Raw genomic sequence first — 54,801 nt, forward strand, 5'->3', positions numbered from 1 at the left:
GGATCGATCGCGCTGTTCCAATATTGGAACCGGCTGCGTGATGGCCGCCTTGCCCCGAAGCGATCGGAGGTGGAGCCGGCAGACATCAAGTCGCTTCTGGCCGACACCTTCATCCTCGAGCGCGATACGCGCGGCGAGGCGGTGTTCCGGCTGGCCGGCACGAGGCTCTGCGCCTATTATGGCCGGGAGCTCAAGGGCTTCTCCTTCCCTTCGCTCTGGCGCGAGAAGGATCAACGGCTGGTGTCGCGGCTCATGCAGGGCGTTTTCGATCAGAAGTCGGTTCTGCTCATGACATATGAGGGATTCAGCCGGAACGGCCGCTCCAACAAATTCGAGCTCCTGGCGCTGCCGTTGGACGGCGGCGCCGAGAACCCGCGCTGCCTGGGCATCATCAGCACCGCCGACAAGCCGTTCTGGCTTGGTGCCGACCCGCTCGCCGACGCGCTCATCGATTCGATTCGGGTGATAGACCCCGAGAAGGAGCCGATGTTCCTGAAGAACCGTCCGGCGATCGACGTCCCCTCGCTCGTTCCGACCGAATTCGATGCTCCGGAGACCATTTCGGCGCTCGGCCGCGTGCGTCGCATCCGCCATCTCGTCGTCCTCGACGGCGGGCGTCACGAGTGAGCCCCGCCGTGTGAGGTTTCCCGTCGCTCTCGCTAGATTTTTCAGCGCTGCGCGTGCCCCAGGCCCAGGCTTTTGCGGCCGACTTTTCCCGTTTGTTAACCTGCTTTGCTGTAGCTTTTCGGGCGAAATTCCTCGCATCGTCGCGCGGAATGCCAACCGGGTGTAGGCAGTCATGAGGTCAGCGGCGGTAGAATATGCGCCGTCACGAGCTGAGCGGCGCAACTTCCAGCGTGTCCGTGTCAAGATCTACGGACGTTTCATGCTGGAAGACCGCACCGAGCATCCTTGCCAGGTGATCGATATGTCGCCCGGCAACGTTGCGTTGCGCACGGACCGGATCGGCATGCCGGGCGAGAAGGTTATCGCCTATATCGACCATATCGGTCGTGTCGAAGGCATCGTGACGCGTACGTCGCAGGACGGGTTCGCCATGACCGTCATCGCCTCGGAGCGCAAGAAGGACAAGCTTGCCGCGCAGCTCACCTGGCTTGCCAACAAGCATGAGCTCGACCTGCCCGAGGACCGCCGCCACGAGCGCGTGGCGCCGCGCAATCCGATGAGCGTCCTCCAGCTCACCGATGGGCGCCAGTATCAGTGCCGCATCATCGACCTGTCGCTCTCCGGTGCCGCCATCGAGATCGATGTCAAGCCGGCAATCGGCGTCCAGGTCACGTTAGGCACGATGCGCGGCCAGATCGTGCGCCATTTCGAGGACGGCGTCGCCATAGAATTCGCCGTCATCCAGCGGCCGGAAACTCTGGATCAGGAATTCAACGCGCCGCGGTCCTGACGCAAACCCGCACCGCAAGCGCGAAGCGAGCCGGCCGGTAGCGGCCGGTTTTTTGTTGCTGGTTTGGCGGGTCGGACGCGGATCGCCAGCGCTATCAAGACCTCACGCGAGCCGGCGAAATCTGAATAATCCGAAATCGCGGTAGTTCAAATTTTATGTTTATTCTACTGGCGTTTTACTCAATGTCTACTTCGGGTTTTTGCGTCAAATAAATCCCAACGTGGCACAGTCTCCGCAAACGGGGAGACTACAACAATGAAAATGACGAGGGGCAAGCTGTTGCTCTTGGCAATGGCGATGCAGCTTTCCGCCTGGGGTACGGCAAGCGCAGGACCGGCTTTCATGCATACGGGTGGCCGCACCACCCAGCCGGTCGGTCACTACGATTTCTGCCAGCGCATTCCGGTCGAATGCAATGAACGGACGCCGAAGGGTTCGCCGGTCGAGCTGACGCGCAAGCTGTGGGCGACGATAGTCAACGTCAACAATACGGTCAACACCCGCGTCAAGCCGCGCACCGACATGGAGATCTACGGTGTCGAGGAATACTGGGCCTATCCCGACAAAGGTTATGGCGACTGCGAGGATTACGCGCTGGAGAAGCGCCGTGAGCTGATGGCCGTGGGCGTGCCAGCCGGCAATCTGCTGATGACGGTGGTGCGCCAGCCGAACGGCGACGGCCATGCGGTGCTGACGGTGCGCACCAGCCTCGGCGAATTCATCCTCGACAATCTCGAGCCGAAAGTGCTCGCCTGGAACGACACGGTCTACACTTACCTCAAGCGTCAATCGACGGAGAATTCGGGCGTTTGGGTGACGATCAACGACGGCCGCGACGACGCGGTCGCCAGCGTCCGCTAAAGCGCCAAAGCGATCGGGTACGTCGCCGTGACGCGGCGGCGCGCCCAGGAAGAAAGCCCGGTCGAGTCCCCACCCTCCCCGTCCCCAACGACCGGGTTTTAGGAGCCGGCCCCTGTCCCCGGGGCCGGCTCCGCCATTTCGGTCGCCGCCCGCCGGCTGCAACCAATCGGCGCGGCGCTGTCGAAGCGCCATGGTCGGCACGCCCTTCCCCGCCGAGGCGGATGGGAGCAGTATGGCTTGTTCGTTGCGGATGAAGGCGATGCTGGAAGTCCCTGAGGATCGCGGCGCAAGACGCCGTCTTTTCAAGGCTATCGACAACGCCTTCAAGGCGGGCGACTTCGAAGGCCTTGGCAAGGCGCTCGGCGGCTCTGCGCGCTGGTTCGACGAGCGGATGCCGTTCGAGCTCGGCCTTGGCCATCCGCTGGAATACGCGATCTACTGGAGCCCGGCCGCGTTCATCACCGCGCTTCTCGATGCCGGCACAAACCCGAATTATGAAGACCCGGCCGGGTTTCCATCGATCATTGCCGCGCTGTCGACGGAACGGCCGGACCGGTTGGACGTCATCCATATCCTGCTCGCGCATGGCGCCGACCCGGATATGCGCGGCGTGAACGACTGGACCGCCCTGCACTACGCGGTGTCCCGGCGCGACGCCGAGGCGATCCGTCTGCTGCTCCTGTCAGGCGCGGACGCTTCGCTGAGGACCCGCATCGACGACTATGAGACGGCCCTGGAAGGCGCCGAGCAGGCCGGCTTCGAAGCGGGCGCCCTGCTGTTGCGTGAAGCGATGAACAGCCGCCGCGGATGAAGACAGGCGGAGTTGCCGCCCGCCGCCTTCACACTGTCTTGAGCTTGGCCTTGAAGCGTTTGGCATTGGCCACATAGTGCGCTGCAGAGACGCGCAGCCGCTCGATCGCCGCCTCGTCCAGCGTCCTTATCACCTTGGCGGGCGAGCCGACGATCAGCGAATTGTCCGGAAAAACCTTGTTTTCGGTCACCAGCGCGCCGGCGCCGACCAGCGAGTTATTGCCGATCCTGGCGCCGTTCAGCACGATGGCGCCCATGCCGATCAGGCTGTTGTCGCCGATCGTGCAGCCATGCAGCAGAGCGCGGTGGCCGATCGTGCAGCCTTTGCCGATGGTCAGCGGAAAGCCGGGATCGGTGTGCATGATCGTGTGTTCCTGCACATTGGTGTCGGCACCGATGATGATCGGTTCACCGTCGCCGCGGATGGCGACGCCGAACCAGAAACCGGCATTGCGGCCGATCCGGATATTGCCGATCAGCGTGGCGTCGGGCGCGATCCAGTTCGTATCGACGTCCTCGAACTCGGGCGCTTTCCCATCGATCGCATAGACCGGCATTGTTCGTCTCCGAATCGTCTCAACCAGCGAATTCGAAAGACCCTAAGTTGGCTGTCGCCCAGGATGCAATGGTGATGACGACGACGCCTAGCGCCAGCGCCCAGGCAATGGCCGTGCAGCCGCAGGACAACAGCGCCATCGTGCCGATGCGGCCCTCGCGCCGGGCGGCCAAGGCCTCGTTGGTGAGCATGAACGGCCCGGCGCAGGCCGTTGCCGCGAGCGAACGCAGGATATGCACGGGCGAAACATAGGGTTCAGCAAAGGCCAGGCGCCGGCCGGCCAGCAATTCCATGGCCGATCCGGCCAGTCCGCAAGCCGTGAGACCAACCGCGAAAGCGTAAAGAACAAGCACAACGGGATCCATGTTTACCAACCGTTTACCATGAAAACGCACAGTCGTGCCACCGCGCTGCAAGAGCCATGCCGCGCAAGCTGTGCCGCCGAAGGACAGGTGGGCGGATCGGGGAAGAGCAAATGAGAGAGGCAAATGTTGCCAAGAGCGCGGACTTCGAGGTCGTCAACTCGACCTTGATGAAGCGGGTCTTCTATATCTTCGCGGCGCTGGCGCTGCTTTCGATTGCCATCAGCGTCGGCGGCAAATGGCTTGGACGGTCGATCGCCATGGCCGGCTATACGGATGACAAGACGGTGCGCCAGATCGTCATGGGCAACAATCTCATCAGCGTGCCGGCGAACTTCATCCGCTTCGACCAGGCCAGGCGCGACGGCATCGCCTCGCGGCTCGATCTCTATCTTCGCTATCCCGAGATGGACGGCTACAGCACGGCCGCGCGCGACGACTTCAACCATGCGACGGCCAGGAAGATCATCTTCCTGTCGTTCGAGCCGCGAATGATGTCGCGCGACATGAGCGGCCGTTTCGCGCCCATCTACAGCGCTCTGATCGAAAAGCCGGGGACGCCCGGCCCGGGCGGCACGACGGTTTACGCCTTCACTGAAAAATCAGGCTATCTCAACGAAGTGCTGGCTGTTGCCGAGCGTCCCGGCAAGGATCCGTTCGTCGCCCGCTGCCTGAGCGGCCCGAGTGCCGAGGAATCGCTGGCGCCCTGCGAGCGCGACATCCAGGTCGGCGACGATCTCAGCCTTACCTATCGCTTTCCCCGCGAGCTGCTCGCGAACTGGCCGGCGCTCGACGCAGCGATTGCAGCCAAGGTCGCGAGCATCCTCAAGACAGGCCATTGACGCTGGCGGCTAGCCGAATATCCAACGACATCATTTCGGTGCATGGCCAGCGCTTCAAACCCGCAATCTGGCTCAACGGTTCGATTTCACGGGCGCCAAAATACGGTCTGGCATCGGGCTGACAAGGCGCGCTAATGGTCGGGCATGACCGATTTAATGCCTTCCTATCTCGAGTTTGATCTCGCCAGCCGCCGCCTGAATCTCGATCCGCACGAACCAGCCTTCGTGCAGAACCCTTATGAGGCCTACGCCTTCCTACACGGCACTGCCAACGCGTTTTTCTGGGAAGACTACGGGTTCTGGTGCTTTGGCGGCTTCGATGACGTCAACCATCTGCTGCGCGACCGCCGTTTCGGCCGCCAGAATCCGGCGGGGATTCCCGACAGCCGGGGCGTCGGCGACGACCGCTCGCATCTCGTCGCCTTCGACGCGATCGAGGCCAATTCCCTGCTGGAGCTCGAGCCGCCGGTGCATACGCGGCTCAGAACGCTGGTCAATCGCGCCTTCGTCTCACGTCAGGTCGAGCGGCTCAGGCCACGCATCGAGGTTTTGGCCAACGAGCTGGTCGACCGCTTCGAGCCAAACGGCATCGACCTTCTGCCCGCCTACGCCTCGCCTTTGCCGATCACCATCATTGCGGAAATGCTCGGCGTACCGGTGGAGATGGGGCCGCAACTGCTCGACTGGTCGCATCGGATGGTCGCCATGTACATGCATGGCCGCACGCGCGAGACCGAGGAGACGGCGAACCGCGCCGCGCGCGATTTTTCCGACTTCCTGCGGGGCTATATTGCGGAGCGGCGCAAGAAACCCGGCGACGACCTGCTGTCGCTGCTCATCGAAGCCCAGGACAACGGTCAGAAGCTTTCGGAAGACGAGCTGGTTTCCTCAGCGATCCTGCTTCTCAATGCCGGCCATGAGGCGACCGTGCACCAGACCGGCAATGCGGTGCGCTCGATCCTGGCGCAAGGCGGCGATCCGCGCCGCTTCTTTGCGACACCGGAGGCGAATGTCGCGACGGTCGAGGAATGCCTGCGCTACGACCCGCCGCTGCATATGTTTCTGCGCTATGCCTATGAGGAGATGGAAGTTTCGCCAGGCATCCTGGTCAAACCCGGGGAGATGGTCGCTCTGCTGCTCGGCATGGCCAACCATGATCCGTTGACTTTTGCCGGACCTGACACCTTCAATCCGGCCCGCACGGACCAGAAGAATGTCTCCTTCGGCGCCGGCATCCATTTCTGCATCGGCGCACCGCTGGCCAGGCTGGAGTTGCAAGTATCGCTGAAGACGCTGTTCGATCGGCTTCCGGAGTTGCGCCTGGCGGAGACACCGCGCTTCCGCGACACTTACCATTTTCACGGGCTGGAACAGGTTGCCGTTATCTTTTGACCGGCGAAGGATCCGCCTCGAACAGCTGAAATTGTCATTCGGAATTCAGAAATGAGATTCGCCTTCCTGCAAGAGCCGCCCTTCTGCTTCACCGATGCCGCGGGCAAGCTCGGCGGTTGCGACGCGGTGCTCGCCGAGAAAGTTTGCCAGATGCTCGACCTGGAGAACTTCTCGCCGATCGAGGCGGAATTCGCCGAACTGCTCCCCGGTTTGGTGGACGGCCGCTGGGACATGACGACCGGCCTGTTCATCTCCGAGGAGCGCAGCAAGCTCGTGGACTTCACGCGGCCGATCTGGTCACTGCCGGACGGGTTGATGGTCGCCAAAGGCAATCCGCTGGAGCTGAACGGCTATCGCTCCGTCGCCCAACATCCTTCCGCCGTGCTCGCAGTCATATCGGGCCAGATCCAGCACCAGACCGCGCTGCAGAACGGCGTTCCGCCCCAGCGGATCAGGATATTCGCCACGCAGGCCGAAGCAGCCGAAGCCGTTGCGGCAGGCCATGCCGACGCGTATGCCAGCGTCGCCATGGCGCATCGCGGCTATGTCAACAGACGGACCGGCGCACCGCTTGCCGTCATCGACGTCCCGGCCTTTGAAAAGCAGCCTGCGGCAGGCGCTTTCGCCCTCGCCAAGGGCAACGACGCGCTGCGCCGGCGCGTCGATCAATGTCTCGGCGATCTGCTCGGAAGTGCATGGCACCGGGAGATCATGAGCAAATACGGCTTTTCCGACGGCGATGTCGATCGGCTGCTTTGATTGCTGGAAGCATTCAAAGCCGGATCACATATTCTTTGCGCGTCTTCTCGAGCACTTCCCATGTGCCCTTGAACCCGGGCCTCAGCACGAAACTGTCGCCGGCCCGCACGGTGCGCGCCTCGCCGCCATCCTCGGCGATCACCGAGACACCGGACAGGATGTGGCAGAACTCCCATTCGTCATAGGCGATGCGCCATTTGCCCGGCGTCGCTTCCCAGACGCCAGCATAGAGGCCGCCGTCGCGCTCCTCGACATTCCAGGTGCGGAATTTGGGATGGCCCGAAATCACCCGATCCGAGGCCGGCGCGCCGGCCTCAGATTCGACCGCATCGATGTTGAGCGCAAGAAAGGCCGACATATCAGACCTTGCCGAGCGCCTGCTCGAGGTCGGCAACGATGTCGTTGACGTCCTCGATGCCGATCGAAAGGCGGACGGTGTCAGGTCCGGCGCCGGCCTTGACCTTCTGCTCGTCGGAAAGCTGGCGGTGCGTGGTCGAGGCCGGATGAATGACCAGCGATTTGGTGTCGCCGACATTGGCGAGGTGCGAGAACAGTTCGAGCGCCTCGACGAATTTGATGCCGGCCTCGTAGCCACCCTTGAGGCCGAAGGTGAACACCGCGCCTGCGCCCTGCGGCGAATATTTCTTCTGCAGCGCGTTGTTCTTGTCACCTGGAAGGCCGGGATAGTTCACCCAGGCTACCTTCGGATGGTTCGACAGCCAGCCGGCAACGCTCGCGGCATTGTCGCAATGACGCTGCATGCGCAGCGGCAGCGTTTCCAGGCCGGTCAGGATCAGGAAGGCGTTGAAGGGCGAGATCGCCGGGCCGATGTCGCGCAAACCAAGCACGCGGGCGGCAATCGCGAAGGCGAAGTTGCCGAAAGTCTCGTGCAGGACGAGGCCGCCATATTCAGGGCGCGGCTCCGACAGCATCGGGTATTTGCCGGACTTCGACCAGTCGAAGGTGCCGCCATCGACGATGACGCCGCCGATCGAATTGCCGTGGCCGCCGATGAACTTGGTCAGCGAGTGCACGACGATGTCGGCGCCGTGCTCGATCGGCCGGACCAGATACGGCGAGGCCAGCGTGTTGTCGACGATCAGCGGCAGGCCGTGCTTGCGGGCAATATCGCCGATCTTCTCGATGTCGACGAAGACACCGCCGGGGTTGGCAAGGCTCTCGATGAAGATCGCCTTGGTCCTGTCATCGATCTGGCTCTCGAAGGTCGCCGGATCGTTTGCCTCTGCCCAGCGAACTTCCCAGCCGAAGTTCTTGAAGGCATGGCCGAACTGGTTGATCGAGCCGCCATAAAGCTTGTTGGCGGCGACGAAGTTGTCGCCAGGCTGCATCAGATTGTGGAAGACGATGACCTGCGCGGCGTGGCCCGAGGCGACGGCAAGTGCCGCGGTGCCGCCTTCGAGCGCCGCGACGCGCTCCTCGAGAACCGCTTGCGTCGGATTCATGATGCGCGTGTAGATGTTGCCGAAGGCCTTCAGCCCGAACAGCGAGGCGGCATGGTCGGCATCGTCGAAGACAAAGGAGGTGGTCTGGTAGATCGGCGTGGCGCGGGCGCCGGTCGCCGGATCGGGCTTTGCGCCTGCATGAACGGCTAAAGTGCTGAAACCAGGCGTACGGGTCATCGAAATCCCTCTCCTAACGTTCGAAAATTGCCGGGCATTCTTGGCGAAGCGCGGCCGGGAATGCAAAGAAGAAAATACCGTTCGGGGCGCGACCTGCGACGAACGCCCGGGAAAATCCATTTCGTCCCGGAATAATTTTGCGCGAACTACCGCGTGCTTATTTCTGTCTTACGCCGAAGCTCTGAAATCCCTGGCGCATCACAGGTTTTTTCGACGACAGCACGCCGGAGTTGACGCCGGTCCAGCCGATCTCGCCGGATAGCTTGCCGTATTCGATCTTCGGGCAGCGGTTCATCACCACCTTGATGCCGACAGCTTCGGCGCGGGCAGCCGCCTCATCGTTGCGCACGCCAAGCTGCATCCAGACGACCTTGGGCAGCGGGTCGAGCTGCAGCACCTGGTCGACGACGCCGGGCACCGCCGCCGAGCCTCGAAAAATGTCGACCATGTCGACCGGCTGCGGCAGGTCGGCGAGGCTGGCGTAGACAGTACGGCCAAGGATTTCCTTGCCGGCATGGCCGGGATTGATCGGGAACACCGAAAAGCCCTTGGCTAAAAGATATTTCAGCACGAAGTAGCTTGGCCGCACATCGTTGGGCGAAGCGCCGACCATGGCGATCGTCTTCACCGAATTCAGGATGCCGGCGATGTAGCTGTTGTCGTAGGTATCGTGGTTCATGCTGCGACGGTCTTCCTGCGGTAATGATAACGATAGAGCTCGCGATTGAAGCCGAGCGAGGCGTAGAGCGCGCGTGCGGGCGTGTTGTCGGCGACCACTTGCAGGCAGCCGGCCTTGGCGCCCGTCCGCCTGGCCCAGCCGATCAACCCGCCGACTGTCCTGCGGCCGAACCCCTGCTGCCTGAATCTGGCGTCGGTTTCAACTGCCTCGACGACAAGCAGCCCGTTGCGGATGACGCCGAAGGCAAAAGCTGCGATTTGGCCATCACGCTCACACGACACGAACGCTCTGTCACCCACGATCAAGCTCGTCATATGGCGAAAGATGCGGCGCTCCGCCTCGTCGTAGCCGCCAGTACGGAAGCGCGCCTCGAACCAGTTCTCCGTCGGCGCCGCTGAGAACGTGATATCGCCATCATTGTTTCCCTCAAGCACGTCGATCTGGGCATGGAGGTGTATCGTATCACCTTCCCTGTCGTAGCCGCGACGGTCGAGTTCGGGTTCCAGTTCGGCGGCGATATCCGGGATGCGGAACAATGGTGTCTGACCATGGCCGGCATAGAACGCTTCCGCGGCATCGATTACTCGCTCAGGCGCGCCGCGCAGGCCACGCATGGGATTAGCGGAATTCGGCCGCCTGATCCGCCCGCCTGAACGGCGAAAGATCCATCCGAGAGCGACGGTCTCACGCGCAGGAGGCCACGCCTCGCGGCAGGCGTCTTCCACTTCCCAATTGAGATCTTCCCGGTTCACGCGCCCACCGCTAATCATCGCCTTCCCGCAGCGCCTCCTCCATAAACATCCCAGGATCGCTGCAGAAGTCGCGCATCATGCGAAAATGATCGGTGTCCTGAAAATCGATCAGGTCGAGGCCGAAGCGGCCGATGCGGAAGAGCCGTGCGTTCGGGCAAGCCATCAGCAGCGGCGAATGCGTTGCCATGATCACCTGCGCGGTGCCGGACTGCTCCATGCGTTGAAGCAGTTTCAGCAGCTCGATCTGGCGCGTCGGCGACAGCGCGCTTTCCGGCTCGTCGAGGATGTAGATGCCTTGCCGGCGGCAGCGCTCCTCGAAGAAGCGGATAAAGCCCTCACCATGCGACCATGACAGGAAATCGGGCGGCGTTCCGCCAGATTCCCTCGCCGCTTCATCGAGGTAGCGGGCAACGGAATAGAAAGACTCGGCGCGAAAAAACCAACCAGCGGTCACCTTCGGCAACCAGTGACACCGAAAGCTATCCGCCAGCCCTGCGCCGCTCTTGTCGATGGCAATGGAATGGTCGACCGGACGGTAGCCTTTGCCGCCGCCGGCCTCGTCATAGCCGGCCAGCGCGCCGATGGCTTCGAGCAGCGTCGATTTGCCGGTGCCGTTCTCGCCGACAATGATGGTGATGGCGCTCGTGAATTCAAATTCGAATTCGCGGCCGTGGAAGATCGGCAGGCTCCACGGATATTGCTCCCAATCCGCGACGCGCGACGGCTCAAGCAGGATGCGCTTGAGATAGGGCGCTTTCAGCCGCGTCAGTTGCTTGCGGGCAGCCACGTCGAACCTTCAGCGATGGAATGGCTCGGTTCCATTCAAGCCGGCTACTCGTCGGTCCATTCGGGCTTGCGCTTGCCGATAAAGGCACCGATGCCTTCCTCGGCGTCGCGCGCCAGCATGTTTTCCACCATCACGCGGCCGGTATGGGCATATGCATCGGCCAACCCCATTTCGGCCTGAGCATAGAAAGCCTCCTTGCCGGTCTTGACGGCCAAAGACGATTTGGATGCAATGGTTTGCGCGTATTTGTTGACAACCTGAATCAGATATTCGCGCGGCACGATACGGTTGATCAGCCCGAACTCCTTGGCGGTCGCCGCATCGATCGTCTCGCCGGTGAGCAGCATTTCCATCGCCTGCTTGCGCGAGACGTTGCGCGACAGCGCCACCATCGGCGTCGAGCAGAACAGGCCGATATTGACGCCAGGCGTGCAGAAACTCGCCTCATGCGAAGCGATGGCAAGGTCGCAGCTGGCGACCAGTTGCAGGCCGGCGGCGGTGGCGAGGCCGTCGACCTCAGCGATCACCGGTTTCGGGTGGCGCACGATCGTCTGCATCAGGTTCGCGCAAGCCGCGAAGGTCTTTTCGAAAAAGGCCTTGCCCCGATCCGGCTCGGCGCGATGTGCCGTCATCTCCTTGAGGTCATGGCCGGCACAGAACACTTTTCCCGACGCCGCCAGGATGATGACGCGCACGGATCTGTCGGTCTTAACGCGATCGAATTCGGCCTGCAGCGCCGCCATGGTCGCCAGCGACAACGCATTGGCCGGCGGGCTGGCGAGCGTGAGGCGCAGGATGCCCTTGTCCTGGCTGACAAGAACAGGACCGTCGGCGATGGCGGGCTTGATGGCGACGACTTCGGCCACTTTCAAAAACCTCATGCTTATGGAGCAACAGAACTAGCACGCTGCCGGTTGAAGAACAGCCGCGAGACGTGTTTTCTCCGTCGCACCGTTTGGTCCAGGCGCACCGCCCGGAGCTGCTCATTCATATAGGACGTCGCCATGCCCGCCCAAAGCGATCTGAAGCCAATGCTCAACGCGGCGGAAGTCAATGCACTAATGGCAAGCGTCTATCCGCAGCTCAACGACAATTTCACCTCCTATGAGGCGATCGACGTTTTTCCGGGCGGCTGCACAGTGCGGCTGAATGCCGACGAGCGGCATCTGCGCCCCGGCGGCACGGTATCCGGTCCGGCGCTGTTCACGCTGGCCGACATCGGCGGCTATGTCTGCGTGCTCAGCCATGCCGGCCCGGACGCGCTTTCGGTGACGGTCAACCTCGACATCAATTTCATGCGCAAGGCCGAAGCCGGTCCGATCGACGGCCATTGCCGGATCCTGAAGCTTGGCAAAAGCCTGATGGTGTTCGATATCGATATTGTCGCCGGCTCGGACGGACACACTGTCGCGCACGCCACCGGCACCTATTCGATCCCGAGGAAGCGAATAAGCGACAAGCCGGCCTGACGTCTTGCCGGAACTCCCAGTCGATAGGTTCGTTCTGCGGCATGCCCGATGTTACGACCTACCTTGCCTTCGTCGGCGCCGTGCTCGCCTATCAGCTTTCTGGTGTCGGTCCGGACATGATGCTGGTGATCAGCCGCGGCGTCGGGCAAGGCTGGCGCCATGCCCTGGCGACTGCAGCGGGCTGCGTATCGGCCGGCGTCGTCCAGATTCCATTACTGGTAATGGGGCTTGCCTCGCTGATCACATCCTCCCCATCTCTTTACAGCTTCCTTCAGATCGTCGGCGCCATCTATCTGATCGCCATCGGGATCAAATTCCTGTTGGCCCGTCGGTCGGGCAAAGGTGGCGGCGCGTCTACCTTTGCCGAGACGAGCAGTATCCCAGCCGCTTTCCGGCAAGGCGTGATCTGCAATCTCACCAATCCGACGACGCTCGCTTTCATGCTGGCGGTGCTGCCGCAATTCGTTCATCCCTGGGTCGGTTCGCCTGCACTGCAGTTCATCATTCTCGGTACGACCATGAAGATGATGGGACTGGTTGTCCTCAGCGCCGTCGCGTTGACCTCCGGCGCGGTTGGCGGCTGGCTGGGGCACCGAGGCACGTTCGTCGTTTGGCAAGAAAGGCTGGCAGGAGCCTTGATGATCGCGATCGGCGTCAAGCTTCTCCTTGCCGCCGTGACCGGGCGGCGGTGAACGAAAGAGAGCTATTTTGACAAATAGGTGTGAGGTAAAATAATACCTTCTACCTTAGCTATTGAATTTAAAAGGCTTTTCGCGACCATAAACCGTAACCGACGCTTGACGCGCCAAACACCCTCGCCTATAAGCCGACCCGAAGCAGCGGCCCGCAAAGGCCGCCGTTTTGTTATTGGCGGAGCGGCTCCGGTCATCCCGTCGATCCAAGCAACAAGAAACGCCTTCTCTGTCCCTCCTGGACGGGAAAGGTCAAACCTGAGAGCAAAACATGGCTACCTTTTCGCAGAAGCCTGCGGATGTGGTGAAGAAGTGGGTGCTGATCGACGCCGAAGGTCTCGTCGTCGGTCGTCTGGCCACTGTCATCGCCAACCATCTGCGCGGCAAGCACAAGCCCACCTTCACCCCGCATGTCGATGACGGCGACAATGTCATCGTCATCAATGCCGACAAGGTGGTGTTCACCGGCAAGAAATACACCGACAAGGTCTATTACTGGCACACCGGCCACCCCGGCGGCATCAAGGAGCGCACCGCGCGCCAGCTGCTCGAGGGCCGTTTCCCCGAGCGTGTCGTCGAGAAGGCCGTCGAGCGCATGATCCCGCGCGGCCCGCTTGGCCGCCGCCAGATGAAGAATCTCCGCGTCTATGCCGGCGCCGAGCATCCGCACACCGCCCAGCAGCCCGTCACGCTCGACGTGGCCAAGCTGAACTCCAAGAACAAGAGGGCCTCGTAATGGCTGAGCTTTCCTCGCTCGCAGAACTCGGCACAGTCGCCGCGCAGCCGGCCGCGCCCGTGCATGTCCAGAAGCTCGACAAGTCGGGCCGCGCCTATGCCACCGGCAAGCGCAAGAACGCCATCGCGCGCGTCTGGGTGAAGCCGGGCTCCGGCAAGATCACCGTCAACGACAAGGAATTCGCGAGCTATTTCGCGCGTCCGGTGCTGCAGATGATCCTCAACCAGCCGATCGTCGCGGCCAACCGCGCCGGCCAGTACGACATCGTCGCCACCGTCATCGGCGGCGGCCTCTCCGGCCAGGCGGGTGCGGTGCGTCACGGCATCTCCAAGGCGCTGACCTACTATGAGCCGGGCCTGCGCTCGGTGCTGAAGAAGGGCGGCTTCCTGACCCGCGACAGCCGCGTGGTCGAGCGCAAGAAGTACGGCAAAGCCAAGGCCCGCCGCAGCTTCCAGTTCTCGAAGCGCTAAGCGATACGATATCCAAGTTTACGAAAGGCCGCCTCCGGGCGGCCTTTTTTGTTCTACTTACCAGTGCCCGGCCGGCGTCCTGATGTAGTCGATGAAGGCGCGCAGCGGCGCCGGCACCAAGCGGCGCCCGGGATAATAGAGAAACGGCCCGGAGAATTCCTGCCACCACGGTTCCAGCACAGGTTCCAGCGCGCCGCTCTCGAAATGCGGGCGTACCCAGTCCTCGAAGAGCCAGAGAATACCGACGCCGGCGATCGCCGCATCGATAGCGAGATCGACGCCGCCGCCGATGCTGACGACCAATGGCCCCGTGGTATCGACCCGCACCACTTCACCATCCCGTTCGAACTCCCAGGGCGTCATGACCCCACTCGGGAAGCGGCCGCGCACGCACGCATGGCCAAGCAGGTCACGCGGATGCTGCGGCCGACCGTGCCGATCAAGGTAGGCTGGCGCGGCCGAGGTGGTGAAACGCTGCGTGCGCGGCCCGATCGGCACGGCGATCATGTCCTGCTCCAGCCGCTCGTCATAGCGGATGCCCGCATCGCAGCCGGCCACCAGCAGGTCGACAAAGTTCTCCTCCGCGATCACCTCCAGCCGGATGGCCGGATATGCAGCGAGAAATCCCGGAACAATCTTCGGCAGCACCAGCCGCGACGCACTTATCGGCACGTTGAGGCGCAAGGTGCCGGCAGGTCGGTCACGAAAACCGTTCACGACGTCGAGCGCGGCCTGCACCTCACCCAGCGCGGGGCCAAGACGCGCCAGCAGGCTGGCGCCTGCCTCGGTCAGTGCAACACTGCGCGTGGTGCGATTGAAGAGCCGCACACCAAGCTGGGTTTCCAGACGGCGGACGGCTTCGCTGAGCACTGAGGCGCTGCCTGCAGTCACGCGGGCCGCTTCGCGAAAGCCGCCGGCGCGAGCGACGGCCATGAATGCTTGGAGATCGTTGAGATCAGCCGCCATTGTTCTTATTTCCGCACAGGTCGTGCCGGTTATACCCGGTTATCAGGACAGCAGCCATCCCTTATCTCCCTCGACGACAGCGAAGGAGAGCAACAATGTCCAGTGTAGACAAATCCGGTACTTATAAACTCGGCGACCGCTCGGTGCATCGCCTCGGCTATGGCGCCATGCAGCTTGCGGGCAAAGGCGTGTTCGGCCCGCCGAAAGACCATGACGCGGCGATTGCCGTGCTGCGCGAAGCGGTGTCGCAAGGTGTGAACCATATCGACACCAGCGACTACTACGGGCCTTATGTCACCAACAAGCTGATCCGCGAGGCGTTGGCGCCCTACCCCGACAACCTCACCATCGTCACCAAGATCGGCGCCCGTCGTGGGGAAGACGCCTCCTGGCTGCCGGCTTTTACAGCTGATGAGCTCGAACAGGCCGTGCACGATAATCTTCGCAACCTTGGCCTCGAGGTGATGGACGTCGTCAATCTGCGCATCATGTTCGGTGTGCACGGTCCAGCGGAGGGCTCCATCGAAGCGCAGGTCACCAAGCTTGCCGAGCTTCAGCGCAAGGGCCTCGTGCGCCATATCGGCTTGAGCAACGTCACCCGCGCGCAGATCGCGGAAGGCCGCAAGATCTGCGACATCGTCTGCGTGCAGAACCAGTACAATCTCGCGCACAGGGACGACGACGCGCTGATCGATGAGCTCGCGCGCGACGGTATCGCCTATGTGCCGTTCTTCCCGCTCGGCGGCTTCAGCCCGCTGCAGTCGTCGACGCTCTCGGACGTCGCGGAACGGCTCGGTGCGACGCCGATGCAGGTTGCGCTGGCATGGCTGCTGCAGCGCTCGCCCAACATCCTGCTTATCCCGGGCACGTCGTCGGTCGAGCATCTGCGCGAGAATCTGGCGGCGGCAGAGCTCGAGCTGTCGGGGGCGGTGCTGCGGGAGCTGGAGAGCGTGGCGAAAGCGGCGTGATGGACGATTAGCTGATCTCCCCCCTTGTGGGGGAGATGGCCGGCAGGCCAGAGGGGGGCGTGAAGGAACGCGGCGCTGCAGGATCAAGGTTCCTCGCCCCACGAATGTGGGGAGAGGTGGCTCGGCGAAGCCGAGACGGAGAGGGGAGCGCCCTACGAAGGCCCCCTCTCCGTCCGCTTCGCGGACACCTCTCCCCCACCTTTGGCGGGGGCGAGGAACCCAAGCACCGTTACGCCGGCGGGACAGCGCCCCCTCTGCCCTGCCGGGCATCTCCCCCACGAGGGGGGAGATTGGCAGCTCCAGCGCCAACGCCAGCTAATTGATGCTCGCCGTATGCGCCGGCTCAGCAGTCCTGCCGTCCGTCGTGTAAGGCACGCGATAACCATTGGCCGTCAGCCACGCGATTGCCGCCTTCGGCTCGTCGGTCTGAATGATGGTGGCGCCGCGGTCGACCCAGAAACCCCAGGCTTCGCGCGGCAGGCTGGCGGCGACGGCAAGCTCGTCGCCGCGCCCCCCGGCGAGGAAGCCGCCCGGCTTGTTGACGACGGCGTAGGTGTCGGCCCAGAGGTGCCAGTCGCCCCGCGCCGCTTCCGCCCGCATGCGGGTGCTGAACAGCGGCCCGCCGGTCGATGTCAGCGTCTCGGCGCCGTTGCGCCAAGTGATCAATTCGACGGCGCGCGGCGCGAAGGCCTTGTCGACCTCGCTGGCGAAAACTGCATCATGCACGGCGTCGTCGGCAAGGATCGGCATGAACTGGAAGCCGCCGCCGGCCTGGGTAAGTGCCGCGCTCGCGGCATCGATGCGCTGCCGGTTCCAGAGGTTCTCCTTGACGATCACCTGATCGGCCATGCCGAGATCGCGCGCCTCCGCGACCATGCCAGGCAGGTCGGTCACCTCCAGCTTGTTGTCGAGGTTGATCAGGATCCTGTCCCTGGTCGTCAGCAGCATCTCGCGCAGGGTCGACACGGTCTCGTCGGTGACGGCGCCCGTGCCCTCGATGACCAGCCGGCATTTCTTAAGCTCGGCCAGCGTGTATTTCACCACCTCGCCCTTGCACGTGGTCGTGCGGTCGAGCCAGCTGTCATGCATGATGACGAATTCGCCGTCTTTCGCGCGCCGGACGTCGACCTCGACGATCTCGCGATCGAGCCCTCGACCGCGGCCAGCGAATTCTCGGCGTAAAGCGTCTTGCCGGCCTGCATGCTGCCGGCGCGATGCGCGGCGATCATCACGTGGTCACGCCACTGGTTGGCATGCTCGAAGCGGTCGAGAATCTGGCTGGCGCGGCTTTCACCGGCTAAGCTTTGCCCCGCAACGGTGGCAAGGGCGGCGGAAAAGGCAAGGCTCAGCCAGAGTGTTCGCATCGGGGAATCGCACCGTTCCGGGTTGGGACCCGGTTAGGCGATGCCCATGACAGCGCGGTGAACGAAGCCGGCTAGTTTTTGGATCAGATCCGCTTGGAAATGCGGCGGAACCAGGCCAGTGCCGGCATTTCGACGAAGCTCCATGTGAACCACGACGCGGCAATGACGGCGATCAACATCGCGGCCAAAGCCGCGAAGCCGATCCAGGGCGAGCCGGGGCCGAAGCCGGTCGCATGGTCACCGCGCAGCATCAGGTCGCCGACTATGCCGAGCCCGAGCTTGCGTTCGATCAGGCCGCCGACATTGATCATGCGGGTCTGGACGAAGATGTGGACCATGTAGATCGAATAGGAGAGCGAGCCGAGCAGCAGCATCGGTCGGCTGCGCAAGGCCAAGCTGACCCACCCGCCCTCATGGGCAAAGAGATAAAGCGCCAGCGCGAACACGACCGGCGCGGCAATGCCGGCGTCATTCGTTCCCGCCACCGAAACGAACAGCGCGATCACGACGATCATCGCCAGCTCCGCCAGCGTCCAGGCGAGGCGCCCTGCCCCGCCGCTCAGCGCCTGTCGCGCCTCTGCAATGGAATCGTGCTGAAACCAGGCAAGCAGCGCGCCGAGCGAGAAGCCGTAAAGACAGCGGAGGAAGCCGAAATCGAAGGACACGTCCATATGACGCGTCGAGACCGCGAGCAGGAAAAGCGGCGCCGTCGCGGCTGCGGCAACGAGCCATATCCAGGCGCGCTGGCCGGCGGTGAACACGACGGCGGCGAAAAGCAGATAGGTGAAGAACTCGGCCGAAATGCTCCAGCTCGGCGCATTCCAGCTCAGATGATCCTCAACGCCCATGCCCTGCAGAAGGAAAAGGTTGGCGACCAGGCTCTTCAGGTCGAAGCCTGCGGTGAAGGGCGCCGGGCCCGTTCCGTGAAGCGCCGGCAGCACGAGCCGCAGCGCCTCGAAGCCGGCGAAGGCTGCGAGCATCAGGAAATGCAACGGATAGATGCGGCCGAAACGCACGAGCGCGAACCGTGCAAGGTCGTCCTGCCCGGCGAGCCGCCCGCCATAGGCGCTGGCAATGACGAAGCCGGAGAGCACGAAGAAGAAATCGACGAACAGATAGGAGCCGCCGACAAAGGCGCTCTGCGACACTATCGAGGTGGTCGGGAAGTGGAACAGCGCCACCAGCAGCGCGCAGATACCGCGCCAGGAATCCAGCACCAGGAAACGCTCTCCGGCCGTCGTGCCGACACGGGTCGCGGCGGGCGCGGATGCAAGATTGAGCAAGGCAGTCTCAGCCATAATGATACAGATCCTGTGTTGCCGTGGCACTCGCCGAGCGCCGCTTCGTTTCCGCAAGCTGTGACTGGCATGTTGCGTGCCGGTTCTGTAGTTGTGGCTGCCCCGACGAAACCGAGGATTCCTAATGGCGAACAATGAGATCGACCACGCCTTCACCGCCCGCTCCAAGACGGGCGCGTCGTTCGAGCCGACCTATGCCGGCGCGCTGTCGTTCATGCGGCGCAAATATACGAAGGACGTGAAGGGCGCGGACGCGGTCGTGTGGGGCATTCCCTTCGACGCCGCCGTCACCAACCGGCCCGGCGCCCGCTTCGGACCGCAGGCGATCCGCCGCGCCTCGGCGATCCTCGACAACGATCCGCAATATCCATTCTCGCGCGACCTCTTCGAGCATCTCTCAGTGGTGGACTATGGCGATTGCCTGCTCGACAGCGGCAATCACCAGAAAACTCCCGGCACGATCGAGCGCGAGGCGGCCAAGATCCTGAAATCAGGCGCGTTCCTTTTGACGCTGGGCGGCGACCATTTCATCACCTGGCCGCTGCTCAAGGCGCATGCCGCGATCCACGGGCCGCTGGCGCTCGTGCAGTTCGACGCGCACCAGGACACCTGGCCCGACGACGGCAAGCGCATCGATCACGGCTCCTTCGTCGCCCGCGCGGTGAAGGAGGGGATCATCGACCCCGATCGCTCGATCCAGGTCGGCATCCGCACGCATGCACCCGACACGTTCGGCATCAAGATCCTCTACGGCCATGAGGTCGAGGAGATGCGCGCCTCCGACATCGCCTACGCGATCGTCGAGCGCACCGGTGGCAAGAAGACCTATCTCACCTTTGACATCGACTGTCTCGACCCGGCCTTCGCGCCGGGCACCGGCACGCCGGTGGCAGGCGGCCCCTCCTCGGCCAAGATGCTGTCAACACTGCGCCAACTCGGCCAGATCGACATCGTCGGCGCCGACATCGTGGAGGTTGCGCCGGCCTACGATCATGCCGATATAACGGCGATCGCCGGATCGATCATCGCCATGCATTATCTCGGTCTGCTGGCAGAGCGAAAGGCGCGGCTCGACGAACTGAGCAACGGCAATCATGCCGCGGCAAATCACGCCTACGGCATATGACATTGGAATCGCGAGGAATTTGGCAAGCGATGAAACCGAAAATCTTCATTGACGGCGAGCACGGCACGACAGGCCTGCAGATCAGGGCGCTGCTGGCCGACCGTGACGACCTGGAGATCATCTCCATCCCGACGGAACGCCGCAAGGAGACTGCCGCCCGCGCCGAGATGCTCAACGCGGCCGATGTCGCGATCCTTTGCCTGCCGGATGCGGCGGCCAAGGAAAGCGTGTCGCTGATTACGAACGATACGACCAAGGTGATCGACGCCTCGACCGCGCATCGCGTGGCCGAGGGGTGGGAATATGGCTTCGCCGAAATGGACAAGGACCAGGCGAAGAGGATCGGCAGCGCGAAACGCATCGCCAATCCGGGCTGCTGGCCGCAGGGGCCGATCGCGACGCTGCGGCCACTGGTTGCGGCGGGCCTGCTGCCTGCCGACTTCCCGGTCACCGTCAACGGCATTTCCGGCTATTCCGGCGGCGGCCGGCCTATGATCGAGGACTATGTCGGCAAGGGCGAGGACGCGCCCGAGTTCCTGCCCTACGGGCTGACGCTGCAGCACAAGCATGTGCCGGAGCTCCGCACCTATGCAAAGCTGTCGCATGACCCGATCATGCAGCCGGCGGTGGGCAATTTCGCGCAGGGCATGATCACCGTGGTGCCGCTGCAACTCGGCGGTCTCGACCGCGTTCCGACCGGCGCCGAGCTTCACGCGGCGATTGCCGACCATTATGCGTCGATCGATGGCGGCGTGGTCGAGGTCGCGCCCTACACCCTCATAGAGCGCATGCCGGAGATCGATCCGGAGATTTATAACGGCACCAACCGGATGAAGGTCTACGTGTTCGCCAATGACGAGAGGGCGCAAGCACTGCTGATGGCCGTCTACGACAATCTCGGCAAGGGCGCGTCGGGCGCCGCGGTGCAGAACCTCGACCTGATGCTCGGCATCAAGCACTGAGCGGTCGTGAACCTGGAGCTTGCTACCGCCGAGGCGATCCGCAAGGTTCGCCTCAGCCTCTGACGCGTATATCGGTCGGCAGCGGATAGGCGCCCTTGGTGCCGCGCCAATGCGCGGCAGCGAAGCCAAGCAACACAAGCGCGATCGTCTGATGCGTCAATGCCATGTGCAGCGGCACCTGCATCACTAGCGTGCCGATGCCGATCGAGGCCTGGACGACCACCAGCGCGAACAGAAGCGTGGCCCGGCGGGCATGGGTGGTGCCAGGCTGGCGCCGCCACGTCGCGACCATATGCCAGAGTGCCACGACAAAGATCGTATAAGCGCCCAGTCGGTGGACGAACTGCACCGTCTTCGGGTTTTCAAAGAAGTTCAGCCAGGCGGGCTTCAGCAGAAGCAGATCGGAGGGGATCACCTTTCCATCCATCAGCGGCCATGTGTTGTAGGAAAGGCCCGCGTGCAGCCCGGCGACCAACCCGCCGAGATAGATCTGGATCAGCGCCAAAAGCACGATGACGCCGGCGAGCCGCTGCGTCGACCGGTCGGCGGCGGGCTCGGAATGCGGCGCCAAGCCTCGCGCCACCACCATTGTCGCCGTGAAGATCAGCGCGGCAAGCGTCAGATGCGTCGCCAGCCTGTATTGGCTGACCGAGACGCGGTCAACCAGGCCCGAAGCCACCATCCACCAGCCGATGGCGCCTTGCAGTACACCAAGCAGAAGGATGCCGACCAGCTTCAACCCAAGGCCTCGTTCGATGCGGCGCGTCGCCCAGAAGAACAGCAGCGGCAAGGCAAAGACCGCCCCGACGCCGCGCGCCAGGATGCGGTGCGCCCACTCCCACCAGAAGATCGATTTGAAATCCTCGACGCTCATGCCCTTGTTGATCTCGGCATATTGCGGGATCTGCTGGTAGCGCTGGAACTCTTCCTGCCATTCGGCGTCGTTGAGCGGCGGGATGACGCCGTGTATCGGCTGCCACTCAGTGATCGACAGACCCGAGCCGGTGAGACGAGTGGAACCGCCGACCAGCACCAGCGCGACCAGCACGAGCAGCACGACGTAGAGCCAGCCGCGCACCAAAGCGCGGTTGTGCAGGTCGCGGTCGCGTGTGGCATAGGGGGCTGTGGCGGTGATGGCAGCCATTTCGCATTCCCGGCGGTTGAAACGCGAGATTGGTGGACCAAGGCCGCTCAACTGGCAAGACTGGACAGCGCGGCACGCCGTCGCGCCGGGTCGCGACGGTTGCGCGCTCTTGTCATTCGGCCTAAGCGGGGCGGGTCAACGGAACCGCGACATGCCCATTCGCCTGAAAAAGCTGATCGGAACCATATTGCTTGTGGCGCTGGTCGTCATCTACGCGCTGATCGCCTCCGCCGTCGCGGTCACCAGGCTCGCCGAATACGGGCCCACAGCGCATCTCCTGTTCTTCCTGCTCAGCGGCTTTCTCTGGGTTCTGCCGGCCATGGCCATCATCAAATGGCTGATCATCGAGCCGCGCCCGAAGGGCTGATCCTCACCTGGGCCAGGCAAGCGCGAGGCAGGCCTAGACCGTAACGATCATCTTGCCCGCATTGGCCAGCGGCGTCGTGATGCCGGACAGCATCGTGCGGATATGCGCAAGGCTTTGATAGCGGCCATTGACAGAGATGCGCGGCAGCGCGTGCAGGAAGCCGGCATGCTCGGCGCGCAGCACACCATGCCGCGTGGTCACCGCCGAGGCATAGCCTGCGTCGCGGGCAAAGCCCACCTCGCGGCAGCCGACCGCGCTGGCATAGCCATAAGGGTAAGCCAGATGACGCGGCTCCTCGCCGAGTTTTTCCGCGAGGACGCGGCGGACGTCGCCGATCTCATGGCGCGCATCGGCCTCGGACAGCCGCTTCAAGTTCCGATGATTGACGGTGTGCGCGCCGATGGTCACCAACGGGTGCGCGGCCATGATGCGAAGCTCATCCCAGTTCATCAACGTGCATGGGCGGCCCGAGCCGATTTTGAACCCAGTCGAACGGGCGAGCTCGCGCAGCGCTGCGCCTTGCTCTTCCTCGGGGACTTCCAAGGTCAGCCAGGCGTTCAGCCGCGCGACGGCCTGGATCTTTCGGCCTTGTGTCGAGCAATCGATCGCCGTCGACTTGCCCCCCATCGTCAGCGTCAGGCGCGAGCTGGTGTCGACGATGTCCTCGATCACGTCCCACCAGAGATCGACGGCGCCATCGATCAGGCCGGGGGCGACGTAGATGGCGATCGGCGCGCCGTGTTTTTCCAGGATCGGAAGCGCCTCGGTCATGTTGTCGCGATAGGCGTCGTCGGCCGTGATCGTGGCGAACTGGCCGCCTTTCCCGCCCGTCTTGATGCGTTCGATCGCTTCATCAAGGGAAACAAAGGCATAACCCTGCCCCTTCATGTCCGAGATCAGCTTGTCGAGGAAAGTGGGAGCGATGTTCAGATGCCGATTGACGCTGTTCGGCTTCTCCGGTGTCGCGGTGACGCGGTGCAGCATCAGGATAGCGCCGATGCCGCCGACAAACGGCCGCGCCAGAGGCGCAAGGCCGGAGTAGCGGGCAAGGTTCAGCGCCAGCTTCCGGATTGCATCGCCCCCGTCGATCATTCCTTCACCTTTTGCGCCTAGGCTTATTCAAGCAAGACATTCGCCTATGCGAACCCCAGGTTGCAACCAATACGTCTTAAGGATTGAGGGATGGTTGACGCCACCGCGTCATTTGATGGCAATCGGGTCGCGGCCGACGAGATTTCCGCGCGCCCGATGCGAGCCGATCAGGGTCGGTGGACTGTCATCGTAAGCGACGACACCGGTGTTGCCGACTATGTTCAATTCTGCGCCTCGGCGCTGTTCGCGCCGGCGCAAAGCGCATTTTGGGTGAGCAACTGGGTGGCCGCGACCGGCGCCGACATGGTTGTCGCGACGCTGGACTGCGATGCTCGCCCGGCGCTATCTTTGGCGCTGGAAGTTGTGCGACGCGGCCCATTCAAGGTTGCCCGTTTCGCCGGCGGTCGGCATGCTAACGGCAATTTCGCCGCCGCCGACCCGCGTTTCCTGCCTGCTATCGACGGCCAGGCGATCCGCGCGATGTTCAAGGCAATCGCCCGAACGCGGTCGGACATCGACCTGATCTCGCTGGAAAGGCTGTTGCCCGACCTTGATGGCGTCGCTAACCCGCTGGCCGCGCTGCGCGGCTTCCCAAGTCCGAACCTTGCGCTTGCGGTCGATCTCGACGGCGGGTTCGACGCGCTGCTGTCGCGCGCGAGCGGCAAGCGCAAGCGCAAGAAGCACCGCTCGCAGACGCGCAAGTTCGAGGCGGTCGGCACCTTCCGCCGCATCGAGGCGCGCACACCCGAGGAGGTCGACAGGCTGCTCGATGCCTTCTTCGAGATGAAGGAAGCGCGTTTCGCCAAGATGGGCATCGCCAATGTCTTCGGCGACAGGCAAGTACGCGACTTTTTCCGGGCGCTGTTCGCCGATGCGCTGGCCGAGGGAAAGCCGCCCTTCCTGCTGCACGGCTTGGATGTGGCGGGCAAACTGCGCGCGGTGACCGGCTCCAGCCGGTCCGGCAAGCGGCTGATCTGCGAGTTCGGCGCCATCGCCGAGGACGATCTCTCGTCCGCCAGCCCGGGCGACTTCCTGTTCTTCGACAACATCCAGGAAGCCTGCGAGCTTGGCTTCGATGTGTATGATTTCTCGGTCGGCGACGAGCCTTACAAGCGGCTCTGGTGCGACATCGAGGTCCAGCATTTCGAGGTGCTTGCGCCGCTGACGCTGAAGGGCCGGGTGCTGGCGGCAGGGCTGCGGCAAGGCGCGCGCGCCAAGGCCTTCATCAAGAACAACCCGACGGTCTGGAAGCTGACCAAGGTGCTGCGTCGCAAGGCTGCCGGACAGGCAGCGCCCGCTCCCGCCGAGGACGATAACTGACCGTCGCCGTCTAACGGCCGGTTTTTTCGGCGCGGCCCGATCCTTCGCGCTATATTCAAGCCGCCGACCGCCTGCCCGGCACCGGTGTTCCCGGAGGTTCGTGGCCGACCGGTGTGACCAGCGTCAGGTTGGGATAGCCGTTCTCGATCAGCTTGACCGCGGCCTGCGTCACCTGGTCGTCGGCTTCCAGCATGGACAGGAAGACTTCGGTGCCGTCACCGACCAGGCGGCCGATGCCTTGCGCGTCGGCCGGGCCGCATTCGACCACGACGAGATCGTAGGCCGTGGTCAGCGACTGCATGATGATCGGCAGCCGATCGGCGGCGCGCATGGCGCGGACCGGATCGGCGGTGCCGACCGGAATGACATGCGCATCCGAATAGAGATCGGGATGGATGACGTCGCTGAACTGCGCTTCGGAAGCGAGCAGATTGGTGATGCCCGGGAACAGGCTCGAGTCCAGCATCGGCCGCGACGCCGCGCCCGATGCCGTGAGGTCAAGCAGCAGCACGCGCAGGCCGGCGTCGGATACTTCACGCGCCACGAGCACGGCGGAGGCGGCCGCCTCGTCGCCTTCCGGCGATACGAAGATCGCGCGCGCCGCGCCGGAAGAGATCAGCTTCTCGGCAGCCCTGTCGACATCTATCTCGCCGAGCCTGGACGGACCCGGCTTGGGTTCCGGCTCGGGCATTGGTTGCTCTGCCGCAACGGTGTCGGCTTCAAATGTCTCATTCTGCGCGATCGGCTGTCTCTCCGGACGTCGCTCGCTGGCCATGGACGTCTCATAGGATGCGAAAGAACTGTGGTCGTCCTCGATTTCGGCTACAACCGGCTCGGTGCGCGCAGCGGGCATCGCCACCTGCTCGATATCGGTGAAACGGGCGCCGGCGGCCGGACGCATGGCACGGCCCGAGAACAGCTCGCCAAGCAGCGTGCCGATCGCCATCAGTAGCAGCGAAGCGGCGGCGGCCGCCCCGGTGATCGGCCCGATCTTCGGAAAATAAGGTTGCGACGGCACCTGGGCCTGCGCGATCAGGCTCGCCGCCACAGGCGAGTATCTGCGATCCTTGCGCGAGGCTACCGCATTGTAACTGGCCATATAGGATTCAAGCTGTTGGCGCTGAACGTTCGCGTCGCGCTGCAAGGCATCCAGCTGCACCTGCTGCTCGCCAGCGCGCGCTGACGCGGCCTTCAAGGTGTTGACGTCCGCGATCAGCTGACCCTCGCGGGCCTTCGCCGTCTGAGCCTGAGCCGACAACCCCCGGATGATCTTTTGCGCCTCGTTGCGAATCTGGCCGTCGAGGTCGGCAAGCTGCGACTTCAGCGCCCGGATGCGCGGATGATTGTCCAGCAGGGTTGTGGAAAGATCGGCGATATTGGCCCTCAGCTCCACCTGGCGCTCGCGCAGGCGCTGGATCAAATCGGAAGACAGGACCTCCGGCACGCTGTCCAGCGAACCGCCATTCTGCAGCGCCCGGCGCACGCTCTCGGCACTCGCCTCGGCGGCGGCGCGGCTGGCGCGCACACGCGACAATTCGCTCGACAGCTCCGAGAGCTGCTGAGTCGGAAGCACCGAATTGTTGCCGCCCATCAGCAGGTCGGACTGGGCGCGGAACGCGGCGACCTTGGCCTCGGCATCCCTCACGCGATTCTGCAGATCGGCGATTTCCGGCGCCAGAAAGTTGGTCGCGGCGGCGTTCGATTCGAGCTTGGCGTCACTCTTCGAGGCGATATAGGCCTCGGCAATGCCATTCGCGACCGCTGCGGCAAGCTTGGGATCCTTCGAGGCGAACTCGATCGCGATCGCGCGCGTCTTTTCAACGGCGTAAACATTGAGCTTGTCGTGCATGGCGTTCAGCACACGCTCGTCCGGCGGGATATCGAAGGGATCGCTTTTCAAGCCGACGAGCACAAGCACACGCCCGAGCGACGACATTTTCAGCGTTTCGTCGAACTCCGGCAACTTGTCCAGGTTGAGCTTGGTCGCCACCTGCTTGAGGATGTCGGGCGAGGAAATGATCTGGACCTGGGTGGCCACGCCCTGCTCGTCGAGAATCGGCTTATCGTCATCGTTGGTGCCCGGCGGCCGGGTGTATTCCGATTCGCGCGAGCCGATCTCCAGCTTGGCTGTCGCCTTATAATAGGGCGTCGCGAGCCAGGCGAAGGCGAAGGCCAGCCCGGTGACCAAAAGCGTGACAAAAACAATGCGCAGCCAGTTCCTCGCCAGGCTGGCGAAAAGCTGTCTCAGATCGACATCGACGTCTGCGGCCGCTGACTGAACGGACATGCATCCTGCTCCGAACTTTGAGTCGAAGCTGGACCGTAAAGAACTATGGTAACTCACCCGTTAAGATCAGAATGAATGCTTATTAGAGGGCGCTCAAAGAAGATTGCTCGAAAGCAATAGAACAATTGGGCTTTTTACCGATCTCCGCTCTCCCGGACCGTGCTCCTTTACCGCCCATTAACCCTAACAGGATGATAACGGTCGCACTTTCCTGGGGTTGTGCCGCGGCTTGCGGCAAGAGCGATGAAGGTTCCTGGCCGGTCATGAAAAGCACTGCTTCCCTCTTTCGCGCTTTGCTTGCCCTGTCGCTGCTCACCGGCTGCTCGAGCTACCGCCCGACACCCGCCGCCTTTCATGAAGTGCTCGATCAGCCCTACCGGCTCGGCGCCGGCGACCGCGTCCGTGTCACGGTGTTCGAGCAGGACGGGTTGACCAACACCTACAGCGTCGACCAGTCCGGCTATCTGTCCTTTCCGCTGGTCGGCGCGGTGCCGGCGCGCGGCCACACCGCGCAGCAGTTGGAAAAGGCGATCGCCGACAAGCTGCGCCAAGGCTATCTGCGCGATCCCGACGTTTCGGTCGAAATCGACCGCTACCGGCCGATCTTCGTCATGGGCGAAGTGGGCGCTGCCGGGCAGTATTCCTACGTGCCGGGACTCACCGTGCAAAAGGCGGTGGCCATTGCCGGCGGCTTCACGCCGCGCGCCAATCAGGAGAGCGTCGACATCACCCGCGATATCAACGGCAAGGTGATGACCGGGCGGGTGCTGACATCCGATCCACTCCTGCCCGGCGACACCGTCTACGTCCGCGAACGGCTGTTCTGAAAAACCCGTCGTGGCGGTGAACCTCAGGATCGTGCACTGCTTTCGCTCACCTGTCGGAGGAATCTTCCGGCACGTGCGCGACCTTACCGAGGCGCAGGTCGCCGCCGGCCATGCGGTGGGAATCGTCTGCGACTCGACCACCGGCGGCGACTATGAGGAGCGCTTGTTCGAGGCGATGAAGGACAGCCTCGCGCTCGGCATCCATCGCACGCCGATGCAGCGTCATGTCGGGCCGGGCGACCTCGCCTCGGCCTGGCGTACCTATCGAATCATCCAGGAATTGCGGCCGGACGTGCTGCACGGGCACGGCGCCAAGGGTGGCGCCTATGCCCGGCTGTTCGGCTCACTGTTGCGGGTATCAAGGTTTCGCGTTGCCCGCCTCTATTCGCCGCATGGCGGCTCCCTCCACTATGACGAAACGACGGCGATGGGGAAGCTGTTCTTCGGCCTGGAGCGCTTCATGGCGCGCTTCACCGATTGCCTGCTGTTCGTTTCCGACTACGAGCGCAACACCTATCGCCGCAAGGTCGGCGAGCCGCCCATACCCAACACGCTTGTCTATAACGGCCTGCGCGCCGCCGAATTCGAACCGGTGACGACGGCAGCGAATGCCGCCGATTTCCTGTACATCGGCATGATGCGTGACCTGAAGGGCCCGGATATCTTCATCGATGCGCTGGCTATGGCCGGCGACGAGCTCGGACGCCCCTTAAGCGCCGTGATGGTCGGCGACGGCGACGACCTGCCGCGCTACCACGCGCAAGTGGAGCGACTCGGCCTGAAAAGCCACGTCCGATTCCTGCCGCCCATGCCGGCGAGACAGGCTTTCGCTCTGGCCGAGTTGATTGTGGTGCCATCCCGCGCGGAGGCGATGCCCTATATCGTGCTCGAAGCCTTAGCCGCTGGCATGCCGATGATCGCGACCGCTGTCGGAGGCATTCCGGAAATTTTCGGCGAAGACTCCCCTGCCCTGATCCGCCCCGACGCATCCCAGCTCGCCGCCAAAATGGGAGCGGCGCTCAGCGACTTTGACGGCTATCGAAAACTGATGCCGCAAGCCGATGAGCTGAAGGCCCGATTCGGTGCGAACGTCATGGCCGCCGACATCGAGAAGGCCTATTTCGCAGCACTGAACAAATAGGCCTCGGGCCGCAACAACTCCAAAACCACCGGTTGTTTCAAGGCTTTCTTAGCTCTCTTTTGCTATGCAGTTGCGCGAAGCTCGCGGACAGTTCCCATGAATGAGATCGACCCCGCGCACCGCTTTTCCATGGATGCGGTGCGCAACTACGATGCTCCCGCCGATGGCGAAAAGCCTGGCGGCATCAACGATGTGGCGCGCCAGGTCGCTTCGCAATACCGGCGTGATACCATGTCGCCGATCATGGTCAGCGGCGTGCTGCGCATGGTCGAGTTCGCGATGCTGTTCCTGTCTGGGCTCGGCGTCTATTTCTACTATGTCGGCTTCTTCAGCTATCTGGCCTGGCAGTATCCGTTGGCGATCGCGGCTACGTCGTTCCTGGCCGTGGTGCTGCTCGACGTGACCGATTGCTACCAGATCGCGGCGCTGATGCGCCCCCTCGCGAATTTCGGCCGCGTGCTGCTGGTCTGGGCCGGTAGCTTCGCGCTGATGGCGCTCACCGCCTTCGCCATCAAGGCGTCGGAAGACTATTCGCGCCTGTTGTTCGGCACCTGGTTCGTGGCCGGCTTCGCGCTGATCTTCGGCCTGAGACTCGTGATGTCCAGCCTCATCCGGCGCTGGGCGCGCGACGGCCGCATGGAGCGCCGCGCACTCATCGTCGGCGGCGGCAAGGCGGCCGAGCAGCTGATCCGCTCGGTCGAGAAGCAGCCCTACAACGACATCCGCATCTGCGGCATCTTCGACGACCGCAACGACAAGCGCTCGCCGCCGATCGTCGCCGGCTACCCGAAGCTCGGCACCATCTCCGAGCTCATCGAATTCGCCCGCATCGCGCGCATCGACATGCTGATCGTGTCGTTGCCACTGACCGCCGAATCGCGCGTCTTGCAGCTTCTGAAGAAACTCTGGGTGCTGCCGGTCGATATCCGGCTTTCGGCACATTCTAACGCGCTGCAGTTCCGGCCGCGCGCCTATTCCTATATCGGCTCGGTGCCGATGCTCGACATCTTCGACAAGCCGATCAACGACTGGGATTCGGTCGCCAAGCGCGCCTTCGACATCGTCTTTTCACTCATCGGGATCATCGTCTTCTCGCCGGTGATGCTCGTCACCGCGATCGCCATCAAGCTCGACAGCAAGGGTCCGGTGCTGTTCAAGCAGAAGCGGCACGGCTTCAACAACGAGATCATCGAAGTCTACAAGTTCCGCTCGATGTTCACCGACCGGTCCGATCCGACCGCCAAGCAGACGGTGACCAAGAACGATCCGCGCGTCACCCGCGTCGGCCGCTTCATCCGCAAGACCTCGATCGACGAGCTGCCGCAGTTCTTCAACTCGTTGTTCGGCTCGCTGTCGCTGGTTGGGCCGCGCCCGCATGCCATCGCCGCGCAGTCGCACAACCTTCTCTACAACGAGGTGGTGGACGGCTACTTCGCCCGCCACAAGGTCAAGCCCGGCGTCACAGGCTGGGCGCAGATCAACGGCTGGCGCGGCGAGATGGACACCAACGAAAAGATCCGCATGCGCACCGAATACGACCTCTATTACATCGAGAACTGGTCGATGCTGTTCGACCTGCGCATCCTGTTCCTGACGCCGATCCGCCTGCTCAACACGGAAAACGCCTATTGAGCGCCATCGCCAGTGAATTGCCGCCACAGGCTGTCAACCAGTTGCAGCCATCGGCAGTCAACCGGTTGCCGCCGCGGGCGGTCAACGCCAAGTTGATCTCGCTGATCGCATCGGCTGCGATCGGCGTCGGCATCCTGCTTTCCGGCTTCGTCATCAGCGAGCCGGCGCCCTATGAAATCTACATGGCCGGGCTGATCGCGGTCTGGGCGTTGTTCGGGCTTCGAATCTCGCGCGCGATCATGCCCCTGCTGGTGCTTCTGGTGGCGATGAACATCGGCGGCATGATCGCGATGACCCAGATGGCCGACCTCGCCAACACCCCGCTCTATCTCGCCGTCTCGCTGTTTTTGGCCTTCAGCGCGGTGTTCTTCGCCTCGGTGACTTCGGTCCAGCCGAGCCTCTACCGACTGATCTTCATCGCCTATGTCGTGTCGGCCGTGGCGACGTCGCTGCTCGGCATCGCCGGTTACTTTCATGCGTTTCCGGGCGCGGAAATGTTCACCAAATACGACCGCGCCGCCGGTGCCTTCCAGGATCCGAACGTGTTCGGGCCGTTCCTGGTGCTGCCCGGCACCTACCTGCTCTATCTGCTCTTGACCGGCCCGGTGTCGCGGATGCCGCTTCTGGCCGTGCCGCTGCTCATCATCACCGCCGGCATCTTCTTCTCGTTCTCGCGCGGCGCCTGGGGCATGTTTGCCGTGTCGGCGGTGCTGCTCACCGCCTGCCTCTTCCTGCAGAGCGCCAGTGGCAAGTTCCGGCTGCGCGTGGTGGTGATGACGATCGCTGCCGCGGCGCTGCTGGTCATCGCCCTCATCGTCATCCTGCAGTTACCCGGCGTGTCGGACATGTTCACACAGCGCGCGCAGCTTGAGCAGAGCTATGATTCGGCGCGGCTCGGCCGCTTCGCCCGCTATTCGATCGGCTTCCAGCTGGCGATGGAGCACCCGTTCGGCATCGGCCCGCTGGTCTTCGGCACGATCTATGGCGAGGACACGCACGACATCTGGCTGAAGGCGCTGATGGATTATGGCTGGCTCGGCTTCGTCTCGTTCCTGACGCTGACGCTATGGACAATCGGCGCCGGCTTCCGCATCCTTCTGCGCGACCGGCCGTGGCAGCCCTATCTGCTCTGCGCCTATGTCGCCTATCTCGGCAATATCGGCCTCGGCACCTTCATCGACATCGACCACTGGCGCCATCTCTATTTGCTGCTCGGCCTGGTCTGGGGCGCGATCGCGCTGGAGTACCGGCACCAGCGGGAATTGCGGCTGGGAAGGCCTGCATCGCTCGTTGCAATTTCACCTGCGCGATAGGCACCGAATTCGGTTGACCCGCACCGCCTTATCACGATACATCGCCACCCGGTCCGGAGTGTAGCGCAGCCCGGTAGCGCACTTGACTGGGGGTCAAGGGGTCGTCGGTTCGAATCCGGCCACTCCGACCATTTGAAAGAGAACTTCCCCCCAAGTTCTTAGGTTGAGCCGAAGGCTTCCGCTCCTTGGGCAACCGTTTGGTCCAAAAACAGCTTCTCGTTGATTTTAGAGTAGTTCCGCGACTTGTCGGCAGAAGCTTGGGGGCTGTCACGCGAGCGGAAGATCTATCTGGCCAGGAGGCCGAAGAACAAGAAGATCGTTGTCCGTCCGCCAGTGGGCATGCGGTGCGCTTCTTCATCGGCGATCAGAATCGTCGACGCAGTCACGTGCCTGGCGCCGAGCAGCGCCTCGGTTCTCCCCCATGGCGCCGGGCGCTGACACCGGCGTGGAGCGTTAACGGATTTGTTAATGCGGCTCGGCGTATAGGATTCCACGCAGTATCGACAGTTCTGAGCACCGCTTCGCGCTTACAGCAACGGCACTCTGTATGAAACCGAAGCCTTCTTCAGCGGGATCGAGCCTCACACAGCTGACCAGCTTGCGATTTTTCGCCGCTCTCTATGTGCTTGCCTTCCACTCGGCAGACATTGACGGAGCGCCGCCCCCGATCGCCAATTTTGTGCAGAACGGCTATCTGGGCGTCTCGTTCTTCTTCCTGCTGTCCGGCTTCATTCTCACCCATTCCTACTTCGACAAGATGTCTGACTGGTACGAGATCCGACAGTTCGCCTTAGCGAGGTTTTCCAGAATTTATCCAATCTATCTCCTTGCCCTTATTGTGGCTTTGCCGCTGACAAGCATGCCCTTGGATCACCCGCTTGCATCACTGGCGACACTTGGCCTTGTTCAGGCATGGGGCGGACCAACGACAATGCTCGGATTCTTCTGGAATCCTCCGGGTTGGACACTCTCGATCGAGTTCTTTTTCTATCTTGTGTTCCCGTTATTGCTTCCCGTCCTTTCAAGGCTTACGGGCGGAGTCCTGTGGATCAGCCTGGCAGCTTTGGTGCTGATTTTCGTAGTTATGTGTCTGCCGGGTCTCGGACCGACCGGCTACCTTGCGTTCGGCTGGATGAAGCTGGTGCCTCTCCCGCTGCTGAGGCTGCCCGAATTCATGACCGGCATCATTTGCGCTCTGCTGTTTAGGGCCGGCGCGTTCGATCGCTTCCGCAGCGACCGGCCAGCCATTCTGGCCATGGCGTTCACGGTTGCCACGCTTGTCGCGACACGCATGGTGACGACAGGGGGTTTCGCGGCGATCGGCTTTGTCGCGCTGATTGCGACATGCGCCGTGAATGACGGCAAGACCCAACGCGTGCTGTCGTACAAGCCGCTCGTGCTGCTGGGCAATGCAAGCTATGCCCTCTACATCCTGCAAATCCCGGTGCGAAAGTGGATTCCGGTGCTGTTCACCGGAGAATGGGAATGGGTCGGAAGTCTTTTGTACCAGCCTTTGCTGGTCGTTATCTCGGTCGTCGTTTTCATTCTGGTGGAGGAACCTGCCCGCAAGCACCTGCGCTCCTCAATTCCGCAGCGAGCGAGCCCTTCCGTCGCATGATTCAAGCGCCATGCGCCGCGAGCATGCGGCGCGCGCTTTCCTCGTCGGTGATCAGGATGGTCGGCGCAATCAGGTTCATGGCGCCGAGCAGCGCCTCGGTCTTTTCCGCGCCGCCGGAGGTGAGGATGCGGATCGGCGCCTTGCGCAGGCGGTCGACATCCACCGACATCACATGGCTGTTGACGGGATGGTCGACCAGATCGCCATTGCGGTCATAGAAATGGAACAGGAGATCGCCGACGGCGCCGCGCGCAAGCAGCGCCTCGCGGTCCGCTTCCTTCAGGAAGCCGCCGCGCGAGAAAGTGGTGGCCGAAGCGATCCCGCCGACGCTGAGCAGCACGGCGTCGAGCGCATCGGCCATCTCAAAAATCTCCTGCAGGCCGCAGCGCTCGACCAGCGCGATTTTTGTCTCGACGCTGTCGACGACCGCAGGCGTCGGCATCAGATAGCCGTCACCCTGGAAGATCTGGGCGAAGCGCCAGGCGAACTCGGCCGGGTTGACCCGGCGCGCGACGCCGACGCCGCCAAGCAGCGAAATCACGCTGAAATCGGTTAGCGATTTGGCGCTGATGAAGGGCAAGGTGTTGAACAGCGTGACTCCCCAGCCGACGCCGACCCGCATGCCGGATTTCATCGCGTCGGACAGGAACATGCCGGTCTTGGCGGCGATTGCCGGGATCGGGTCGGCATTGGGATCGGTGAGCGGCGCCACCAGCGCCTGCTGCAGTCCGAAGGTCTGTTCGAGCGCGCGCTCCAACCGCACGATCTCCAAAAGCTCGCTCTCGATGGTGATCTTCACCTCGTTGCGTGCCCTCGCCTCGGCCAGCATGCGCACGATGGTGACGCGGCCGACGCCGAGCACGTCGGCGATCTCGTTTTGCGTCATCTGCTCGACGAAATACATCCAGGCGGCGCGGATCCTGAGGCGGTCGGTCCGGCTTTCGCTCACGACCTGCTCGGATGCCTCGGCCGCCGCCCTGCCGTTTTCTGGTTCGCCCTGCCGTCGCCTGCCCAATTTCCCCTCCAACCCCGGCGGTGACACCTCGCCGATTCTGCATGCTGGTTAAATATCGCCTATTGATCTACCAAGCGAGACGAACAATCTAGAGAGGGCGGCTGGCGCCCAAAGCCGTGACCGGCTTCAGCATTTCGAGGCAATTGGCGATGCTGCGACAAATTTCCGAAGACGTCCGCGCCAACCTGAAGGACCGGCTTCGGGAACTGCGCGATGCCATCCGCCAGAACCGCCACGACAGCGCTGGCGACCCCTCGCAAGATATCGCCGGCAATTTGCCTCTCTTCCCGGGCCGCAGCCTGCTCGGCCACGCCGCGAGCGCCGTCGACGAGGCGCTGACGATCGCCGAATCCTTCGTACCGCATTCCCGGCCGCTCAAGGTCGACGGCACGACCGTCAAAAGCCTGCGGATCTATTTCCCGCACGGCGATGAAGACCGGCAGATCGGCGGCGAGCGTCAGTTCAGGCGCGACATGTATTATCTGACCCGCGCGGTCCTTGCCGGCTACGGCATCGACAATCCGCGCGTCCACGAGGCGAGCTTTTCCGCCGTGCATGTCGCAATGCGCAAGCGCTACGCGGACCTCCTGGCCGGCGCGACGGCGGATGCGGCATCGACGGACCAGGTCGCGGCGGCCTGTGCGGCTCTGCTCGTCGAATGCCTCAACCACCGTCCGGTTCAGCCTGGCGAGACCGGTCCAGGCCCGGCGATAGCCGGCGACCGGTCTCTCGACATCAGGTGCCTCGCGCCCGTGGCGCTTGCCTGCGGACTGGCGACCAAGGCGGATGGAACGCCCGAGCCCGACATTCTCGAGATCGCGGTGCTGGCTGCCGAAGTGCGGGAAGACCGCATCCGGCAGGCCTGCGCCCAGGCCAATGCCGTCCAGGAACTGACACCGGTTCTCGCCACCCTGCTCGCGCATCTAGCGTAACCGCCGCGAATTATCCGCTACCGTTCGGCCGCCATGGCCGCGATCGTCTTCTTGGCGCGCTGGATCGAGGCCGGGCTCATGCTGAGCTCGGTCAGGCCCATCCCGATGAAGGTGGGGATCAGGTCCGGACGGCCGGCGGCCTCGCCGCACATGCCCACCATGATGCCGGCGGCGACGCCTGCCTTCGCCGTCAGCTCGATCGCCGACATCACAGCCGGACTGGTGACGTCGTTGAGCTTGGCGACCGTCGGATTGAGTCGGTCGGCGGCCATGATGTACTGGGTCAGGTCGTTGGTGCCGATCGAAAAGAACGCCACCTCCTTCGCCAATGCGGGCGCGATCAGCACGGCGGCTGGCGTCTCAATCATCACGCCGAGGTCGAAGCTCGCATGCGGCACGCCTTCGGCCTTCAATTCAGCCGCGCACTCGTCGACCAGCGCACGCGTGCGCGTGACCTCGCCAATCTCCGAGACCATCGGCAGCATCACCTTGATGTTACCGTGGACGGCGGCGCGCAACAGCGCCCGCAGCTGCTTCTTGAAGATATCGGGCCGGTCCAGGCACATGCGGATGCCGCGCCAGCCGAGGAAGGGATTTTCCTCGTCGGGGAATTCGATGCCGGCGATCGGCTTGTCGCCGCCGATGTCGAGCGTGCGCACGATGACCGGATGCGGCGCGAAGGCCTTGGCCAGCGCGCTGTAGGTTTCGGCCTGCATCTCTTCCGACGGCAGATGCATGTGGCGCATGAAGAGCAGTTCGGTTCGGAACAGGCCGACGCCCATGGCACCTGCTTCCTGCGCCGCCTCGATCTCCTCCAACGAGCCGATATTGGCCGCGACCTCGATCACCGTGCCGTCGGCGCGCGTCGGCGTCACGCCTTTGAACACTTTCAGCCCGGCGCGCTCCTGCGCGGCAGCCTCGACGCGCCGGGTGAAGTCAGCCCGCGCGGTCTCGTCAGGGTCGACGATCACATGCCCGGCACTGCCGTCGATCGCCACCTCTTTGGCGGTTCGCAGCTCGTTGACCTTGTCGCCCAGACCGAGCACCGCCGGGATGCCGTGCGAGCGGGCGATGATGGCAATGTGCGAGGTGGCGCCGCCATGGCCGCAGACCACGCCGCCGATGCGCTTCAGCGGCGCGCGCGCCAGATCCCAGGCGCCGATGTCGTCGGCAATCAGGATCGCGCCCTGCGGGATGGTTTCCAGGCTGACTTCGTCCTGGCCGAGCAGCGCCAGGCAGATCTGCCTGCCGACGGCATGGACGTCGTCGGCCCGGGCGTTGAGATAGTGGTCGTCGACCGCGCTGAAATCGGCGGCAATGGTGGCCGCCGCGCCAATGACGGCGGACACCGCGTCATCGCCTTCCTTGATCAGCTTCTCCGCCTCGCCGGTCAGGCTGTCGTCGGCGGCGATGTCGCGCAAAGCGGCGACGATGCCGCGGTCGCCAGCGGAGAGATTGTTCTCGGCAAGCGTGCGGTCCATGCGCGCCTGGACGCTGGCGACGGCGCCGCGGAAGCGCTCGAGCTCGCCGTCGATCTCATCGGCCGGCAGGCGTCTGCCCGGTCCCTCGATCTCCAGCGGGAAATGGGCAAAGGCCGGCCCGATCGCCACGCCCTCGCTTGCGGCGACGCCTTGAAGTTTCGGGGTTCCATCCACCGCTGCGGCAGAAGGCTGCGCGGCCTCACGAGCGGGCGCCGGGGCTGCGGCTTGCGAGCCCTCATCACCTGCCTCGCCCTCGTCGTCTAGGCCAGCGCGCGGATTTTCCAGATAGCCGATCAGCGCCTCGATCGCCTCGATCGCGTCGGCGCCGTTGGCGCGCACGGTGACTTCCTGGTTCTCCTTGACAGCCAGGAGCATCAGCTTGACCGAGCTCTTGGCGCTGACCGCCTTTCCGTCCTTGACGAGCTCGACATCGGATTCGAAACCCTTGGCGAGTTTCACGAACCGCGTGGCGGGACGGGCGTGCAGACCTTCGTGCACTCTGACGATGGTCGAGCGTTCCATGGCAATACTCTAGGTTTGGGCGCCGTCGACAGACAGCGCGGATATTATCAGGCGGCGATGGTGATGACAGCGCCTGGCGTCAGCGCCGCTACGAGCGCCCCGGTATCGACCGCGGATGCGCAAACCTCGCCCGGCCTTTCGGCCTCGGATGCTCCGTTGAAGGAGATCACGACATGACCCATTTCGCGGACCTTGCTCCAGGCCGTGGAGCCGACCGCCGTTATCGTCGCCGAAACCGGTCCGAGCGTTATCGACGCGCCCTTTTGCGGCGCGTCGTCACTGGGCCCCTGCTCTGCCAAGTGCAGCACCGAGACTTCGGCGAGTTCAGGAGGCGAGCCATCCGCGAACAGGATGACCACGCCGCCTTCGGCGAGGTCCGCCACTTCGGGTCCTATTGCTGTGACCCGTGTCTTAAGAAGTACCGACATATGGCGAACCTCGTTGTTACGCGTTTTTAGAACACGATCAGGGAGACGATCCATGCGATCAGCACGGAGACCGGGCCCATGATCTGGCGGCTGATGAGCACCGCCGGCACGCCGATCTCGATCGTCTTCGGCTTGGCCTCACCGAGCGCCAGACCGACGGGAACGAAGTCGCAGCCCACCTGCGTGTTGTAGGCAAACAGCGCCGGCAGGGCCATTGCGGGCGAGATGGTGCCGTTGGCGATCTGTGGGCCGATGATGGCGACGCCGATGACCTGGGCGATGACCGCGCCCGGCCCCAGGATGGGCGACAGGAACGGCAGGCCGCAGATGGCCGAGATGACCAGCAGGCCGACGATGTTGTTGGCTAAAGGTCCCATAGGCTGCGCCAGCACATCGCCGATGCCGGTATAGAGGATCAGGCCGATCAGCATGGTCACGAAGGCCATGAAGGGCAGCACGTTGCGGATAACCTGATCGATAGTGCGGCGGCCGGAATTGAAGAAGATGCCGACCACACGGCCCATGACGCGGCCGATCGAGCTGATCAGGCCGATAAGCCCGCCTTCGCTCGGCAGCGGCTCGGCCGCCCTGGCAGTGGTGTTGTTGCTTGAACTCATCGATGCTGCTCCCCCCGCAGTGGTGACCGCCTCGGATCCGTCCGCCATTGTGACGTTGGCTGGCTTCACGCCCGAAACGTAGATGTCTTCCGTGATGAACTGGGCGAGCGGACCCGCCTGGCCGACCGGCGTCAGGTTGACGGTCGGGATACGCTTGCGCGGATAGACGCCGCAGCGGGCCGTGCCGCCGCAGTCGACGACAACGACCGCCATCTCGCTTTCGATCGGCGGCGCCTTGAAGCCGTCGACCGCCTCGGCGCCGGTCATGTCGGCGATCAGCTGCGCCACCGGATGAATGCCGCCGCCGGTTACCGATACGACCTTGTTGCGCTGTTCGGTCGGCTCGATGACCAGAGGCCCGCCCCAGCCGGTGGAGCCCCTCGAGATCTTTACTGCCTTGTATGTCTTGGCCATGGTGTCCTCCCGCCCTTAGAGCTCGACGCCCTGGCGGCGTGCCATGATGGCCGTGATGCGTTCGGTCAGGATGCCCTTCAGCAGGATGACGACGAGGCCGACGATGGCGTACCAGATGGCCACCTTGACGTGATAGCCGTTGGCGATGACGCCCCGCTTCTCGAGATCGAGCAGCGCGACCAGCATGCCGCCCCAGACGAAATATTCGCCGGGGTTGATATGCGGGAACAGGCCGAGTGGCGGATGCACGTAGGACACCGCCGCGTCGTAGAAGGCAGGCTTGTGCTTTTCTTCGAGGAAGGAGCCGAAAGTGTAGGCCATCGGGTTGGTGAGGAAGAACACCGACAGGACCGGCAGCACGGTGTAGCGGGTCAGCGCGATACGGCCGGCGCCGCGCGCCAGGCCGTGGACGCGCTCTTCGCCGACCAGTTCGGTGACGGCGTAGAAGGCGGTCATCAACACGACCAAGGTCGGGATGATGCCGGTGACGAAGCCGGCGAACACTTCGCCGCCCTTCTGGAAGATGCCGATGAAATACTTGCCGATCGCGGTCAGCCAGCCGAGCTGCTCTTCCTGCTGCACATTCTTCAGCTGTTCCTTGAGCTGATCGGCGGTGACCGGCGCATTGTCGGTCGTCGCCTGCGCCAGGATCACGAGATGGTCGGTGGCATGCTCGACGCCGAGCTTGCCGTGCCAGGCAGCATCCGAGACCATGGTGCCTGCGACATGCAGGTTGTGCACCGCCAGGTCGGCATGCTGCGCCAATAACGAAATTACAGACATTTCTCCTCCTTATGACCCCCGCCGGTCATTCCCAGCCGGCTGCCGGCGTCGCTTAAGCCCTTGCTACGTTCAAACCGGACAGGCCCGGCTTCTTCCCCGGCTCCGACCGCGCGCGGTCGATCTGCTCGATCGCCCGTTTCACGGCCTCGGCCACACCGGGTTCCCCCTCCCCCATGATCGCAGGGTTGGACCGGAGTCGATCGAGGGGGATACCCTCGAATTCTTCATGTCGCTTGAACTTGGTGAGCACCGAACGGCCGCTCATGACCATCATACGGCGCACGATGAGGTCCGGCGTCACGACGACGAGCGCGATGGTGCCCTTGGCGAGCCGGCCGCGGAAATTGCCGGCTCCGACAAAGCCGTCCTTGAACTCTCCGGTGACGCCTTTGAAGACGTCCGCATAATGCCGCATCTGCAGCCAGACGCCGAGCGATTGCAGCGCCCAGACGACAAACAGCAGAAGCAGCGCCCACTGCCAGATCGCCATTTCGGTTTCCTCCCGATTCTCTTCCTCCGGCACATATTGGACGGAGGCGAGATGACCCGAAAGTGAGAACATTTGTTTCCTAGAATGTCAACATGTATTATATTAGCCGCCGTAACGCTCCACAGGCGGCTGACCGATTTCGGCAACGGCAGCGCCTGTGCTAGCCTGTCGCCAAACGGGATATGAGACATGGATCTGCCTTTCAGGCACGAACTGGCGCTTATGCCGGACCTTCGTCACCGGCTGCGGCAGCTGCGCTGGTTTCGCGCCACCTTCCGCAGCAGCGCGAAGGTGGTGTCGGAAACCTTCGGCGTTCGTTTCGAGATCGACGAGGCCAAGCTGACGCGCGCCTTTCTCGACTGGATCGACGTCATGGAGGCGCAGAAGCGATTCGCAGCTGTCGACCGCGCGGACTTCATCGTGTTCGCCGCCGGGCTGGTGCTGCGCGAGCTGATCCGGCAGGCGCCAGCGCAAGAGGTCTCCGGTCTTACCGAAATGATCGAGACGGAAGCCAATGCCGGCACGGCGGAAATCGTGCGCTTCTGGCCGGAAGGTTTTCTCTATACCAACTACTGCGTGTCGGCGATTCTGGCTGTGCACGAGCAGGAGTTCGGCACGGCGCCCAGCATCGACAAATGCGCCGACGACCTGCGGACCTGGTGGTCCTACCGCGAGAACGCGACGGAAATGCCCGCCTATGCCGTGGCCTTCCTCGACCGCTTCCTCGGCGCCGAGCCCAACTGGATCACACCCGACCGCGCGCAGTCGCGCCAGGCCATGCAGCGCGCGCTTGGATCCACGCCGGTCAGCGAGGCGCTGCGCCAGCTTTGATGGGCAGGAGATGCATCCGCCTCACTATTGAACATCTGACTTTTTATCGATAGCGATGTGCGTATTGGCACAGAGGCCGGGAGACGCGCGTGGCGCAACCTAGACTGATTTTCGATTGCGACGGCGTTCTCGTCGACAGCGAACCGCTGGCCGCCAAGGCCTATGAGCGCGTCTATGAGAAGCATGGCATGCCCGGCGTCCATGGCGGCATCATCGCGCAATGCATCGGCATGAAGCAGGCCGACATCATCATCAAAATCAAGGAACTGACCGGCCATCAGTTCCCGCCCACCGCCGACGGCGACATCTGGGCCGAGACCAAGCTGCTCTTTTCGGAGGAGCTGAAGCCGACGCCGGGGATCCTGCCGTTCCTGAGCGCGCTTGCCGGCGACCGCTGCGTCGCCTCGTCATCTTCGGTCGAACGCATCAACCACAGCCTGTCGGTGACCGGACTGTCGCGCTTCTTTGGCGAGGCGATCTTTTCCTCCTCGATGGTCAAGAACGGCAAGCCGGCGCCCGACATCTTCCTCTACGCCGCCGAGAAAATGGGCGCGAAACCCGCCGACTGCATCGTGATCGAAGATTCGCCTTTTGGCGTCCAGGGCGCGGTTGCGGCCGGCATGATCGCGATCGGCTATACCGGCGGCGGGCATACCTATCCCGAGCACGGCGCCCGGCTGAAGGCCGCAGGCGCGGATTTCGTCTGCGCCGACTGGCACGACGTCAGCCGGCAGTTGGCCGGGCTTGGTGTCCCGGCCTGAACTAGCGGAGACTTGGGAAGCGACGCCGCGTCCACTCCCCAGGCGGGACCAATCCCCCCACGCGGAAGTTGAAGGACAGGACCCTCGTTGCATCGGCGTCGACCTCGCAGCGGAAGCTCAGATCATACCACTGGGTTGTCGTGCTGAAGGCAGCCTGCGGAGGGTTAAGAACATTGCCCTGCTTCAGGGGAATGGTCGGCAGCCATTTCGGCGAGTAATCGGCACTCTGCAATTCCTGGTTCAGAACATTGGCGCAAAGATTGGCAACGCGCTGATCGCGCGGCACGTTCTCCATCGAGCTTGTGGCAAACGCGTTGCCGGTTGCACCCGGCGAGTAAAGCTTTCTGACGCCCGGCAGGCCGGAATAGATCGGCGATCCCGCAATCTCGCTGTCGGCGGGGCTTGATCTTCCCGGGTTCCCGCTTGGCGCTCTCAGAGCTCTTGCGGATTTGAACTTCATCGCCTTGGGAGGCTTGGGCTTTGCTTTTTCGGCCGGCGCAGGCTTGTCGCCGCCCTCGGCCGTCAACGGCTTTAGTGTTTCGGCCGCTTGCTTTTCGGCGGTTTGCGGAATTGCCTCCTGCTTGTCCTGCTGCTGTTTGTCGGTGTCCTCGGTTGCCTGCTTCTCCTCGCTTTGCGCGGGTTTTTCGTCCGGCGCGGCGGCTACCGGCTTCTCTTGAGCCTTGTTGGTGTCCGCCTGCTGTTCGGGTGCCGCAGGCGGAGTAGGCTGGCTTGGCGCGGGCTGCGATGCGACAGGCGGCTTCGCGGGTTCATCCTTGGCCGGCGACGGCGCGTTGGCTGGCGCGCTGCCGCCGTCGAGGGATTTCTGCGGGCCGGTATCCTTCTCGCCATATTGGAAAACGCGCTTCAGAACCGGAATGTCCTGGGGTTTCGGCGGCTGCGGAGGCGGTGGCTTTTGCACGGCCTGCTCGGGCGGCTTTTCAGCCTTCTTTTCAGGCTTCGGCTCCAGCGGCTTTGGAGCGGGCTTCGGCTTGGGCTGCTCGGGCGGCGGCACGATCGCGACGTTGACCGGCTGTTCCTGCTGGTCCGGCAGTTGGTCGGGCCTCGGCAAGCCAAAGAACAGGAACGCCGCGATCAGGGCATGCAGGAACAGCGATGCGGCCAAGGCCCATCGCCAATTCCGAAACCATTCCCGCATCTTGCCGTTCATTGCGCCCGATGTGGAACGAAATGACGGCGGCTTCAAGCACCGGGCCAGGATTCGCGCGAGCTGCCGGCCTGACAAGTCGGTGATCGCAGGGCCGCGCAGCGTAAGAGCAAGCCGGGATCAAAGCCCTGCAGGAATTGGCTTACACCAGCATGCCCATCGGGTTTTCGATCAAGCGCTTGAAGGCGCCGAGCAGTTCGGCGCCAAGCCCGCCGTCGACGGCGCGGTGATCGGTCGACAAGGTCACCGACATCACGGTGGCTATTCTGATCTCGCCCTTCTTGACCACCGCCCGCTCCTCGCCGGCGCCGACCGCCAGGATCGTCGCATGCGGCGGGTTGATGACGGCGGCAAAGTCCTTGACGCCGAACATGCCGAGATTGGATACCGCCGTCGTGCCGCCCTGATATTCTTCCGGCTTCAGCTTGCGGCTCCTGGCGCGGCTTGCCAGGTCCTTCATCTCGTTGGAGATGACCGACAGCGTCTTTTCGTCTGCATGCCGGATGATCGGCGTGATCAGGCCGCCGGGGATCGAGACGGCGACGCCGACATCGGCGTGCTTGTGCTTGACCATGGCGCTGTCGGTCCACGAGGCATTCGCATCCGGCACCGCCATCAGCGCCATCGCCATGGCCTTGATGACCATGTCGTTGACCGAGAGCTTGTAGGCTGGCGCCTCGCCCTTCTCGGTCTTCTTCATCGGGGCTGCGGCATTGAGCTGCGTGCGCAGCGCAAGCAGCGCATCGAGCTCGCAGTCCAGCGTCAAATAGAAATGCGGGATGGTGGACTTCGCCTCGACCAGGCGACGCGCGATGGTCTTGCGCATATTGTCATGCGGCACGAGCTCGTAGGAGCCCTCGGCGAACAGCTTCAGCACCTGGTCGTCCGACATCGGCTTGGGCGCCGCGGCCGGAGCGGACGGGATTTCGACCGGAATCTCGGCGGCTGGCTGACCAGGGGTGGCCGCGCCTTTCGCGGCGACTGCGGCTTCGACGTCGGCGCGCACGACGCGACCGCGCGGACCGCTGCCTTGTATTTCGGCTATCTTAAGACCGGCTTCGCGAGCCAAGCGGCGCGCCAGCGGCGTTGCGCGCTCGCCCTGCGATTGGCCGATCTCCCCCCTCGTGGGGGAGATGCCCGGCAGGGCAGAGGGGGGCGCGAAGGAACGAGACGTTGGCGGGACAGCGCCCCCCTCTGCCGGCTTCGCCGACATCTCCCCCACAGGCGGGGAGAGTGGCGCCCTGTTCTGCGGCGTCGTTCCTGATTCATAGACTTCGTCGTCTGCATAGATCCATGCCACCGCTTCACCGACCGGAATGTCGACGCGCTCCTTGCCGGTGACGTTGCGCAGCGTGCCGCTGGCCGGCGCGTCGATCTCCATCGCCGCCTTGTCGGTCTCGATCTCGAAGAGCACGTCGCCCTTCTTAACCTTGGCGCCCTCCTCGGCGAACCAACGCGAGATCTGTCCGGTCGCCATATCCATGTCGACCTTGGGAAGAATGACTTCGGTCGGCATCGCTCAGCGGACCCCTTTCACCAGGTCGCGCGCGGCGGCGATGATGTCGGGAACCTGCGGCACCGTGGCCTTTTCCAGATCCGGATTGTAGGGGATCGGCGTTTCGGCGCCGCCAAGGCGCACGATCGGCGCATCGAGATAGTCGAACGCCTCGCTCTCGGCGACCAGCGCGCTCACCTCCGCGCCGATGCCGAGCGTTTTCACCGCCTCGTAGACGCAGAGCAGGCGCGAGGTTTTCTTCACGCTGTCGATGATGGTCTGCCTGTCGATCGGACGGATCGTGCGCAGATCGACCACTTCGATGTCAATGCCCTCGCCTTCCAGCGCCGCGGCGGCATCGAGAGCCTTCTGCACCATGATCGATGTGGCGACGATGGTGAGGTCACGGCCTTCGCGCCGGATCTCGGCCTTGCCGATCGGAACGGTGTAGTGGCCCTCGGGCACATGGCCCTTCATCTTGTAGAGCAGCTTGTGCTCGAAGATCATGACCGGATCCGGATCGGCGATTGCCGCCAACAGCATGCCCTTGGCATCGTGCGGCGTCGCCGGCTGGATGACCTTGAGGCCGGGTACATGGCCGAGCCAGGCCTCTAAGCTCTGGCTGTGCTGCGCGGCGGCGCCCGTACCCGAGCCCGCCGGGAAACGCATCACCACCGGCACCGAGACCTCGCCGCCAAGCATGAAGCGCATCTTAGCCGCCTGGTTGACGATCTGCTCCATAGCGAGCGTGGCGAAATCCGAGAACTGGAATTCGAAGATCGGCCGCATGCCGGTGACGGCCGCGCCCACCGCGACGCCGGCGCCGCCCAGTTCGGAGATCGGCGTGTCTATAACCCGCTCGGTGCCGTAGCGCTCGACGAGGTCGCCGGTCACCTGGAAGGCGCCGCCATAGACGCCGATATCCTCGCCCATCAGGAAGACACGTTCGTCCATGTCCATGGCGATCGCCATGGCTTCCTGGATCGCCTGGGCGTAGCTCAGTTCACGCAGCGTGGCGTCCATCACGCAGGCTCCGTGTAAACGTAGTTCTGAAGGGTGGCGATCTCGGGCGCCGGGCTCGCCTTGGCGAACTCGATGCCGTCGGCGATCTCCTTGGCGACCGCGTCGCGGATCGTCTGGATGCCCTGGTCGTCGATGAAGCCGAAATCGCGGAGTTCCGTCTCGAAGAGCGTGATCGGATCGCGGTTCGCCATCCAATCCTCGATCTCTTCCTTGGTGCGGTAACGGTTGCGGTCGCTCTTGGAATGGCCGCGATGGCGGTAGGTCTTGGATTCGATCAGCGTCGGCCCCTCGCCGGCCCGCGCCCGCTCCACGGCCTTGAAGGACGCCTCGGCGACCTCGGAGAAGATATTGCCGTTGACAATGACGCCGGGCATCGAATAGGCGGCCGCCCGCTCGGCGATGTTCTTGACCGCGGTCGAGCGCGCCGTCGAGGTCGACATGCCGTAGCCGTTGTTCTCGCACACGAAGATCACCGGCAGCTTCCAGACCGCCGCCATGTTCAGCGCCTCGTGGAAGGCGCCCTCATTGTTGGCGCCGTCGCCGAAGAAGGAAACCACGACCTTGCCGGTCTTCATCATCTTGGACGAGAGCGCGGCGCCCACCGCGATCGGGATGCCGCCGGCAACGATGCCGTTGGCACCGAGATTGCCCTTGGCGACATCGGCGATATGCATGGAGCCGCCGCGGCCCTTGCAGTAGCCGGTGGTCTTGCCGAAGAACTCCGCGAACATGCGGCTGACCTCGGCGCCCTTGGCGATGCAATGGCCATGGCCGCGATGCGTCGAGGTGATCTGATCATCCGCAGCGAGCGGCATGCAGATGCCCATGGCGCTGGCTTCCTGGCCGATCGACAGGTGCATGGTGCCGTGGATGAGGCCGCGCGTGTAGCACTCTTCCGCGCCCTCTTCGAAGCGGCGGATGAGGTACATCTTGTGAAGCACCTCCCTGAGCTGCTCCGGACTGTACTGGCGATAGACGAAAGGCAGGTTGGCCCGGCTATCCACGACGGCGGCTTTGCTGGCTCCAGCCATGATCACGCCTCCACGGCGCCGTAAACGAGCTTGTCCTGGCGGGCACGCAGCTCGGCGATCTTCGAGCCCGGCGCGGGCGCCGCGTTGGCATAGGTGATGAGCTCGCCCTTCTTGATGGGTGCAGTCACGGAGCCGCCCTGCAGCAGGCCGCAGGGAACGGCGCGCGCCGCATGGGCTTCCGGAGCCGTCATGATCCAGGCGCGGTAGCAATATTCGCCGATGGCATCGAGCTTGTCGCCGGGCTTCAGATCCTTCTTGGCAACGGCGCAGACTTCGGCCACGGGCTTGGCCAGCGGAACCATGTCGGCCTTGCCATAAAGCACGACACGGGCGCAGGTAAGCGGCACTTCCAGCGAGGTGAGGTGATAGGGACGATGGAAGGTGAAATACGGACCCTTGCCCATCTTCAGGTCTTCCATGCGCTCCGAGATGCGCGGATGCGACATGTCGGCGACGACGAAGACGCCGGGCGCTACACCCTTGCCGATCGAATAGTCGACGACGCCAACCTTCGACAGCACGCCGCCGTCCTTCTCGGGCACCAGCACCTTCGACAATTCGCCGAGCGTCGCCGCCGGACCGTGCATGCCGGGCTTGTCGGGAACCAGCCCGGTCGCATTGGCGATCGCCGCCATCTCGACCATGGTCTTCGAACCGTCGACGAATTCGACCAGCATGCGCACGTTCATGTGCCGGCGCTTGGCCTCCTCCTCATAGTCCGGGGGCGTGGCGTCGATGTTGAGCGGATTGTTCTTGCCCTTGCCGGCGGCAACGATCGGGTGGCCCATGGCGGAGACGAACTCGATCAGTTCCATACAGGAAGACGGCTCGTCGCCGGCGCCCAGCGAGTAGGTTACGCCGAGGCGGTCGGCTTCGCTCTTGAGATAGGCGCCTATGGTGACGTCGGCCTCGACATTCATCATCACCAGATGCTTGCCATGCTCCATGGCGCGCAGGCCGATCTCGGCGCCGACGGCCGGAACGCCGGTCGCATCGATGACGACGTCGATCAGGTCGTTGCCGATGACGAGGCTGGAATCGTTGGTGACGGCGATCTTGCCGGCCTCCATGGCCGACGTCATCGCCGAGGCGCTTGAAACCTCGCGCGCGTGTCCGGTTTCCTGGAAGGCGATATCGATGGCCTTGCCGGCGGCCGGCAAGTTGAGTTCGGAAATGGCGCCGATCTCGATGCCGGACATGTGGGCGACGCGGGTTACGATGTCGGTGCCCATTTCGCCCGAGCCGATCAGGCCAATGCGAATGGGCTTGCCGGACTTGGCGCGCTCCTCGAGGTCACGGGCAAGGCCCGTCAACGAAATATTGGAAGCCATGCCGCTTATTCCTCCCACATCGCATGCTGTTTGATCGCTTGACGGGTATTGAACATCTGTATTTCTGTCAAGACTAATGTCCAAATCTTTGACGCTTTTCGAGTCGGTTGACGCGCGACGGCGAAAGGCGCGGATGCCTATACCAAACCAAATGGAAGCGAGCGGGCCCCGCCGAATGTCGGTCAAAGCCGCGCTACGGCCCGTGACGAACCATGACGGGATTCTAGGCGGCAATTGCTACTGGCAAACGTCGACCCATACGGCGCCGACCAGATCGGCCATGCGCTGCGGTGTGATGCGCACCGCGGTATTGGTGGCGCCGGCTGCGGGAACGACTTCGTCGAAGGCCTTGAGCGACAGATCGCAATAGACGGGTAGCGGCGACGGCAGGCCGAACGGGCAGACGCCGCCAGGCGGATGGCTGGTGATTGCCAGCACCTCCTCGCCGCCCAGCATGCGCGGCTTGCCGCCCATGCTGTCCTTGAATTTGCGGTTGTCGAGCCTGGCGATGCCGCTGGTCACGACCAGCATGGCCTCGTCGCCCACGCGCAGGCAGATCGTCTTGGCGATCTGCGCCGGCATGACGCCATGGGCTTCGGCGGCAAGCGCGACCGTGGCCGAACTTGCCTCGGTGACGATGACTTCGATATCGGGTGCATGCTCGGCAAAAAAGGCGCGAACCGATTCCAAACTCATGGCGACCCCTCGTCAGACCTGTCGAACACCGGCTGGCGAATCGCATGGCGGCGCGATCATTGACAAGAGCCACGGCCGTGCGTTGCGCATCCTTGTCTTGACGCATGCCGTTTCCCCAAAACCGCAGCGCATAGGTGGGAGACATGCATCAAAAAGCCCGCCAGGCATGCCTTGGCGGGCTTTCACACGGACGCTTGCTTGCGTCCCTATTGTTGCGTGGGCCGGTTCTCGGCGGCCGGCACTCTGATCAATTCCTCTTCCGGCACCTGCAGGGCGGAAGCGATGCGCCGAAGCTTGGCGGGGTCGGCGTCCTTGCCGTCCTCGATGTCGACGATCTCGCCCACGGCCAGGCCGCAGGTCAAAGAGAGCTCCTCGATCGTGTATCCCCTGGTTTCGCGCGCGGCTTTGAACGGGTTGAGGCCGGACGCGGCAATAATGTCGTTGGAAACAGCGTTTCGTACGGTGTTGGGCATGGCAACTCCTTGAGATGAAACAGGGTCGGATGAAATGTGGTGTTGCCTGAGACGGGCGGGAGAATGCTCGTTAACAAATGATTTGCCAAGAGCACCCATGCGGCGTCACGCGTTCGTGAAGCTGCGTTTCGGCTGATGCCTCGGGCTGCGTACATGTAAGGTCGCGCAGCGCTCAATCAAGTTCTTTTGAAGGTCCGCGGCCGGATCCGCCGGCATTTTCGACGTCTCGATTCGTTAGCTTGCCGTCACCGGCGGCAGACAGACCGACGCCGGGCGTTTCTCGGAAGGATCGGATGCCATGAATTTGAAATCGTTCGCAATTGTGCTCGGCACAGTCTCAAGCGTCATCGGCGCGACGCAAGCGTGGGCCGCGGATGCCATACGTGTTCGAGGCACTGTCGTCGGCGTTGCCGGGTCGACGCTGACGGTGAAGGATCGCGATGGCAAAACCAATGCGATCACGCTCGCCAACGGATGGAAGATTTCGGGCGTTGCCAAGGCGTCGGCAGCCGATATCAAGCAGGGCGACTTTCTTGGCATCGCCTCGATTTCCAAGGCCGACGGCGGCAGCGGCGCGCTGGAAGTCGTGATCTTTCCGGCTGCTCTGAAGGGTACCGGAGAAGGCGATCGCGACTGGGATCTGCGGCCCAACAGCCGCATGACCAACGGCACTGTCGCCGATGTCAGCGAGATCGAAGGCCGCACCGTCACGCTCACCTATGACAACGGCCAGAAGAAGCAGATCGCTATCCCGCAGACGACACCGATCGTGACATTCGCCACCGCCACGCCGGCAGATCTCACGCCGGGCATCGCAGTGTTCGTCAATGCCGAGCGTGGCGGCGACGGCAAGCTGGTCGCGAACCGGGTCGTTGTCGGGAATCATGGCATCGCGCCGCCGATGTGAGGAGGCAGCGAGCGGCTCGAACAGCTTTGGCCGCTTGAACACTCGGCCTATCTGAGGCGGCGGCATTGCGGAGTGAGCCACCTCCATGTCGGGTGCCGCGCGCCGGATGCGTGGCGCGCGCTGAGGAGAGCCGCGCCCGGCTTTCCCAATCCGCCGATATCGCCGGTCAAATGAAAAAACGCACGGCATATGAACCTTTCCATTGGCCGCAGCACTAAGCGGTCATGGGCGCCGCAAGGTGCTCCTCACCCCAACGGGACGCCAGGACGGCGATCCCAAAACCAATGGAAGGAAATGCTCAAATGACCAACTTCAAGCGTATCACCCTGGCCGCGGCTCTTGTCGTCTCGGCTTTCGGCTCGGTCTCGGCTCCGGCTTTTGCTGGCACGCATCCGACCGGCGACGGCGGCGCGGTCTGTAAGGGCCATGGTTCTTGCCTGGTGCTGCAGTTGGATTGCAAAGGCACCTATACCGATGCCACCGACAAGAACGGCACCGTCTACGGCAAGTGCAGCCAGGTCATGAAGGTCGACCCGAAGACGCGGCTCAAGCTTGCGAACTGATCACCTGTAGCGGCACGGAAATGGCGGCCGTCGAGGACGGCAGCCATTTCTGTTTATATCCCCTCGATCAATCAGCGCCGGCCGATCAAAAGGCCGGCAAGCAGTCCGACCACGACCAGCCCGACGGCGGCGGCCGTCGCCGGATGATCGCGCGCCGTGCGCTCGATCGCCCTGCCGCTGCGCCTTATTGTCGGAAGCGCCTCGTGGAGGCGATCGGCAAGTTGCGAATAATAGTCGGACGCCGCCTCGCGGCCATCCTCGTAATAGGCGTCGCCGCGCCTGGCCAAAACCTTCTTCAGGTCGTGCAGTTGTCGCGAAAGTGCCGCGACCTGCTTGTCGATATCAACGTCGGAGAGGGTCGAAAACGATGCCATGCTTGTTGTCCTTCTCTTCGAGAAGGCCTAACGCGCGGACGAAGAGCCCGTTCCGGCCGACCGACCAAGCACTGTCAAGTCGAATATGACCGTTCAACGAACCTGGTCGAGCAGGCGCTTGCATTCCAGCAAGTCGAACAGCGCCTCCTGCAGCAAGGCGCGATTGTCACGCGACAATTTCGACGAGTCGGGTTGAACCGGACCTTCGTCGTCGCTCTTGCCCAAGCCGAAGAAACGGCGGCTGGGCTTCACCTTCGGTTGGCCGACCAGCGCGTCCTCTTCGCCGCGCGGCTGCGCGGCCGCCGTCAGCGGCACCTGCTCGGCCTGGCGGCGCTGGGCGATGGCCTCCACCGCGGCCATGTCGCCATTGCCGATGGCGACCAGGAAATGGTTGCCGTTCTCGCGCAACAGCTTCTGCACGCCTTTGATCGTATAGCCCTGATCGTAGAGCATATGCCGGATGCCCTTGATGAGCTCGACGTCTTGCGGCCGGTAGTAGCGCCGGCCGCCGCCACGCTTCATCGGCTTGATCTGGGTGAAGCGGGTCTCCCAGAAACGCAGCACGTGCTGCGGCAGGTCAAGATCTTCCGCGACTTCGCTGATGGTGCGGAAAGCATCGGGGCTTTTGTCCATGGGCCAATCCTCCACATTGGACCACGATCCTGGCATGGTGCCGAATCGCGCCTTATTTCAGCGATTTATGAAACGATATTCAAGCCCAGCGTCAAAACCGCCGGCGGTTTTCAACCGCATTCGCCAGCAAATTACTTGCCGCCCTTGCCCTTGCTGTTCTGATGCGAACGCAGGATCCGGTTCTTGAGCACGTTCGAGGACTTGAACGTCATCACCCGGCGCGGCAAGATCGGCACTTCCTCGCCCGTCTTGGGATTGCGGCCGATGCGCTCGTTCTTGGAGCGGACATGGAAGGTGGCGAAGGACGACAGCTTGACCGTCTCACCGCGAACGATGGCTTCGCAGATTTCGTCCAGCACAGCCTCGACGAGTTCCGCCGATTCCGTTCGCGACAAACCAACCTTCCGGTAAACGGCTTCAGCAAGGTCGGCACGCGTAAGTGTCTTTCCCCCCATGCGACCGTCCCATCTGCTCGCAAAAACGTAAATCGATACAGGCAAAGGCTGAGCCTAAGTAATTGATCCGGCAAGGTCAAGGACCGAACCGGCGAGTTCGGCACTTACCAGCGGAGCAACACCGCGCCCCAGGTGAAACCTCCACCCATCGCCTCGAGAAGAACCAGGTCGCCCTTCTTGATGCGACCGTCGGCGACGGCCACCGACAAAGCGAGCGGCACCGAGGCAGCCGAGGTGTTACCGTGTAAATCGACGGTGACCACCACTTTCTGCTCAGCAATCCCGAGCTTCTTGGCGGAAGCGTCAATAATCCGTTTATTGGCCTGATGCGGCACGAACCAGTCGAGGTCCTCGGCCGTTATGCCGGCCTCGCTGAAGGTCGCCTCGATGACGTCGGTGATCATGCCGACGGCATGCTTGAACACTTCACGGCCTTCCATCCTCAGATGGCCGACCGTTCCCGTGGTCGAAGGACCCCCGTCGACGAAGAGCTTGTCCTTGTGCACACCGTCGGAGCGCAGGCTCGCAGCCAGCACGCCGCGATCGGTGATCGCGCCGGCGCCGTCTTCCGCTTCGAGAACCAGCGCGCCGGCGCCGTCGCCGAACAGCACACAGGTCGAGCGGTCGCTCCAGTCGAGGATGCGCGAGAATGTCTCCGAGCCGATCACCAGGACGCGTTTGGCCAGGCCGCCGCGGATATAGAGATCGGCAGTGGCAACGGCATAAACGAAGCCAGAGCACACGGCCTGCATGTCGAAGGCAAAGCCGTGATGCATGCCGAGCCGGTTCTGGATTTCGACAGCCGTCGCCGGGAACGTGTTGTTGGGCGTCGAGGTCGCCAGGATGATGAGATCGATATCGGCGGGCGTCATGCCGGCGCTGTCGAGCGCGGCCCGCGCCGCATCCTCGCCAAGCGAGGCAGTCGTCTCGTCGTCGGCGGCGACGTGGCGCTGGCGAATGCCGGTGCGCTGGACGATCCACTCGTCGGAGGTCTCGACCATGCCTTCGAAGTCGGCATTCTTCATGATGCGGCGGGGCAGCGCGGCACCGTTGCCGCGCACGACTGATCTGATCAAGGCTCTTTCCTATTCCTCGGCGTCGGCGACGCCGGACTTCCTGTTTGCCTGCGCGGTCGGGTTGCGCGCATGGAACAGATCGAGGTCGGCCTCGATCCGGTCAAGCAGATTGTTGCGTACCATATCGTAGCCGAGCTCGATGGCGGCCGCGAATCCGTCCGAATCGGCGCCGCCATGGCTCTTCACGACGATGCCGTTCAACCCCAGGAAGACGCCACCATTGGAGCGACCGACATCCATTTTCTCGCGCAGCCTGTCGAAGGCGCCCTTGGCGAAGACGTAGCCGATCTTGGCCATGAGCGTGCGGCTCATGGCGGCACGCAGATAGCCGGCGATCTGCCTTGCGGTGCCCTCGGCGGTCTTGAGCGCGATGTTGCCGGCGAAGCCCTCGGTGACCACCACGTCGACCGTGCCCTTGCCGATATCGTCGCCCTCGACGAAGCCGCGATAATTCATCGAGGCCATGTTGGCCTCGCGCAACATGCGGCCGGCTTCCTTGACCTCTTCCTGGCCCTTGATCTCCTCGACGCCGACATTGAGCAGACCGACGCTCGGCCGCTCGACGCCAAACACCGAGCGCGCCATGCCGGTACCCAGAATGGCGAAATCGATAAGCTGGTGCGCATCCGCGCCGATGGTGGCGCCGACGTCGAGCACCACACTTTCGCCGCGCGTCGTCGGCCAGAGCGCCGCGATCGCCGGGCGGTCGATGGTGGCCATCGTGCGCAGGCAGAATTTCGACATCGCCATCAGCGCGCCGGTGTTGCCGGCCGAGACGCAGGCCTGCGCGCCGCCGTTCTTGACCGCTTCGACGGCCTTCCACATCGACGACTTCCAGCGGCCGTGGCGAAGCGCCTGGCTCGGCTTGTCATCCATGCGCACGGCGATCTCGCAATGGACGAACTCGCATATCTCGGCGAGTTTCGGGAACTTGGCGAGCTCTGGGCGCACCACGTCCTCGCGGCCATAGACGACGAAGCGGATGTCAGGGCGGCGGATGGCGACGGTCATCAGCGCCGGGATGACCACGCTTGGTCCGTGATCGCCGCCCATGGCATCGATGGAAATCCTGATCACGTAGTGCTTTTCTCACGGTTTGCCTGGCTTGCGGCGGACGCCTGCCGAGGTAAGGGGCCTCGCGAAGGTTCGGCGAAAATAACGGTTTTGTGCCTGCGCACAACCAACTTTTCCAAAATCCGGACCACCTCAGGATTTTCCAAGCAGCGAACGCAGCTTTTTCTGGAATTCGCTTTCCTCGGTCTGATCGTCGCCGGCGACGTCGAGCGAGGCTCCCGACTTGCGCGGATAAGGGTCGATAGCCAGACCGAAGAACTGCTCGGCCAGCCCGCCGACATCGATGGTGTCGCCGGAAAATGTCTCCGGACTGTCCGGACCGTCGGCGTCGAGGACGATCTCGCCGCCGCCTTCGAAACCTTCGCGCCCAAGCTTCGACTGCTCGGGCAGAAACAGCGCCTCGACGGGCTCGTCGATATGCGCGGCGACCGGATCCAGGGTGACGATGCAGGCTTGCGTGATGTCGGCCGCGACGCGACCGGTGACCTTGACGCCATTGCGCTTCCAGGGAACCACAAGCAGTTCGGCGCGATAGCTCTCGACCGAAAGCAGATCATAGTCGGCGGCAAGCGCCTCGCGCTG

Annotated in this window: 58 protein-coding genes, 1 tRNA gene and 1 pseudogene (2 of these 60 only partly in view); 27 read left to right on the forward strand and 33 right to left on the reverse strand. The window is 63.4% G+C overall.

Annotation, left to right across the window (positions count from 1 at the left end):
* From LB552_RS16500 to LB552_RS16515, 4 genes are all read left to right on the forward strand, one after another.
* On the forward strand, nt 1–627 hold the 3' portion of the coding sequence (locus LB552_RS16500; RefSeq protein WP_224608316.1) for a PAS domain-containing protein. 12 nt of this gene lie to the left of the window's left edge; only the last 627 of its 639 coding nucleotides appear in the window; its start codon lies off the left edge, out of view; it ends in the stop codon at nt 625–627.
* 172 nt (nt 628–799) lie between these two features.
* On the forward strand, nt 800–1,417 hold the full coding sequence (locus tag LB552_RS16505) for a PilZ domain-containing protein (protein WP_095767620.1): 618 nt from the start codon (nt 800–802) through the stop codon (nt 1,415–1,417).
* A gap of 255 nt (nt 1,418–1,672) precedes the next feature.
* The gene (locus tag LB552_RS16510) at nt 1,673–2,278 is read left to right on the forward strand and encodes a transglutaminase-like cysteine peptidase (RefSeq protein WP_224549013.1); all 606 of its coding nucleotides are present in this window, start codon (nt 1,673–1,675) and stop codon (nt 2,276–2,278) included.
* A 259-nt stretch (nt 2,279–2,537) separates the two neighbouring features.
* On the forward strand, nt 2,538–3,089 hold the full coding sequence (locus LB552_RS16515) for an ankyrin repeat domain-containing protein (RefSeq protein ID WP_224608319.1): 552 nt from the start codon (nt 2,538–2,540) through the stop codon (nt 3,087–3,089).
* Between the two features lie 28 nt (nt 3,090–3,117).
* On the opposite strand, the gene LB552_RS16520 is transcribed toward LB552_RS16515, so the two are convergent.
* Together LB552_RS16520 and LB552_RS16525 are read right to left on the reverse strand one after the other, a co-directional pair.
* Nucleotides 3,118–3,645, reverse strand: a complete 528-nt coding sequence (locus LB552_RS16520; protein WP_224608322.1) for a gamma carbonic anhydrase family protein — start codon at nt 3,643–3,645, stop codon at nt 3,118–3,120.
* 19 nt (nt 3,646–3,664) lie between these two features.
* On the reverse strand, nt 3,665–4,009 hold the full coding sequence (locus LB552_RS16525) for a DUF6949 family protein (protein WP_224608325.1): 345 nt from the start codon (nt 4,007–4,009) through the stop codon (nt 3,665–3,667).
* Between the two features lie 110 nt (nt 4,010–4,119).
* On the opposite strand from LB552_RS16525, the gene LB552_RS16530 reads away from it, so the two are divergent.
* The 3 genes from LB552_RS16530 (at nt 4,120) to LB552_RS16540 (ending at nt 6,999) form a co-directional block, all read left to right on the forward strand.
* Complete coding sequence (locus LB552_RS16530) at nt 4,120–4,848, forward strand: hypothetical protein (RefSeq protein ID WP_224608328.1); 729 nt, start codon at nt 4,120–4,122, stop codon at nt 4,846–4,848.
* A 144-nt stretch (nt 4,849–4,992) separates the two neighbouring features.
* Nucleotides 4,993–6,240: a cytochrome P450 gene (locus LB552_RS16535; RefSeq protein WP_224608331.1), complete on the forward strand. Its 1,248-nt coding sequence runs from the start codon at nt 4,993–4,995 to the stop codon at nt 6,238–6,240.
* Nucleotides 6,241–6,291: 51 nt separating this feature from the next.
* Entirely contained in the window at nt 6,292–6,999 is a 708-nt protein-coding gene (locus tag LB552_RS16540) for a transporter substrate-binding domain-containing protein (protein WP_224608333.1), read from the forward strand.
* Nucleotides 7,000–7,012: 13 nt separating this feature from the next.
* Here LB552_RS16540 and LB552_RS16545 read toward each other — a convergent pair whose 3' ends face one another.
* The 6 genes from LB552_RS16545 to LB552_RS16570 form a co-directional block, all read right to left on the reverse strand.
* Nucleotides 7,013–7,357, reverse strand: a complete 345-nt coding sequence (locus tag LB552_RS16545) for a cupin domain-containing protein (RefSeq protein WP_224608336.1) — start codon at nt 7,355–7,357, stop codon at nt 7,013–7,015.
* A 1-nt stretch (nt 7,358) separates the two neighbouring features.
* Nucleotides 7,359–8,639, reverse strand: coding sequence for an O-acetylhomoserine aminocarboxypropyltransferase (locus LB552_RS16550; protein WP_224608339.1), 1,281 nt, complete (start codon nt 8,637–8,639; stop codon nt 7,359–7,361).
* A gap of 157 nt (nt 8,640–8,796) precedes the next feature.
* Complete coding sequence (locus LB552_RS16555) at nt 8,797–9,318, reverse strand: CoA-binding protein (RefSeq protein ID WP_095767630.1); 522 nt, start codon at nt 9,316–9,318, stop codon at nt 8,797–8,799.
* Nucleotides 9,315–10,070 (reverse strand): GNAT family N-acetyltransferase, encoded by a 756-nt coding sequence (locus LB552_RS29795; RefSeq protein WP_224608342.1) that lies wholly within the window; start codon nt 10,068–10,070, stop codon nt 9,315–9,317. Before LB552_RS29795 ends, LB552_RS16555 begins: the two co-directional genes overlap by 4 nt.
* Nucleotides 10,071–10,080: 10 nt before the next feature.
* A complete protein-coding gene (locus tag LB552_RS16565; protein ID WP_224608345.1) occupies nt 10,081–10,857 on the reverse strand; it encodes an AAA family ATPase in 777 nt (258 codons plus the stop codon).
* Between the two features lie 44 nt (nt 10,858–10,901).
* A complete protein-coding gene (locus LB552_RS16570; protein ID WP_224608348.1) occupies nt 10,902–11,723 on the reverse strand; it encodes an enoyl-CoA hydratase in 822 nt (273 codons plus the stop codon).
* Nucleotides 11,724–11,861: 138 nt separating this feature from the next.
* Here LB552_RS16570 and LB552_RS16575 point away from each other — a divergent pair, with 138 nt between their 5' ends.
* The 4 genes from LB552_RS16575 (at nt 11,862) to rpsI (ending at nt 14,224) form a co-directional block, all read left to right on the forward strand.
* A complete protein-coding gene (locus tag LB552_RS16575; RefSeq protein WP_224608350.1) occupies nt 11,862–12,326 on the forward strand; it encodes a PaaI family thioesterase in 465 nt (154 codons plus the stop codon).
* Nucleotides 12,327–12,406: 80 nt separating this feature from the next.
* On the forward strand, nt 12,407–13,018 hold the full coding sequence (locus LB552_RS16580; RefSeq protein ID WP_224608352.1) for a LysE family translocator: 612 nt from the start codon (nt 12,407–12,409) through the stop codon (nt 13,016–13,018).
* A gap of 271 nt (nt 13,019–13,289) precedes the next feature.
* Nucleotides 13,290–13,754 (forward strand): 50S ribosomal protein L13, encoded by a 465-nt coding sequence (gene rplM, locus LB552_RS16585; RefSeq protein WP_040983169.1) that lies wholly within the window; start codon nt 13,290–13,292, stop codon nt 13,752–13,754.
* Complete coding sequence (rpsI, locus tag LB552_RS16590; RefSeq protein WP_040983171.1) at nt 13,754–14,224, forward strand: 30S ribosomal protein S9; 471 nt, start codon at nt 13,754–13,756, stop codon at nt 14,222–14,224. The genes rplM and rpsI overlap by 1 nt, the downstream gene beginning before the upstream one ends.
* 57 nt (nt 14,225–14,281) lie before the next feature.
* Here rpsI and LB552_RS16595 read toward each other — a convergent pair whose 3' ends face one another.
* Nucleotides 14,282–15,190 carry a LysR family transcriptional regulator gene (locus LB552_RS16595; RefSeq protein WP_224548238.1) on the reverse strand — a complete coding sequence of 303 codons (909 nt, stop codon included), beginning with the start codon at nt 15,188–15,190 and terminating at the stop codon, nt 14,282–14,284.
* Nucleotides 15,191–15,285: 95 nt separating this feature from the next.
* Here LB552_RS16595 and LB552_RS16600 point away from each other — a divergent pair, with 95 nt between their 5' ends.
* Nucleotides 15,286–16,158, forward strand: coding sequence for an aldo/keto reductase family oxidoreductase (locus LB552_RS16600; protein ID WP_224608354.1), 873 nt, complete (start codon nt 15,286–15,288; stop codon nt 16,156–16,158).
* A gap of 315 nt (nt 16,159–16,473) precedes the next feature.
* Here LB552_RS16600 and LB552_RS16605 read toward each other — a convergent pair.
* Nucleotides 16,474–17,522 (reverse strand): annotated as a pseudogene (locus tag LB552_RS16605) (glycerophosphodiester phosphodiesterase family protein).
* 83 nt (nt 17,523–17,605) lie between these two features.
* Nucleotides 17,606–18,820 carry an acyltransferase family protein gene (locus LB552_RS16610; RefSeq protein ID WP_224608355.1) on the reverse strand — a complete coding sequence of 405 codons (1,215 nt, stop codon included), beginning with the start codon at nt 18,818–18,820 and terminating at the stop codon, nt 17,606–17,608.
* Between the two features lie 124 nt (nt 18,821–18,944).
* Here LB552_RS16610 and speB point away from each other — a divergent pair, with 124 nt between their 5' ends.
* Complete coding sequence (gene speB / locus LB552_RS16615) at nt 18,945–19,946, forward strand: agmatinase (RefSeq protein WP_224548273.1); 1,002 nt, start codon at nt 18,945–18,947, stop codon at nt 19,944–19,946.
* Nucleotides 19,947–19,975: 29 nt separating this feature from the next.
* A complete protein-coding gene (gene argC / locus LB552_RS16620) occupies nt 19,976–20,908 on the forward strand; it encodes an N-acetyl-gamma-glutamyl-phosphate reductase (RefSeq protein WP_224608357.1) in 933 nt (310 codons plus the stop codon).
* 52 nt (nt 20,909–20,960) lie between these two features.
* Here the strand turns inward: argC and LB552_RS16625 are convergent, their stop codons facing one another.
* Complete coding sequence (locus LB552_RS16625; RefSeq protein WP_224608359.1) at nt 20,961–22,052, reverse strand: COX15/CtaA family protein; 1,092 nt, start codon at nt 22,050–22,052, stop codon at nt 20,961–20,963.
* A 151-nt stretch (nt 22,053–22,203) separates the two neighbouring features.
* Here LB552_RS16625 and LB552_RS16630 point away from each other — a divergent pair, with 151 nt between their 5' ends.
* Nucleotides 22,204–22,419 carry a DUF2842 domain-containing protein gene (locus tag LB552_RS16630; RefSeq protein WP_040999884.1) on the forward strand — a complete coding sequence of 72 codons (216 nt, stop codon included), beginning with the start codon at nt 22,204–22,206 and terminating at the stop codon, nt 22,417–22,419.
* Between the two features lie 33 nt (nt 22,420–22,452).
* Here LB552_RS16630 and LB552_RS16635 read toward each other — a convergent pair whose 3' ends face one another.
* Nucleotides 22,453–23,511 (reverse strand): polysaccharide deacetylase family protein, encoded by a 1,059-nt coding sequence (locus LB552_RS16635; protein ID WP_224608361.1) that lies wholly within the window; start codon nt 23,509–23,511, stop codon nt 22,453–22,455.
* Between the two features lie 90 nt (nt 23,512–23,601).
* Between LB552_RS16635 and LB552_RS16640 the strand changes: the two genes are divergently transcribed.
* Nucleotides 23,602–24,831, forward strand: coding sequence for a GNAT family N-acetyltransferase (locus LB552_RS16640; RefSeq protein ID WP_224608363.1), 1,230 nt, complete (start codon nt 23,602–23,604; stop codon nt 24,829–24,831).
* 55 nt (nt 24,832–24,886) lie between these two features.
* Here LB552_RS16640 and LB552_RS16645 read toward each other — a convergent pair whose 3' ends face one another.
* Nucleotides 24,887–27,118 carry a GumC family protein gene (locus LB552_RS16645; RefSeq protein ID WP_224608365.1) on the reverse strand — a complete coding sequence of 744 codons (2,232 nt, stop codon included), beginning with the start codon at nt 27,116–27,118 and terminating at the stop codon, nt 24,887–24,889.
* A 263-nt stretch (nt 27,119–27,381) separates the two neighbouring features.
* On the opposite strand from LB552_RS16645, the gene LB552_RS16650 reads away from it, so the two are divergent.
* From LB552_RS16650 to LB552_RS16675, 6 genes are all read left to right on the forward strand, one after another.
* The gene (locus LB552_RS16650; protein ID WP_095767646.1) at nt 27,382–27,945 is read left to right on the forward strand and encodes a polysaccharide biosynthesis/export family protein; all 564 of its coding nucleotides are present in this window, start codon (nt 27,382–27,384) and stop codon (nt 27,943–27,945) included.
* Nucleotides 27,946–27,955: 10 nt separating this feature from the next.
* A complete protein-coding gene (locus LB552_RS16655) occupies nt 27,956–29,086 on the forward strand; it encodes a glycosyltransferase family 4 protein (RefSeq protein WP_224608367.1) in 1,131 nt (376 codons plus the stop codon).
* Nucleotides 29,087–29,182: 96 nt separating this feature from the next.
* A complete protein-coding gene (locus LB552_RS16660; RefSeq protein ID WP_140842742.1) occupies nt 29,183–30,718 on the forward strand; it encodes an undecaprenyl-phosphate glucose phosphotransferase in 1,536 nt (511 codons plus the stop codon).
* Nucleotides 30,719–30,723: 5 nt separating this feature from the next.
* Entirely contained in the window at nt 30,724–32,031 is a 1,308-nt protein-coding gene (locus LB552_RS16665) for an O-antigen ligase family protein (RefSeq protein ID WP_411962573.1), read from the forward strand.
* Between the two features lie 54 nt (nt 32,032–32,085).
* A tRNA-Pro gene (locus LB552_RS16670) sits at nt 32,086–32,162 on the forward strand.
* Nucleotides 32,163–32,578: 416 nt separating this feature from the next.
* The gene (locus LB552_RS16675; RefSeq protein WP_224608369.1) at nt 32,579–33,649 is read left to right on the forward strand and encodes an acyltransferase family protein; all 1,071 of its coding nucleotides are present in this window, start codon (nt 32,579–32,581) and stop codon (nt 33,647–33,649) included.
* A gap of 1 nt (nt 33,650) precedes the next feature.
* Here LB552_RS16675 and LB552_RS16680 read toward each other — a convergent pair whose 3' ends face one another.
* Entirely contained in the window at nt 33,651–34,664 is a 1,014-nt protein-coding gene (locus LB552_RS16680) for a sugar-binding transcriptional regulator (RefSeq protein WP_224608371.1), read from the reverse strand.
* Between the two features lie 149 nt (nt 34,665–34,813).
* On the opposite strand from LB552_RS16680, the gene LB552_RS16685 reads away from it, so the two are divergent.
* Nucleotides 34,814–35,596 carry a hypothetical protein gene (locus tag LB552_RS16685; RefSeq protein WP_224608373.1) on the forward strand — a complete coding sequence of 261 codons (783 nt, stop codon included), beginning with the start codon at nt 34,814–34,816 and terminating at the stop codon, nt 35,594–35,596.
* A 17-nt stretch (nt 35,597–35,613) separates the two neighbouring features.
* Here LB552_RS16685 and ptsP read toward each other — a convergent pair whose 3' ends face one another.
* From ptsP to LB552_RS16710, 5 genes are read right to left on the reverse strand one after another with little or no spacing between them, the layout of a single operon-like run.
* Nucleotides 35,614–37,599, reverse strand: a complete 1,986-nt coding sequence (ptsP, locus tag LB552_RS16690; protein WP_224608375.1) for a phosphoenolpyruvate--protein phosphotransferase — start codon at nt 37,597–37,599, stop codon at nt 35,614–35,616.
* Nucleotides 37,600–37,646: 47 nt separating this feature from the next.
* Nucleotides 37,647–38,027, reverse strand: a complete 381-nt coding sequence (locus tag LB552_RS16695; RefSeq protein ID WP_224608377.1) for a PTS glucitol/sorbitol transporter subunit IIA — start codon at nt 38,025–38,027, stop codon at nt 37,647–37,649.
* Nucleotides 38,028–38,053: 26 nt separating this feature from the next.
* Complete coding sequence (locus LB552_RS16700; RefSeq protein WP_140842732.1) at nt 38,054–39,058, reverse strand: PTS glucitol/sorbitol transporter subunit IIB; 1,005 nt, start codon at nt 39,056–39,058, stop codon at nt 38,054–38,056.
* Nucleotides 39,059–39,073: 15 nt separating this feature from the next.
* The gene (locus tag LB552_RS16705) at nt 39,074–39,841 is read right to left on the reverse strand and encodes a PTS glucitol/sorbitol transporter subunit IIC (RefSeq protein ID WP_224608379.1); all 768 of its coding nucleotides are present in this window, start codon (nt 39,839–39,841) and stop codon (nt 39,074–39,076) included.
* Between the two features lie 52 nt (nt 39,842–39,893).
* Complete coding sequence (locus tag LB552_RS16710; protein WP_095767894.1) at nt 39,894–40,331, reverse strand: transcriptional regulator GutM; 438 nt, start codon at nt 40,329–40,331, stop codon at nt 39,894–39,896.
* Between the two features lie 189 nt (nt 40,332–40,520).
* Here LB552_RS16710 and LB552_RS16715 point away from each other — a divergent pair, with 189 nt between their 5' ends.
* Both LB552_RS16715 and LB552_RS16720 read left to right on the forward strand, forming a co-directional pair.
* Entirely contained in the window at nt 40,521–41,162 is a 642-nt protein-coding gene (locus LB552_RS16715; protein ID WP_224608381.1) for a hypothetical protein, read from the forward strand.
* A gap of 89 nt (nt 41,163–41,251) precedes the next feature.
* Nucleotides 41,252–41,923, forward strand: a complete 672-nt coding sequence (locus LB552_RS16720) for an HAD family hydrolase (protein WP_224608383.1) — start codon at nt 41,252–41,254, stop codon at nt 41,921–41,923.
* Nucleotide 41,924: 1 nt separating this feature from the next.
* Here LB552_RS16720 and LB552_RS16725 read toward each other — a convergent pair whose 3' ends face one another.
* From LB552_RS16725 to LB552_RS16755, 7 genes are all read right to left on the reverse strand, one after another.
* Nucleotides 41,925–43,091: a DUF930 domain-containing protein gene (locus LB552_RS16725; RefSeq protein ID WP_224608386.1), complete on the reverse strand. Its 1,167-nt coding sequence runs from the start codon at nt 43,089–43,091 to the stop codon at nt 41,925–41,927.
* 139 nt (nt 43,092–43,230) lie between these two features.
* Complete coding sequence (locus LB552_RS16730) at nt 43,231–44,604, reverse strand: pyruvate dehydrogenase complex dihydrolipoamide acetyltransferase (protein WP_224608389.1); 1,374 nt, start codon at nt 44,602–44,604, stop codon at nt 43,231–43,233.
* 3 nt (nt 44,605–44,607) lie between these two features.
* On the reverse strand, nt 44,608–45,606 hold the full coding sequence (locus LB552_RS16735; protein WP_224608392.1) for an alpha-ketoacid dehydrogenase subunit beta: 999 nt from the start codon (nt 45,604–45,606) through the stop codon (nt 44,608–44,610).
* The gene (locus tag LB552_RS16740) at nt 45,606–46,637 is read right to left on the reverse strand and encodes a thiamine pyrophosphate-dependent dehydrogenase E1 component subunit alpha (RefSeq protein WP_224608395.1); all 1,032 of its coding nucleotides are present in this window, start codon (nt 46,635–46,637) and stop codon (nt 45,606–45,608) included. The genes LB552_RS16735 and LB552_RS16740 overlap by 1 nt, the downstream gene beginning before the upstream one ends.
* A 2-nt stretch (nt 46,638–46,639) precedes the next feature.
* Nucleotides 46,640–47,968 carry an NAD(P)H-dependent oxidoreductase gene (locus LB552_RS16745; protein ID WP_224608398.1) on the reverse strand — a complete coding sequence of 443 codons (1,329 nt, stop codon included), beginning with the start codon at nt 47,966–47,968 and terminating at the stop codon, nt 46,640–46,642.
* Between the two features lie 237 nt (nt 47,969–48,205).
* Entirely contained in the window at nt 48,206–48,664 is a 459-nt protein-coding gene (locus tag LB552_RS16750) for a YbaK/EbsC family protein (RefSeq protein WP_224608400.1), read from the reverse strand.
* Between the two features lie 206 nt (nt 48,665–48,870).
* Nucleotides 48,871–49,137 carry a helix-turn-helix domain-containing protein gene (locus LB552_RS16755; RefSeq protein WP_095767666.1) on the reverse strand — a complete coding sequence of 89 codons (267 nt, stop codon included), beginning with the start codon at nt 49,135–49,137 and terminating at the stop codon, nt 48,871–48,873.
* 298 nt (nt 49,138–49,435) lie between these two features.
* Between LB552_RS16755 and LB552_RS16760 the strand changes: the two genes are divergently transcribed.
* Entirely contained in the window at nt 49,436–50,044 is a 609-nt protein-coding gene (locus tag LB552_RS16760; protein ID WP_224608403.1) for a hypothetical protein, read from the forward strand.
* A 302-nt stretch (nt 50,045–50,346) separates the two neighbouring features.
* On the forward strand, nt 50,347–50,607 hold the full coding sequence (locus tag LB552_RS16765; protein WP_095767668.1) for a hypothetical protein: 261 nt from the start codon (nt 50,347–50,349) through the stop codon (nt 50,605–50,607).
* Between the two features lie 71 nt (nt 50,608–50,678).
* On the opposite strand, the gene LB552_RS16770 is transcribed toward LB552_RS16765, so the two are convergent.
* The 6 genes from LB552_RS16770 to LB552_RS16795 all read right to left on the reverse strand — a co-directional run.
* Nucleotides 50,679–50,981 carry a hypothetical protein gene (locus LB552_RS16770; protein WP_224530651.1) on the reverse strand — a complete coding sequence of 101 codons (303 nt, stop codon included), beginning with the start codon at nt 50,979–50,981 and terminating at the stop codon, nt 50,679–50,681.
* A 93-nt stretch (nt 50,982–51,074) separates the two neighbouring features.
* A complete protein-coding gene (locus LB552_RS16775; RefSeq protein WP_224608406.1) occupies nt 51,075–51,614 on the reverse strand; it encodes a MerR family transcriptional regulator in 540 nt (179 codons plus the stop codon).
* A gap of 131 nt (nt 51,615–51,745) precedes the next feature.
* Nucleotides 51,746–52,069, reverse strand: coding sequence for an integration host factor subunit alpha (locus tag LB552_RS16780; RefSeq protein ID WP_040983242.1), 324 nt, complete (start codon nt 52,067–52,069; stop codon nt 51,746–51,748).
* Between the two features lie 104 nt (nt 52,070–52,173).
* Entirely contained in the window at nt 52,174–53,145 is a 972-nt protein-coding gene (locus LB552_RS16785) for a beta-ketoacyl-ACP synthase III (RefSeq protein ID WP_095767671.1), read from the reverse strand.
* Nucleotides 53,146–53,154: 9 nt separating this feature from the next.
* Nucleotides 53,155–54,222 (reverse strand): phosphate acyltransferase PlsX, encoded by a 1,068-nt coding sequence (gene plsX, locus LB552_RS16790; protein ID WP_095767672.1) that lies wholly within the window; start codon nt 54,220–54,222, stop codon nt 53,155–53,157.
* Nucleotides 54,223–54,351: 129 nt separating this feature from the next.
* On the reverse strand, nt 54,352–54,801 hold the 3' portion of the coding sequence (locus tag LB552_RS16795) for a YceD family protein (protein ID WP_224608409.1). It continues 99 nt past the right edge of the window; the window shows 450 of its 549 coding nt (coding positions 100–549); its start codon lies beyond the right edge, outside the window — the gene reads right to left on this strand; the stop codon is at nt 54,352–54,354.

This window comes from Mesorhizobium sp. CA7, from assembly GCF_020165015.1.
GTDB lineage: Bacteria > Pseudomonadota > Alphaproteobacteria > Rhizobiales > Rhizobiaceae > Mesorhizobium.

Coding starts and splice junctions, on each gene's coding strand:
- LB552_RS16760 (WP_224608403.1), top strand. CDS start 49,436: ATGAATTTGAAATCGTTCGCAATTGTGCTCGGCACAGTCTCAAGCGTC.
- LB552_RS16710 (WP_095767894.1), bottom strand. CDS start 40,331: ATGGCGATCTGGCAGTGGGCGCTGCTTCTGCTGTTTGTCGTCTGGGCG.
- LB552_RS16540 (WP_224608333.1), top strand. CDS start 6,292: ATGAGATTCGCCTTCCTGCAAGAGCCGCCCTTCTGCTTCACCGATGCC.
- LB552_RS16745 (WP_224608398.1), bottom strand. CDS start 47,968: ATGGCTTCCAATATTTCGTTGACGGGCCTTGCCCGTGACCTCGAGGAG.
- LB552_RS16610 (WP_224608355.1), bottom strand. CDS start 18,820: ATGGCTGAGACTGCCTTGCTCAATCTTGCATCCGCGCCCGCCGCGACC.
- LB552_RS16685 (WP_224608373.1), top strand. CDS start 34,814: ATGCTGCGACAAATTTCCGAAGACGTCCGCGCCAACCTGAAGGACCGG.
- LB552_RS16600 (WP_224608354.1), top strand. CDS start 15,286: ATGTCCAGTGTAGACAAATCCGGTACTTATAAACTCGGCGACCGCTCG.
- LB552_RS16770 (WP_224530651.1), bottom strand. CDS start 50,981: ATGGCATCGTTTTCGACCCTCTCCGACGTTGATATCGACAAGCAGGTC.
- LB552_RS16625 (WP_224608359.1), bottom strand. CDS start 22,052: ATGGCTGCCATCACCGCCACAGCCCCCTATGCCACACGCGACCGCGAC.
- LB552_RS16645 (WP_224608365.1), bottom strand. CDS start 27,118: ATGTCCGTTCAGTCAGCGGCCGCAGACGTCGATGTCGATCTGAGACAG.
- LB552_RS16555 (WP_095767630.1), bottom strand. CDS start 9,318: ATGAACCACGATACCTACGACAACAGCTACATCGCCGGCATCCTGAAT.
- LB552_RS16510 (WP_224549013.1), top strand. CDS start 1,673: ATGAAAATGACGAGGGGCAAGCTGTTGCTCTTGGCAATGGCGATGCAG.
- LB552_RS16595 (WP_224548238.1), bottom strand. CDS start 15,190: ATGGCGGCTGATCTCAACGATCTCCAAGCATTCATGGCCGTCGCTCGC.
- speB (WP_224548273.1), top strand. CDS start 18,945: ATGGCGAACAATGAGATCGACCACGCCTTCACCGCCCGCTCCAAGACG.
- LB552_RS16640 (WP_224608363.1), top strand. CDS start 23,602: ATGGTTGACGCCACCGCGTCATTTGATGGCAATCGGGTCGCGGCCGAC.
- LB552_RS16735 (WP_224608392.1), bottom strand. CDS start 45,606: ATGGACGCCACGCTGCGTGAACTGAGCTACGCCCAGGCGATCCAGGAA.
- LB552_RS16775 (WP_224608406.1), bottom strand. CDS start 51,614: ATGGACAAAAGCCCCGATGCTTTCCGCACCATCAGCGAAGTCGCGGAA.
- LB552_RS16650 (WP_095767646.1), top strand. CDS start 27,382: ATGAAAAGCACTGCTTCCCTCTTTCGCGCTTTGCTTGCCCTGTCGCTG.
- LB552_RS16740 (WP_224608395.1), bottom strand. CDS start 46,637: ATGGCTGGAGCCAGCAAAGCCGCCGTCGTGGATAGCCGGGCCAACCTG.
- LB552_RS16545 (WP_224608336.1), bottom strand. CDS start 7,357: ATGTCGGCCTTTCTTGCGCTCAACATCGATGCGGTCGAATCTGAGGCC.
- LB552_RS16755 (WP_095767666.1), bottom strand. CDS start 49,137: ATGCCCAACACCGTACGAAACGCTGTTTCCAACGACATTATTGCCGCG.
- LB552_RS16730 (WP_224608389.1), bottom strand. CDS start 44,604: ATGCCGACCGAAGTCATTCTTCCCAAGGTCGACATGGATATGGCGACC.
- LB552_RS16505 (WP_095767620.1), top strand. CDS start 800: ATGAGGTCAGCGGCGGTAGAATATGCGCCGTCACGAGCTGAGCGGCGC.
- LB552_RS16765 (WP_095767668.1), top strand. CDS start 50,347: ATGACCAACTTCAAGCGTATCACCCTGGCCGCGGCTCTTGTCGTCTCG.
- rpsI (WP_040983171.1), top strand. CDS start 13,754: ATGGCTGAGCTTTCCTCGCTCGCAGAACTCGGCACAGTCGCCGCGCAG.
- LB552_RS16695 (WP_224608377.1), bottom strand. CDS start 38,027: ATGTCGGTACTTCTTAAGACACGGGTCACAGCAATAGGACCCGAAGTG.
- LB552_RS16660 (WP_140842742.1), top strand. CDS start 29,183: ATGAATGAGATCGACCCCGCGCACCGCTTTTCCATGGATGCGGTGCGC.
- LB552_RS16550 (WP_224608339.1), bottom strand. CDS start 8,639: ATGACCCGTACGCCTGGTTTCAGCACTTTAGCCGTTCATGCAGGCGCA.
- LB552_RS16705 (WP_224608379.1), bottom strand. CDS start 39,841: ATGTCTGTAATTTCGTTATTGGCGCAGCATGCCGACCTGGCGGTGCAC.
- LB552_RS16530 (WP_224608328.1), top strand. CDS start 4,120: ATGAGAGAGGCAAATGTTGCCAAGAGCGCGGACTTCGAGGTCGTCAAC.
- LB552_RS16725 (WP_224608386.1), bottom strand. CDS start 43,091: ATGAACGGCAAGATGCGGGAATGGTTTCGGAATTGGCGATGGGCCTTG.
- rplM (WP_040983169.1), top strand. CDS start 13,290: ATGGCTACCTTTTCGCAGAAGCCTGCGGATGTGGTGAAGAAGTGGGTG.
- LB552_RS16750 (WP_224608400.1), bottom strand. CDS start 48,664: ATGAGTTTGGAATCGGTTCGCGCCTTTTTTGCCGAGCATGCACCCGAT.
- LB552_RS16780 (WP_040983242.1), bottom strand. CDS start 52,069: ATGGGGGGAAAGACACTTACGCGTGCCGACCTTGCTGAAGCCGTTTAC.
- LB552_RS16635 (WP_224608361.1), bottom strand. CDS start 23,511: ATGATCGACGGGGGCGATGCAATCCGGAAGCTGGCGCTGAACCTTGCC.
- ptsP (WP_224608375.1), bottom strand. CDS start 37,599: ATGGAACGCTCGACCATCGTCAGAGTGCACGAAGGTCTGCACGCCCGT.
- LB552_RS16675 (WP_224608369.1), top strand. CDS start 32,579: ATGAAACCGAAGCCTTCTTCAGCGGGATCGAGCCTCACACAGCTGACC.
- LB552_RS16520 (WP_224608322.1), bottom strand. CDS start 3,645: ATGCCGGTCTATGCGATCGATGGGAAAGCGCCCGAGTTCGAGGACGTC.
- LB552_RS16715 (WP_224608381.1), top strand. CDS start 40,521: ATGGATCTGCCTTTCAGGCACGAACTGGCGCTTATGCCGGACCTTCGT.
- LB552_RS16515 (WP_224608319.1), top strand. CDS start 2,538: ATGCTGGAAGTCCCTGAGGATCGCGGCGCAAGACGCCGTCTTTTCAAG.
- argC (WP_224608357.1), top strand. CDS start 19,976: ATGAAACCGAAAATCTTCATTGACGGCGAGCACGGCACGACAGGCCTG.
- LB552_RS16575 (WP_224608350.1), top strand. CDS start 11,862: ATGCCCGCCCAAAGCGATCTGAAGCCAATGCTCAACGCGGCGGAAGTC.
- LB552_RS16700 (WP_140842732.1), bottom strand. CDS start 39,058: ATGGCCAAGACATACAAGGCAGTAAAGATCTCGAGGGGCTCCACCGGC.
- LB552_RS16535 (WP_224608331.1), top strand. CDS start 4,993: ATGACCGATTTAATGCCTTCCTATCTCGAGTTTGATCTCGCCAGCCGC.
- LB552_RS16630 (WP_040999884.1), top strand. CDS start 22,204: ATGCCCATTCGCCTGAAAAAGCTGATCGGAACCATATTGCTTGTGGCG.
- LB552_RS16525 (WP_224608325.1), bottom strand. CDS start 4,009: ATGGATCCCGTTGTGCTTGTTCTTTACGCTTTCGCGGTTGGTCTCACG.